The sequence below is a fragment of the Paenarthrobacter sp. 10L420 genome (assembly GCF_056395385.1).
Genome location: NZ_JBFTJK010000025.1, coordinates 1 through 54,538, shown reverse-complemented (window position 1 = coordinate 54,538; position 54,538 = coordinate 1). Strand labels below are relative to the sequence as shown.

The 54,538-nt window shown below is 61.4% G+C and carries 51 protein-coding genes and 1 pseudogene; 37 read left to right on the top strand and 15 right to left on the bottom strand.

Annotation, left to right across the window (positions count from 1 at the left end):
- Positions 1–144: 144 nt before the first annotated feature.
- From AC1DD5_RS23115 to AC1DD5_RS23105, 3 genes are read right to left on the bottom strand one after another with little or no spacing between them, the layout of a single operon-like run.
- Positions 145–723, bottom strand: a complete 579-nt coding sequence (locus AC1DD5_RS23115) for a hypothetical protein (RefSeq protein WP_477522852.1) — start codon at positions 721–723, stop codon at positions 145–147.
- Positions 710–1,513, bottom strand: a complete 804-nt coding sequence (locus AC1DD5_RS23110) for an alpha/beta hydrolase (RefSeq protein WP_442005593.1) — start codon at positions 1,511–1,513, stop codon at positions 710–712. Before AC1DD5_RS23110 ends, AC1DD5_RS23115 begins: the two co-directional genes overlap by 14 nt.
- The gene (locus tag AC1DD5_RS23105) at positions 1,510–2,298 is read right to left on the bottom strand and encodes an alpha/beta hydrolase (protein ID WP_477522851.1); all 789 of its coding nucleotides are present in this window, start codon (positions 2,296–2,298) and stop codon (positions 1,510–1,512) included. Before AC1DD5_RS23105 ends, AC1DD5_RS23110 begins: the two co-directional genes overlap by 4 nt.
- 109 nt (positions 2,299–2,407) lie before the next feature.
- Between AC1DD5_RS23105 and AC1DD5_RS23100 the strand changes: the two genes are divergently transcribed.
- Positions 2,408–3,199 (top strand): lysophospholipid acyltransferase family protein, encoded by a 792-nt coding sequence (locus AC1DD5_RS23100; RefSeq protein ID WP_477522850.1) that lies wholly within the window; start codon positions 2,408–2,410, stop codon positions 3,197–3,199.
- 66 nt (positions 3,200–3,265) lie between these two features.
- Positions 3,266–4,669: a class II 3-deoxy-7-phosphoheptulonate synthase gene (locus AC1DD5_RS23095; RefSeq protein WP_477522849.1), complete on the top strand. Its 1,404-nt coding sequence runs from the start codon at positions 3,266–3,268 to the stop codon at positions 4,667–4,669.
- Positions 4,670–4,752: 83 nt separating this feature from the next.
- On the opposite strand, the gene pknB is transcribed toward AC1DD5_RS23095, so the two are convergent.
- On the bottom strand, positions 4,753–6,867 hold the full coding sequence (gene pknB / locus AC1DD5_RS23090; RefSeq protein ID WP_477522848.1) for a Stk1 family PASTA domain-containing Ser/Thr kinase: 2,115 nt from the start codon (positions 6,865–6,867) through the stop codon (positions 4,753–4,755).
- 77 nt (positions 6,868–6,944) lie between these two features.
- Entirely contained in the window at positions 6,945–8,285 is a 1,341-nt protein-coding gene (locus tag AC1DD5_RS23085) for a lytic transglycosylase (RefSeq protein ID WP_477522847.1), read from the bottom strand.
- Positions 8,286–8,545: 260 nt separating this feature from the next.
- Between AC1DD5_RS23085 and AC1DD5_RS23080 the strand changes: the two genes are divergently transcribed.
- Complete coding sequence (locus AC1DD5_RS23080) at positions 8,546–8,899, top strand: Rv2175c family DNA-binding protein (RefSeq protein ID WP_216922937.1); 354 nt, start codon at positions 8,546–8,548, stop codon at positions 8,897–8,899.
- A 115-nt stretch (positions 8,900–9,014) separates the two neighbouring features.
- Here AC1DD5_RS23080 and AC1DD5_RS23075 read toward each other — a convergent pair whose 3' ends face one another.
- Both AC1DD5_RS23075 and AC1DD5_RS23070 read right to left on the bottom strand, forming a co-directional pair.
- The gene (locus AC1DD5_RS23075; RefSeq protein ID WP_442017586.1) at positions 9,015–10,109 is read right to left on the bottom strand and encodes a polyprenyl synthetase family protein; all 1,095 of its coding nucleotides are present in this window, start codon (positions 10,107–10,109) and stop codon (positions 9,015–9,017) included.
- Complete coding sequence (locus AC1DD5_RS23070; protein WP_477522846.1) at positions 10,106–10,354, bottom strand: hypothetical protein; 249 nt, start codon at positions 10,352–10,354, stop codon at positions 10,106–10,108. Before AC1DD5_RS23070 ends, AC1DD5_RS23075 begins: the two co-directional genes overlap by 4 nt.
- A gap of 4 nt (positions 10,355–10,358) precedes the next feature.
- On the opposite strand from AC1DD5_RS23070, the gene AC1DD5_RS23065 reads away from it, so the two are divergent.
- The 24 genes from AC1DD5_RS23065 (at position 10,359) to dnaE (ending at position 37,906) form a co-directional block, all read left to right on the top strand.
- The gene (locus AC1DD5_RS23065; protein ID WP_442017584.1) at positions 10,359–10,652 is read left to right on the top strand and encodes a hypothetical protein; all 294 of its coding nucleotides are present in this window, start codon (positions 10,359–10,361) and stop codon (positions 10,650–10,652) included.
- A 94-nt stretch (positions 10,653–10,746) separates the two neighbouring features.
- Positions 10,747–12,009, top strand: a complete 1,263-nt coding sequence (gene dinB / locus AC1DD5_RS23060; protein WP_477522845.1) for a DNA polymerase IV — start codon at positions 10,747–10,749, stop codon at positions 12,007–12,009.
- Between the two features lie 236 nt (positions 12,010–12,245).
- Entirely contained in the window at positions 12,246–12,614 is a 369-nt protein-coding gene (locus AC1DD5_RS23055; protein WP_224167050.1) for a DUF3040 domain-containing protein, read from the top strand.
- Between the two features lie 487 nt (positions 12,615–13,101).
- Positions 13,102–13,533: a division/cell wall cluster transcriptional repressor MraZ gene (mraZ, locus tag AC1DD5_RS23050; protein ID WP_477522844.1), complete on the top strand. Its 432-nt coding sequence runs from the start codon at positions 13,102–13,104 to the stop codon at positions 13,531–13,533.
- Between the two features lie 136 nt (positions 13,534–13,669).
- Positions 13,670–14,698 (top strand): 16S rRNA (cytosine(1402)-N(4))-methyltransferase RsmH, encoded by a 1,029-nt coding sequence (gene rsmH / locus AC1DD5_RS23045; RefSeq protein ID WP_477522843.1) that lies wholly within the window; start codon positions 13,670–13,672, stop codon positions 14,696–14,698.
- Positions 14,695–15,369: a cell division protein FtsL gene (ftsL, locus tag AC1DD5_RS23040; protein WP_477522842.1), complete on the top strand. Its 675-nt coding sequence runs from the start codon at positions 14,695–14,697 to the stop codon at positions 15,367–15,369. The genes rsmH and ftsL overlap by 4 nt, the downstream gene beginning before the upstream one ends.
- Before the next feature lie 42 nt (positions 15,370–15,411).
- Positions 15,412–17,208: a peptidoglycan D,D-transpeptidase FtsI family protein gene (locus AC1DD5_RS23035; RefSeq protein WP_477522841.1), complete on the top strand. Its 1,797-nt coding sequence runs from the start codon at positions 15,412–15,414 to the stop codon at positions 17,206–17,208.
- Between the two features lie 104 nt (positions 17,209–17,312).
- Entirely contained in the window at positions 17,313–18,950 is a 1,638-nt protein-coding gene (locus tag AC1DD5_RS23030; protein ID WP_477522840.1) for a UDP-N-acetylmuramoyl-L-alanyl-D-glutamate--2,6-diaminopimelate ligase, read from the top strand.
- A 6-nt stretch (positions 18,951–18,956) separates the two neighbouring features.
- On the top strand, positions 18,957–20,447 hold the full coding sequence (locus AC1DD5_RS23025; RefSeq protein ID WP_477522839.1) for a UDP-N-acetylmuramoyl-tripeptide--D-alanyl-D-alanine ligase: 1,491 nt from the start codon (positions 18,957–18,959) through the stop codon (positions 20,445–20,447).
- Positions 20,444–21,553: a phospho-N-acetylmuramoyl-pentapeptide-transferase gene (gene mraY / locus AC1DD5_RS23020; RefSeq protein ID WP_477522838.1), complete on the top strand. Its 1,110-nt coding sequence runs from the start codon at positions 20,444–20,446 to the stop codon at positions 21,551–21,553. Before AC1DD5_RS23025 ends, mraY begins: the two co-directional genes overlap by 4 nt.
- Positions 21,535–23,124, top strand: a complete 1,590-nt coding sequence (murD, locus tag AC1DD5_RS23015; protein WP_477522837.1) for a UDP-N-acetylmuramoyl-L-alanine--D-glutamate ligase — start codon at positions 21,535–21,537, stop codon at positions 23,122–23,124. The genes mraY and murD overlap by 19 nt, the downstream gene beginning before the upstream one ends.
- A gap of 2 nt (positions 23,125–23,126) precedes the next feature.
- Positions 23,127–24,428, top strand: a complete 1,302-nt coding sequence (gene ftsW / locus AC1DD5_RS23010; protein WP_477522836.1) for a putative lipid II flippase FtsW — start codon at positions 23,127–23,129, stop codon at positions 24,426–24,428.
- 6 nt (positions 24,429–24,434) lie between these two features.
- The gene (murG, locus tag AC1DD5_RS23005; protein WP_477522835.1) at positions 24,435–25,553 is read left to right on the top strand and encodes an undecaprenyldiphospho-muramoylpentapeptide beta-N-acetylglucosaminyltransferase; all 1,119 of its coding nucleotides are present in this window, start codon (positions 24,435–24,437) and stop codon (positions 25,551–25,553) included.
- Positions 25,550–26,920: a UDP-N-acetylmuramate--L-alanine ligase gene (gene murC / locus AC1DD5_RS23000; RefSeq protein WP_477522834.1), complete on the top strand. Its 1,371-nt coding sequence runs from the start codon at positions 25,550–25,552 to the stop codon at positions 26,918–26,920. Before murG ends, murC begins: the two co-directional genes overlap by 4 nt.
- Entirely contained in the window at positions 26,913–27,791 is an 879-nt protein-coding gene (locus AC1DD5_RS22995) for a cell division protein FtsQ/DivIB (protein WP_442005574.1), read from the top strand. The genes murC and AC1DD5_RS22995 overlap by 8 nt, the downstream gene beginning before the upstream one ends.
- 216 nt (positions 27,792–28,007) lie before the next feature.
- Positions 28,008–29,228 carry a cell division protein FtsZ gene (gene ftsZ / locus AC1DD5_RS22990; protein ID WP_442005573.1) on the top strand — a complete coding sequence of 407 codons (1,221 nt, stop codon included), beginning with the start codon at positions 28,008–28,010 and terminating at the stop codon, positions 29,226–29,228.
- 24 nt (positions 29,229–29,252) lie between these two features.
- On the top strand, positions 29,253–29,963 hold the full coding sequence (locus tag AC1DD5_RS22985) for a purine nucleoside phosphorylase YfiH/LACC1 family protein (protein WP_477522833.1): 711 nt from the start codon (positions 29,253–29,255) through the stop codon (positions 29,961–29,963).
- A complete protein-coding gene (locus AC1DD5_RS22980) occupies positions 29,956–30,744 on the top strand; it encodes a YggS family pyridoxal phosphate-dependent enzyme (protein WP_477522832.1) in 789 nt (262 codons plus the stop codon). The genes AC1DD5_RS22985 and AC1DD5_RS22980 overlap by 8 nt, the downstream gene beginning before the upstream one ends.
- A gap of 85 nt (positions 30,745–30,829) precedes the next feature.
- Positions 30,830–31,363 carry a cell division protein SepF gene (locus AC1DD5_RS22975; protein WP_216922977.1) on the top strand — a complete coding sequence of 178 codons (534 nt, stop codon included), beginning with the start codon at positions 30,830–30,832 and terminating at the stop codon, positions 31,361–31,363.
- Positions 31,364–31,495: 132 nt separating this feature from the next.
- Positions 31,496–31,783, top strand: a complete 288-nt coding sequence (locus tag AC1DD5_RS22970; RefSeq protein WP_442017568.1) for a YggT family protein — start codon at positions 31,496–31,498, stop codon at positions 31,781–31,783.
- Positions 31,784–31,953: 170 nt separating this feature from the next.
- Positions 31,954–32,652 carry a DivIVA domain-containing protein gene (locus tag AC1DD5_RS22965; RefSeq protein WP_442005569.1) on the top strand — a complete coding sequence of 233 codons (699 nt, stop codon included), beginning with the start codon at positions 31,954–31,956 and terminating at the stop codon, positions 32,650–32,652.
- A 99-nt stretch (positions 32,653–32,751) separates the two neighbouring features.
- A complete protein-coding gene (gene lspA / locus AC1DD5_RS22960) occupies positions 32,752–33,360 on the top strand; it encodes a signal peptidase II (RefSeq protein ID WP_442005568.1) in 609 nt (202 codons plus the stop codon).
- A complete protein-coding gene (locus AC1DD5_RS22955; protein ID WP_442005567.1) occupies positions 33,353–34,279 on the top strand; it encodes an RluA family pseudouridine synthase in 927 nt (308 codons plus the stop codon). Before lspA ends, AC1DD5_RS22955 begins: the two co-directional genes overlap by 8 nt.
- A gap of 69 nt (positions 34,280–34,348) precedes the next feature.
- Positions 34,349–37,906: a DNA polymerase III subunit alpha gene (dnaE, locus tag AC1DD5_RS22950; protein ID WP_477522831.1), complete on the top strand. Its 3,558-nt coding sequence runs from the start codon at positions 34,349–34,351 to the stop codon at positions 37,904–37,906.
- Between the two features lie 9 nt (positions 37,907–37,915).
- Here dnaE and AC1DD5_RS22945 read toward each other — a convergent pair whose 3' ends face one another.
- Entirely contained in the window at positions 37,916–38,416 is a 501-nt protein-coding gene (locus AC1DD5_RS22945; RefSeq protein WP_416418636.1) for a flavin reductase family protein, read from the bottom strand.
- 114 nt (positions 38,417–38,530) lie between these two features.
- On the opposite strand from AC1DD5_RS22945, the gene AC1DD5_RS22940 reads away from it, so the two are divergent.
- The 3 genes from AC1DD5_RS22940 (at position 38,531) to nrdR (ending at position 41,155) form a co-directional block, all read left to right on the top strand.
- Positions 38,531–39,061 carry a hypothetical protein gene (locus AC1DD5_RS22940; RefSeq protein ID WP_477522830.1) on the top strand — a complete coding sequence of 177 codons (531 nt, stop codon included), beginning with the start codon at positions 38,531–38,533 and terminating at the stop codon, positions 39,059–39,061.
- Between the two features lie 4 nt (positions 39,062–39,065).
- Complete coding sequence (gene hisD / locus AC1DD5_RS22935) at positions 39,066–40,439, top strand: histidinol dehydrogenase (RefSeq protein WP_477522829.1); 1,374 nt, start codon at positions 39,066–39,068, stop codon at positions 40,437–40,439.
- A 194-nt stretch (positions 40,440–40,633) separates the two neighbouring features.
- On the top strand, positions 40,634–41,155 hold the full coding sequence (gene nrdR, locus AC1DD5_RS22930; RefSeq protein WP_477522828.1) for a transcriptional regulator NrdR: 522 nt from the start codon (positions 40,634–40,636) through the stop codon (positions 41,153–41,155).
- Here nrdR and AC1DD5_RS22925 read toward each other — a convergent pair.
- The 3 genes from AC1DD5_RS22925 to map all read right to left on the bottom strand — a co-directional run bounded on the left by AC1DD5_RS22925 (position 41,152) and on the right by map (position 43,538).
- Complete coding sequence (locus AC1DD5_RS22925; RefSeq protein ID WP_477522827.1) at positions 41,152–41,775, bottom strand: SDR family oxidoreductase; 624 nt, start codon at positions 41,773–41,775, stop codon at positions 41,152–41,154. The two genes, nrdR and AC1DD5_RS22925, sit on opposite strands and share 4 nt — an antisense overlap.
- A 7-nt stretch (positions 41,776–41,782) precedes the next feature.
- Positions 41,783–42,586, bottom strand: a complete 804-nt coding sequence (ppgK, locus tag AC1DD5_RS22920; protein WP_442005635.1) for a polyphosphate--glucose phosphotransferase — start codon at positions 42,584–42,586, stop codon at positions 41,783–41,785.
- Between the two features lie 73 nt (positions 42,587–42,659).
- Positions 42,660–43,538 (bottom strand): type I methionyl aminopeptidase, encoded by an 879-nt coding sequence (gene map / locus AC1DD5_RS22915; RefSeq protein ID WP_477522826.1) that lies wholly within the window; start codon positions 43,536–43,538, stop codon positions 42,660–42,662.
- 109 nt (positions 43,539–43,647) lie between these two features.
- Between map and AC1DD5_RS22910 the strand changes: the two genes are divergently transcribed.
- Positions 43,648–43,812, top strand: a complete 165-nt coding sequence (locus AC1DD5_RS22910) for an SPOR domain-containing protein (protein WP_216922998.1) — start codon at positions 43,648–43,650, stop codon at positions 43,810–43,812.
- Positions 43,813–43,837: 25 nt separating this feature from the next.
- Here the strand turns inward: AC1DD5_RS22910 and panB are convergent, their stop codons facing one another.
- Positions 43,838–44,743, bottom strand: coding sequence for a 3-methyl-2-oxobutanoate hydroxymethyltransferase (gene panB, locus AC1DD5_RS22905; protein ID WP_442017561.1), 906 nt, complete (start codon positions 44,741–44,743; stop codon positions 43,838–43,840).
- A gap of 188 nt (positions 44,744–44,931) precedes the next feature.
- On the opposite strand from panB, the gene AC1DD5_RS22900 reads away from it, so the two are divergent.
- The 5 genes from AC1DD5_RS22900 to AC1DD5_RS22880 all read left to right on the top strand — a co-directional run bounded on the left by AC1DD5_RS22900 (position 44,932) and on the right by AC1DD5_RS22880 (position 51,032).
- Positions 44,932–46,272 carry a glutamine synthetase family protein gene (locus AC1DD5_RS22900; RefSeq protein ID WP_224089573.1) on the top strand — a complete coding sequence of 447 codons (1,341 nt, stop codon included), beginning with the start codon at positions 44,932–44,934 and terminating at the stop codon, positions 46,270–46,272.
- Positions 46,273–46,281: 9 nt separating this feature from the next.
- Positions 46,282–49,293 (top strand): bifunctional [glutamine synthetase] adenylyltransferase/[glutamine synthetase]-adenylyl-L-tyrosine phosphorylase, encoded by a 3,012-nt coding sequence (locus AC1DD5_RS22895; RefSeq protein ID WP_477522825.1) that lies wholly within the window; start codon positions 46,282–46,284, stop codon positions 49,291–49,293.
- A 9-nt stretch (positions 49,294–49,302) separates the two neighbouring features.
- Entirely contained in the window at positions 49,303–49,887 is a 585-nt protein-coding gene (locus AC1DD5_RS22890; RefSeq protein ID WP_477522824.1) for a GNAT family N-acetyltransferase, read from the top strand.
- Positions 49,888–49,891: 4 nt separating this feature from the next.
- Positions 49,892–50,107: an AsnC family protein gene (locus AC1DD5_RS22885; RefSeq protein ID WP_431120185.1), complete on the top strand. Its 216-nt coding sequence runs from the start codon at positions 49,892–49,894 to the stop codon at positions 50,105–50,107.
- A 571-nt stretch (positions 50,108–50,678) separates the two neighbouring features.
- On the top strand, positions 50,679–51,032 hold the full coding sequence (locus tag AC1DD5_RS22880) for a hypothetical protein (RefSeq protein WP_442005557.1): 354 nt from the start codon (positions 50,679–50,681) through the stop codon (positions 51,030–51,032).
- Between the two features lie 167 nt (positions 51,033–51,199).
- Here the strand turns inward: AC1DD5_RS22880 and glnA are convergent, their stop codons facing one another.
- Complete coding sequence (gene glnA / locus AC1DD5_RS22875) at positions 51,200–52,624, bottom strand: type I glutamate--ammonia ligase (protein WP_442005556.1); 1,425 nt, start codon at positions 52,622–52,624, stop codon at positions 51,200–51,202.
- A gap of 325 nt (positions 52,625–52,949) precedes the next feature.
- Between glnA and AC1DD5_RS22870 the strand changes: the two genes are divergently transcribed.
- Positions 52,950–53,387 (top strand): RDD family protein, encoded by a 438-nt coding sequence (locus AC1DD5_RS22870; protein WP_442005555.1) that lies wholly within the window; start codon positions 52,950–52,952, stop codon positions 53,385–53,387.
- Positions 53,388–53,519: 132 nt separating this feature from the next.
- Here AC1DD5_RS22870 and AC1DD5_RS22865 read toward each other — a convergent pair whose 3' ends face one another.
- Both AC1DD5_RS22865 and AC1DD5_RS22860 read right to left on the bottom strand, forming a co-directional pair.
- Positions 53,520–54,281: a DUF4191 domain-containing protein gene (locus tag AC1DD5_RS22865; RefSeq protein ID WP_477522823.1), complete on the bottom strand. Its 762-nt coding sequence runs from the start codon at positions 54,279–54,281 to the stop codon at positions 53,520–53,522.
- A gap of 112 nt (positions 54,282–54,393) precedes the next feature.
- Positions 54,394–54,538: pseudogene (locus AC1DD5_RS22860) on the bottom strand (lipoyl synthase); the annotation flags it as partial.

Genomic DNA, 54,538 nt, shown 5'->3' with positions numbered 1-54,538 from the left:
AGCCCTGCCCTCATCGCCGAGGAACGGGACCACCGCGACAACACCTCAAAGTCGCCATCACGAATATCCAAAGCAGGAGCGGGAGGATGAGCCATGCCCAATTCTCCCAAACACCAACCATAAAACTACTTTAGACACGCGGCACTAGATGCGTGCGCCGTCGTCGTCCTCGTTTTTCTCGTGCGGTAGCCGCATGATCAGGTAGACGACGGAAGCTGCAAAGGCCACCACTATGCCAAGGATGGCCAGCAAGGGTGCCGAACGCCAGAACATCGCCGTAAAAAGCAGGGCGAGGGGGCCGCCTACAGCGCCGATCCATGCCAGCATGGTCAGCGGGTCCGTTCCCACCAGGCTGGGAGGCTCCTCGGGAACGAAGGCGCCGTCGTCGTCGTCCACTTCGAAATCGCGGGGACCCAGGGGCCTGCCGTCTGATTCTTCCTTTTCTCCTTGTGGCGTCCGGGCATCAGGTGCCGCTGCCGCGGATGGAGAAGACAGTCCCAGCGGATCAAAGTCCCTGAAGCCTTTTGGAGCGTCTTCCCCGGCTGGAGCGTCTTCCCTGGCTGGCCCGGTTTCTGCCTTGTCCCTTTCCTGCCGGCCCGGTTCGGAGGCCTCTCCGAGCGGTAAGGATTCCGTCGCCTCCAGCCGGGCCACCAAATCCAGCCACACGGCGTCGTCGTCTTTGTTGGCGCTCTGATCGGCAGAGTTGGGATCAGGCCTGTTCATCGGCTTTGTCCTTTTCGAGGGAAGACCCGTCGCCGGCCAGGGCCGCCATGGTCTTTTGGATGAAGTCGACGGTTCCCGTGAAGATTTCAGGGGCGTCGTTGTCAAGGGTCGCAACATGATGGCTGTTGCTGAGGTAGGTGACGTCAACGGGCGCCTGGACCCGTGCACGAAGGAATTCGAGGCTGGCGTTGGAGATGACATTGTCCACTGTGGAGCGAAAGACCCGGACAGGGGAACTGATGCGGGGCAATAGCGCGGCAGTGTCTTTGTACATCTTCTTCAACTCGTGGGCCGCTGCAACCGGGGTGCGGGAATATGCCCCTTCGTCCTGGTCCGGCTTCAAAATGTCATTGGCGATTGCCGGAGTGCTCTTCATGACGTACTTGAGGGCCGCAACGATCACGGCGCGCGGGTCATCAAGTACGAGGCCGGGGTTTACCACAATGGTGCCGGCCACGGGCCGTGTCGCCGCAATGCGCAGCGCCAGCGTTCCGCCCATGGACAGTCCAGCCGCGAACACGAAATCGCATTCGCCTGCCAGTTCCCTGTAGGAATCATCAACGGCCCGGTGCCATTCACGCCATGAACGCGTGGCCATATCCTGCCAGGTAGTTCCGTGCCCGGGGAGCAACGGAACCCTGACGGCATATCCCGCCGCTGCCAGGTGCTCCGCCCAGGGCCGGACGCTGTGCGGGCTTCCCGTAAACCCGTGTGACATGACGACGCCAACCCGGGGGCCTGAGCCAGTCCAGTTGCTGAGGAACGGGGAGAAATCGGGAAGCATTTTCATGATGACTCTGAGGCTACTCTGTCCGCGGCATGCTGACGGAAAAACTGCGCCGATTCTTCAAAGATGGTGGGTGCATCCACATCCAACGTGGCTACGTGGCCGCTCGCCGGGAGGGTCACCACTTTGAGTCGGGAGGGGTCCATATGCCTGCTGATCATAGCTACGGAAGTGGGCGGGATGACACCGTCCACTGAAGATTTGAAGACCAGTGCCGGGGCTTGAATTTGTGGGAGGGCGCGGGTTGCCTGGCGGAAGAGCTTCTTCAGTTCGTGCACGGACTTCAAAGGCGTCTTGGAATAGTCACCGTCCTGTGTGGCGGCCGCGGTCGGTTTTTCTTCCTCAATTGGTGAGGTGGTGGGCATGACGTACTTGAGTGCTCCGACGTACCTGACCCGGCGATCGTAGAAACTCAACCCTGGGTTCACCAGGACCAGGCCTGGAACGTCGTGCAGTGAAGCGAGGCGGAGGGCAACGGCACCGCCCATGGACAGGCCTGCCACAAAACATGTTTCGGTCCGGGCGGCAAGGTCCAGATAGCTTCGCTCAAATGTCCTGTACCAGTCCTGCCAGCGTGTGGCGGCGAGATCATGCCAGCTGGTTCCGTGACCGGGAAGCAAAGGCACTGAAACGGAAAAGCCCTGCCCGGCCAGATACTCGGCCCAAGGCAGGACGCTCAGCGGGCTACCCGTAAATCCGTGGCAGATGGCCACTCCGATGGAAGCATTGGCTCCGTGGCCGGGGTGGTGGAAGGCGAGCGGCGCGGCTGATTGGTTGCGTTCCGTCATGGCTCCATCGTGTCACTCTTCCCGACATTTCTCACTGGAGTAGGGTTGCTGTTGAGTGCCGCCGGCCTGGCCGGAAGGACGCCCGTAAACCGGCCGTGAGAGGACAAACGTGTTCTATTGGGTCATGAAGAGGATCTTTCTTGGTCCTGTTCTCAAACTCCTGTTCAGGCCATGGGTGAAAGGGCTGGACAACGTCCCCGAAAACGGCCCGGCGATCCTGGCGTCCAACCATTTGTCTTTTTCGGACTCCATCTTCCTTCCCCTGATGGTGGATCGACCTGTGATCTTCCTTGCCAAGTCCGAGTACTTCACCGGCAAGGGCATGAAGGGCCGCTTGACGGCGCTGTTCTTCAGGTTGACCAACCAACTGCCCATGGACCGTTCCGGCGGGGCCGCATCGGAGCTATCGCTGCAAGCCGGGAAGGACGTCCTGAATTCCGGCGGGCTCTTGGGAATCTACCCGGAAGGCACCCGGAGTCCGGACGCCAAGCTCTACCGCGGCAAGGTGGGTGTTGCACGGCTCGCACTCCAGACCCGTGTCCCTGTGGTGCCGGTGGCCATGATTGGCACGGAAAAGGTCCAGCCCATTGGCAAGAGGCTGCCCAGCATCCGGCGTATCGGTGTGATCTTTGGGCAGCCCTTGGACTTCAGCCGCTATTACGGCATGGAGGATGACCGGCTCATTCAACGGGCTGCAACTGACGAAATCATGTACGAGCTGATGCGGCTTTCCGGACAAGAGTACGTGGACGAGTACGCAGCTGTGGTCAAGGCCCGCCTGGACGGCAAAGGGCCCGGGACCGTAGGTAAAGTCAAAGCGGCCGAGGAGGCTCCTTCAGACATCGCCGATGACAAGGATGAACCCAAGGAAGACGGGGGAGCGGCCAGCGGGGGACTGTGACGCATTCGGCAGGGACAGTTACGCCTGCAGTGCCCCAACCTTGGCGGAGGCTACTACTCTTGAAGGGTGACTGAGCTAACCGCGAACACCGCACCCCCTGTAGTAGACCCACTCGCCAGCACCGCCCAGAGTGGGGCTGCAAATTACCCCGGGCTTGACGCCTGGCGGGACCTGCCCATTTCCCAGCAGCCCACGTGGTCTGACTCTGACGTCTTCAAGGCCTCCGTGAAGGAACTTTCCGTCGTTCCGCCGCTGGTCTTCGCCGGCGAAGTGGACGTTCTTCGGGAGCGCTTGGCTGCGGCCGCCCAAGGCAAGGCTTTCCTCCTGCAGGGCGGAGACTGCGCAGAAACCTTTGAAGCCGCTACCGCGGACAAGATCAGCGCACGCGTCAAGACGATCCTCCAGATGGCCGTGGTGCTGACGTACGGTGCGGCGATGCCGGTCATCAAGATGGGCCGCATGGCCGGCCAATTTGCCAAGCCACGATCGTCCAACGATGAAACCCGCGACGGCGTGACGCTTCCCGCATACCGCGGAGATATCGTCAACGGCTACGACTTCACACCCGAGTCCCGCGCGCACGACGCCGGCAGGATGCTGAAGGCCTACCATACGTCGGCATCCACACTTAACCTGATCCGGGCATTCACCCAAGGTGGCTTCGCGGATCTTCGGCTGGTCCACCAATGGAACAAGGGCTTCACTGAGAACCCGGCGCATGCCCGGTACGAGTCCCTTGCCCGCGACATTGATCGCGCCATCATGTTCATGGACTCCTGTGGTGCTGACTTCGAGGCGCTCAAGCGGGTTGAGTTCTTCGCCAGCCACGAGGCACTGCTGCTCGACTACGAACGCGCACTGACCCGCATCGACTCCCGCACCGGACTGCCCTACGACACTTCCGCCCACTTCCTCTGGATCGGCGAGCGGACCCGCGAACTCGATCATGCCCACGTGGACTTCCTTTCCCGTGTACGGAACCCCATTGGAGTCAAGCTCGGCCCCACCACCAGCGGCGACGATGCCCTGCGCCTCATCGACAAGCTGGACCCCAACCGCGAACCCGGGCGCCTGACATTCATTACCCGCATGGGCGCCACCAACATCCGCGAAAAGCTGCCGGCCGTCGTCGAGCGCGTTACTGCATCCGGTGCCCAGGTCCTGTGGGTGACGGACCCGATGCACGGCAACACTGTGACCTCGCCAAACGGGTACAAGACCCGCAACTTCGACGACGTCATTGATGAAGTACGTGGATTCTTCGAGGTGCACCACTCCCTGGGAACGGTTCCGGGCGGTCTGCATGTCGAAATGACCGGCGACGACGTCGCCGAGTGCCTCGGTGGTGCAGATCCCATCGATCAGGACGCTTTCCTGGACCGCTATGAGTCTGTCTGCGATCCGCGCCTGAACCACATGCAGTCCCTCGAGATGGCCTTCCTGGTGGCAGGAGCTCTCTCCAAGAGGTAGCAGATATAAGAAAGGTGCGGTCCGGATGAATTCGGACCGCACCTTTTTTCGTGAACCTTTCAGATAATCGTCCCGCCGATTCGCTAGACGACCGTCAGCATTACGACCGATCCTTCTGGGACTTCTTTGTCCACCGGATTCTGGTCCCGGACGGTCCCAAAGAATCCACCCAGGATCTCATTCACCTTCACTTCGAAACCCAGTGCCTCCAGCTGTTGCCGTGCTTCCTTGGCCTGCTTGCCAATAAAGCTCGGCACCCTCACCAGCTTGGGTCCCTTGGACAGCGTCAGGGTCACCGTTTCACCACGGATGAGCGTGCCATTGCCAGGGGACTGTGCCACAACGGCGCCCTTGGGCACGGATTTGTCGTTGACCGTCTCTGGGGCGACAACGGCCTTCAATCCGGCATCCTGAATTGCTTTCACGGCAGCATCCTGCGGCAAACCCCGAACATCGGGAACGGGGATGGGCTGGGGTCCTTTGGAAACAACGAAGGAAACCGGCGTGCCGTGGCGGACTTCTTTGCCCGGGGCAGGGTCCTGGGAGATGACAATGCCTGCGGGGATCTTCTCGTCGAAAGCCTCTGTGACGTTGCCAAGGGTCATTTGGGCGGCGTTAAGGGCCGTCTTTGCGTCATCAAGAGTCCCACCCGTCAGCCCGGGGAGCGCGAAGAGTTGTGCACCTTTTGAAACGAAAAGCGCGATGGTTTGAAACTTCCGTACCACTTCCCCGGATTTGGGTTCAGTCCCGACGGCGAGCCCCGCCTGGACGTCGTCGTCGAAGACGTCCTTGGGCTCGGACTGGAATCCTGCCGTTCGCAGGAGTTGTTGGGCCTCGGCCACTGTCTTGTTCTTGACATCGGGAACGGTGCCTGGAGATCCAGGCCCCATGCCGAAGAACCACCCGGCAGAACCTGCCAGCAGCGCCAGGATCACGATCACGACTGTCCAAATAACAGCGCGCCGCCGGGGATTGCCTTCACGCAAGGGGCGCATCGGGGTGGCAGCAGCCCGGGCCTGGTCTTTAGCCTGTTGCCGCTCCAGCTTCTTCTGCTCCCGTTTGCTGGGCTGGGGCAGGTCATCGTCCACACCGGGAAGGGCCAGGCCGGCGTTGCGTGGTTGCCGTGCAGATCCTGCCATCACGGTTGTCGGGTTGCTCTGGTGTGGGATGAATTCGGTGGGCGATGCTGTAGTGGCAAGGGCCTCGGTGGGATTCTCTTGCGGGGTGGCCCCCTGCCGAGCGGCGCCGGAAGCGGGACCCGCGGAAGCGGCTGCCCCGATGGAACCCGCTGCCCCAGCAGCAGCGCCAGGGGAGAGGGGCCGGGAGGAGGGCTGCCGGTGGTCCAGTTGTTCGTCGCTCAGGGTGGTTCGGATGTGGCGAAGTTCCGATAGCAAGGCGGAGCCGTCCACGGGCCGGTTTTCGGCGTCTACAGCAGTACACCACTGCACAAGTTCGTCCAGGTCTTCGGCAAGACCGGGAGCAGCCTCTGAGGGGCGGCCAACCACGGCGTTGACGTGCTGGTAAGCAACTTGAATCGGGGACTCGCCAGCATATGGCTGCTTGCCTGTGAGCATTTCGTAGAGCATGATGCCCGCTGAGTAGACGTCGCTGCGGGCATCGGCGGGTTTGCCGAGCACCAATTCGGGAGGGAGGTACGCGACCGTGCCGATCAAGGCGCCTGTACTTGTGGTGGCCGTGACAGCCCGGGCTAATCCGAAGTCGCCTACCTTGATCCGGCCGTCGTCCGCTATGAGCACGTTCTCCGGTTTGATGTCCCGATGTATGAGTCCTGCTCCATGGGCTGCCGCTAAACCTTCGATGACGGGATCGATCAGAGCGAGGGCGAGGCGCGGTGGAAGTGCACCCTGCTGGTTGATGACGTCACGAAGCGTATGGCCTTTGACATACTCCATCACCAGATAAGCGATATGCCCGTCTTCGCCCTGGTCCAGCACGCTGACAACGTGGGGATGGGACAGGCTCGCAGCGGCCTTGGCCTCGCGGCTGAGTCGCTCCAGGAACGTCTCGTCATTTGCCAGGTGCGGGTGCAGGACTTTGAGGGCCACGTCGCGCTCCAGGCGCTGGTCCGTGGCCAGGTAGACGGTGGACATTCCGCCTCTGGCAAGGCGTGAGCGGACGTGGTAGCGCCCGTCCACCGTGGTCCCGATGAGGTGGTCTTGCGTTTGTTCCTGCACCATACGATCCTAATCGAGGCAGGGAAGAGGCCCGAATCCGCAAAGGACCCAGGCCTCGTCCGAAGGTGCTTGGGAACGGCCTAGCCGAAAGTACGTTGCCGGGCCTTGATCGATTCGACGTAGCGCTTGGTGTCGTCGTACATGCCGTACTTGCTGACCGAGTACTGCCCTTGGTAGTAACCCGCAATGGCGTTGTCGAGGTCTTTGCTGGTGGCGATGAGTGCCCTGATGATGGCGACGCCGGCCGTTGCATTGTCATAGGGATCCAGGAGGTTGAGCTTGCGGCCCACCAAATCAGATGCCCATTGGCCGGAGGAAGGAATGACCTGCATGGTTCCAATGGCGTTGGCGGGGGAGACCGCACGCTGGTCGAAGCCGGATTCCTGTTCGGCGAAGGCAAGTGCCAATGAGGGGCTGACTCCCATGCGCCGGGCGGTATCAGCCACGATTGTTTTCATTTCATCACGGCTCGGGACAGGCGAAGCGTTCAGCAGCGCCTTGTTCTCGTTGGCGGAGCTGACGACAGCGGGCGGGTACGTAAAGCCGAGGAACGAGCTAGGCACCAGGGGCTTGGTTTCCCCGGCGGGCTGCAGTGACGTAGTGCCGGGGATGGTGAGCTTCTGTCCGGGGTAAATGACGGTCGTTGCCGAAACTGTATTGACGCTCATCAGCGCTGACAACGAAACGTTGTGACGCGATGCAATGGAGCTCAGGGTGTCGCCGGATTTGATGGTGTAGGAGCCCGTGTTGGCCACGGGAGTGGCCGCAGGTGCCGGAGCCGGGGCAGGAGCAGGGGGAGTCGCGGGCGAAGAGTCACCACTCACCTTGATCTTCTGGCCAGGGTAGATGATGGAGCTGCCACTGAGATTGTTCCAGCTGAAGATGCTGGACAGTGGGACACCGTACCGGGCGGCGATCGCGCCCAGCGTATCGCCAGAAACCACCGTGTAGGTTGTGGCATTTGAAGGTGCGCTCGGCGCCGGCGCGGGCGCCTGGTCAGGGGCGGCCGGGGCAGTGCCAGTGAGTTTGATGGTCTGGCCCGGGTAAATAAGCGTTGTTGCCGTGAGCTTGTTCAACTGCAGGACGGCGGACGTGTCCAGGTTGAAGCGGCGTGCGATGGCACTGATGGTGTCTCCGCGGACGATCTTGTAGGTGTCCGGTACGGAGGGAGTCATGGGCCGCAGGGCGGACGGAAGGGTCGCCGCAACCGCTTGGGCGGGAATCACATTGCCCACTTTGGTGGCCTGGGCCTTCATGGCTGCAGCGAGGGTAGCGGGAATCTTACGCGGCTGGGGTGCCGGTGCAGCCGTGGCTGGCTGGGCCAAGGCAAGCGAGGACAAAACCACGGCGGGAAGCGCAGCCGTGGTTGCCGCAATAACCGGCATGCTCATGGTTCGTTTCGGCGAGCGGGGCGTCGTCATGGAATGTGTCCTCATCTCAGCAGCGGGAGTAGTTTGTGTTGCCGCTGTTACCAGTGTTGCCAATGTTACTGATGTTATCAATGTTGCAAGTGTGATCAGTGTGAATCTCTCACACTTATTCATCAGGCACAACAATTCGCGCGCTTTGGAAATCTCCTCGCCGAATTCACCCCCATGAAAAGGCGACTTTCTCCCGCGTGGAGGGTCCGCCGTCGTACTTCGGCTAGGCGACAGGCAGCCCGGCGTGGCAACCTTGTTCCGTGAGTAATGTAGAAAGCCTTGTTTCCGACTGGTTGCCGCTGCCGGATGTCGCCGAGCTGCTCGGAGTTTCCATCACCAAAGTCCACGGACTGTTGGATGAGCGTGCGCTGGTTGCCATCAGGCGGGGTGAGCGGAATATCCGCTCGATTCCGGCGCTGTTTATTCAGGATGGACACGTCGTGGACAGCTTGAAGGGAACCATTGCGGTTCTTAGCGATGCCGGTTACAACGACGAAGAACTCATCGTGTGGTTGTTTACCCCTGACGATTCATTGCGGGGACGGCCTGTCGATGCATTGCGCGAAGGACGCAAGACGGAGATTCGGCGTCGCGCCCAGTCTCTCGCCTGGTAACGCAGTCTCGCCTGGTAGTCGGTTAGCCGACAGTTGGATTCCGTCATAAGCAGTTAAACAGCGGACGACGGCGGTTCTTGACCGCCGTCGTCGTCTCAACGCCTGGGAGGCGCCATCAAGCGGCCCGGCTGACAGCTGCCTCAGCCAGTTGGCGCAATGCTGTGAGCGGTAATTCTTCCACCGGCAGCTCTTCCAGGGCGGCGAAGGCTTTGTCGCTCAGCTCGTCAATAAGGGACTCCGTGGCATCAAGCGCTCCGCAGTTGACCATTATGTCGCGGATTGTGGAAACATCGTCCTCACCCAGATCCGGTTTCCCCAGCATTTCGTCCAGGTACGTGGCTTGATCCGTGGGAGCCAGGTTAATGGCAAATCCAACGAGCACTGTCCGTTTGCCCTCGCGGAGGTCATCGCCCGCGGGTTTTCCTGTCGTCTCGGGATCGCCGAAAACACCCAGGACATCATCGCGCAATTGGAACGCTTCGCCCAAGGGCAAGGAAAATGCGGAATATGCCTTCAGCAGCTCCTTGGATGCGCCTGCCAACGCTCCACCCAGGGCCAAAGGGTGCTCGGTGGAATATTTTGCGGATTTGTAGCGAATAATCGAGGTGGCGCGGTCCACGGAACCCGCTCGATCGCGTACAGGGCCGGCTACTTCCTCGAGAATGTCCAGGTATTGCCCGGCCATTACCTCGGCCCGCATGAGGTTGAAAATGCGGCGTGCTTCGCTTCCTGCTGCTGCCCGGGGTCCGATTTCCGTGAAGGATTCCTCGCTGAAGGAAAGGCACAAATCGCCGGTCAGGATCGCCGCTGCATGGCCGAAGCGTTCATTGTCCAGGGCCCAACCATTGGCCTGATGGAGTTGGCTGAAGCGACGGTGCACACTGGGACCCCCGCGACGCGTATCCGAACGGTCAATGATGTCGTCGTGGATGAGGGCCGCGGCTTGGAAAAGTTCCAAAGCACAACCGGCTGTCAGGATGTCCGAGTCACCGACGGGACCGCCCGCACCCCGCCAGCCCCAGTAGCACATCAGCGCACGGAGCCGTTTTCCGCCGGTGACGAGGTTCGATATTGACCCCATGAGGGGAGCGACATCGGGCGAAATCGTAGCCATCATGTCCTGCTGGACCGCCAGGAACTCATTCAGCTTCCCGGCTACACCGCCAATAAACTCGAGTTGCTCCGTGTGGAGTTGGGAAACCGGCGTCACTTGACGGACCCGGCCGCCACGTTCGCGCCGATCGTGAAGGTGGAAACGCCTTCCTTTTGCCTCACGGAAACATTGACCGTTTCACCGTCACCGCGGATGAAGTCGATCGACGTGACGTTGCCTACGGCTTGGGCGCCCGGAACAACCTTGAACCCTTGCGCTTCAAGGGATGTCTTGTAGTAATCCACCACGCTTTCCAGCGGAGCTTTAACCGTTCCTACGAGCGCAACGGTGGCAGGAGACACGTTTTTGTCAAAACTGCTGGAGCGCACGGACGTCTTGGGCATCACCGGGATGAGCTGTTCCGGAAAGCCGGGGACCAAGGCGCCCACTGTGGCCGTCGCGCCCGGCACAGGTCCGGCTGATCCGGACGAGTCAGGAGCCTGTGTCGAGGATGAAGGGGATGCCGGGGAAGATGGCGCAGCCGTGGAGGAATCAGAGGAGCTCCCCGATGCGGATGGGGCCGGGCTGCTGGTGGGCGGAGTACAGGCGGAAACCGCCAGGGCGACACTCGCTGCGAGCAGGGCAAACCCTCGCGATTGAGGAGTTCCAAAGAGCTTCACAGGGGTATCCTTCCTTGGGCTGACGGGGGACTGTGCCTCCAGTTTAGTCAGTGGCCGGGCATAGTATTGCCGTTGTGAGTCAGGAAGCATCCGGTAGCGCCCAAAGCGTGGGCAGCGAACCAGCCCGCAGCGCCCAGGATGCCCTGCGGGAACAGCGGCGAACCAGCATCCTCCACGTGGACATGGACGCCTTTTTCGTTTCCGTGGAATTGCGCAGCCGGCCGGACTTGCGGGGCAAGCCAGTAATCGTCGGCTTCCCTGCTGAACGTTCCGTTGTGTTATCGGCGTCCTACGAAGCCCGGGCCACAGGTGTGAAGTCAGCGATGCCCATGGCCATTGCCATGCGGATGTGCCCGGGCGCTGTCATCATCCACCCGCGCCACAAGCTCTACTACGAGGTTTCGGCGCAGCTCATGGAGATCTTCGCCTCCATCACGGACCTCGTGGAGCCGTTGAGCGTTGACGAGGCTTTCCTGGACGTCGGCGGTGCAATCCGCCGTCTCGGATCTCCCCTGGACATTGGCCATCTCATCCGCAAACGGGTTCGGTCTGAGCTTGGTATCACCGCTTCAGTGGGGATTGCCGGAACCAAATTTGTGGCCAAGATCGCATCCACCCGCTGCAAGCCGGACGGCATCCTCCAGATCGACGCCGAGGACACCATCCGGTACCTCCACAGCCTGCCCGTCAATGCCCTCTGGGGCGTCGGCGGCAAGACCGCCGAGGTGCTGGCACGCCTCGGCATACGGACGGTGGCCGACGTAGCAGCAACGCCCGTGGCATCGTTGAAAAAGGTCCTTGGCGCCAGCGGAGAGCATGTGCACCGACTGTCCCTGGGAATAGATCCCCGGCCAGTCACTCCTACCAGGCTGGAAAAGAGCATCGGGGCAGAAGAGACCTTCGCCACAGATTCGGCAGACGACGCCCTGGTGCAACGGGAGCTCCTCAGGTTGTCCCATCGCACGGCAGCGCGGCTGCGAAGTTCCGGGATGCTGGCCCGAACCATAGCTTTGAAACTCCGATACGCCGACTTTTCCACTGTGACCCGTAGCCGGACGGTACATACTCCCGTTGACAGCGCCCAGCTTATCTACCAGGTTGCCGTGCAATTGCTGGAGTCCTTGGGGGCACGATCCATGAGCGTCCGTCTTGTAGGCGTCCGTGCTGAGCAGCTGGAACCGGCCGGCCAGGCGTCCCTGCAGCTCAGCCTTGACCGGCGGGATGACAACTGGCGGGCCGCGGAGCAGGCCCTTGACCGCGTTGCGGAACGCTTCGGCTCCAAAACCCTGCTCCCGGCCAGGCTCCTGGATCCGGGCAAGACTCCCGACGCCCAATGACCCCCGCGAAGCCGGGCAGGCGCCCTCCGCGCGTCTTTCAGAACAGCGCCTGACAAACTATCCTAATTAGTACAGATATTTAGATCGTCTGGACAGCTGTTTCCTGAGCAGTCGGTCCCAGGATGTCCGCTAACACAGCGGAAATTTTTGGGAACGCTTTTCGTGGCCCGATCGTTTTGGAAGCAGACGCACAGGCCGCGATTCGTCCAGACGCTGGCTGACTAAAGGAGGTCGCGATGCCCCTCTCGGAGCATGAACAGAAGCTGCTTGAGCAACTTGAGAAGCAGCTTCATGAGGACGATCCGAAGTTTGCCAACACCATGGGTTCGGATCCCATCCGCAGCTGGTCAACCCGGCACGTGATAATTGGTGTCCTGGGTGCCATTGCAGGCATCCTTTTGCTGCTGGTCGGCGTGTCACTCCAACAGATTTTCGTTGGCGTCCTCGGCTTTGTCGTGATGGGCGCAGGTGTCTACTTTGCGACTCTTCGGGGCGCGGCGTTCGGCAAGGCCCGGAAGGGGAAAGCCGGAAAGTCAAAGTCCAAGAGTTCGTTCATGAGCAATCTTGAGGAGCGCTGGGACGAGCGTCGCCGCGACGACAATTGAGCGTGACCGCCAGCATTAGCCCGGAAACGGATCCTTCCAAGTAGCGATTCCATAATTACCTGCGTCGTAATTGGCGCATGCCCCTGAGTTGCAGGGGACACAAAAGACCCCTAACGGGTCTTTTTGCGTTTAACTGCACAGTCCTCCCAACTGCCCAGTCCTCCTAGCTGCCCAGTCCTCCTTGCTGCACCATCCTCCACTTTCCACCCCCTTCAGGATTGGCAGCCCACTGTGGAGCCGCAGCGACACCGTGCTGCGCCTGATTCCAGCGTGGCCCATTGAGGCGTGCACCCAGACCTGCCTCTGTCCTCCACTTCCCACCACGTCCGTGGATCCGCGCCATTACGCGCCTTCAGAAACTCAAAGTGGTGGAGAAACACCCTGTTGTGCGTTGACTGTGGGGCTTTGTGGAGTAAAGTGGAGCGCATAAGAGGGTATTGGCAGGGTTGGGTATGAACGGGCACCTTGACTGAGGGGCGGTGGGCCGGTGTTTCTTGGCACCCATTCCCCACGTCTTGATGAAAAGGGCCGGCTCATACTTCCCGCGAAGTTCCGTGAGGAACTTGCCGAGGGCCTGGTTCTCACAAGGGGTCAGGAACGTTGCATTTACGTCTTCAGCCAGAAGGAATTCGAGCGCATTCACGAATCGATGCGGGAGGCACCGCTGTCCTCCAAGCAGGCTCGTGATTACATTCGGGTTTTCCTGTCTGGAGCCTCTGACGAGGTACCTGACAAGCAGGGGCGCGTGACGATTCCGCCGGCGCTCCGGGCCTATGCAGGGCTTGGCCGGGAATTGGCAGTTATCGGTGCCGGTACCCGCGCGGAGATCTGGGATGCCGAGGCTTGGAATGAATACCTCGCCGAGAAGGAAGCAGCCTTCTCGGAAACCGACGATGACAATCTGCCCGGGTTCATCTAACCGGCGGAGGGGGCCTTGGCCCCGGTTCTTGGATGGGATCTCCAGCCGCCCATCGAACTGTCTTCCTGGCTCAACTTCCCCTGAGCCAGGCCGGCGGAACGATAGGCGCGGATGGGGATCCGATCCAAGGAATTGAATGCAAGCGATTGAGGAAAGAGGAGGCAACGTGGAAGAGCAGGACGCGGCAAAGCCCACATCTGAGCGCCACGTGCCCGTCCTGAAGGACCGCTGCATCAACTTGCTCGCCCCCGGCTTCGAAGCAGCACGCACCCGTGGTGAGAGGCCGATCGTTATCGATGCGACGCTGGGCATGGGCGGCCACTCCGAGGCCATGCTGCAACGCTTCCCTGATCTGCACCTCGTGGGTATCGACCGCGATGAGGAAGCGTTGGCGTTGGCCGGTGCGCGGCTGGAACCATTCTCGGATCGCACGGATTTGGTTCACGCGGTCTATGACGAAATCGAGGACGTCCTGGCGGATTTGGGTATCCCTGAAGTCCACGGCATCCTCATGGACCTGGGTGTATCGTCCTTGCAGTTGGATGAACGGGAGCGTGGCTTCGCCTACTCCTACGATGCACCGCTGGACATGCGCATGGACACCAGCCGGGGGCAAACCGCGGCAGACGTCGTCAACAACTACAGCGAAGAAGACCTGGTCCGCATCATCCGCAAGTGGGGCGAAGAGAAGTTCGCCGGGCGGATTGCGAACAGGATCGTTACTGCCCGGGCTGAGAAGCCCTTCGCCGCCACCGGAGAACTCGTTGAGCAAATCCGGGGCGTGGTACCTGCTGCCGCGGCCAAGAGCGGTGGCCACCCGGCCAAACGGACCTTCCAGGCGCTGCGTATCGAGGTCAACGAAGAGCTCGACGTCCTGGAACGGGCTGTTCCAGCCGCCGTCGCAGCGACGGCCATGGGCGGGCGGATTGTCGTGATGTCCTACCACTCCCTGGAGGACAAGATCGTAAAGTCCGTCTTCCAGGCCGGATCCAAGTCCTCAGCACCGCTCGGATTCCCCGTTGAACTCGAAGAACACAAACCCGAACTGAAAACACTGACCAAAGGCACGGAAGTGCCTACGGCCGCAGAAATTGCCGAGAACCCCCGCGCGGCGTCTGCCCGACTCAGGGCCGTGGAGCGCATCAAGCCAAGGAGAGTCGCATGAGCACCGCCGCAGCGAAGACACTGCCCTCCGTGGTAGGCAACACGGCCAGGGCACTCCCGGCTCCAGCAGGCAAGCCCGACGTCGGCCGCAAGGCGCGCACGCCGCTTTCGCTTGTGCGCAGCGCCCCCGGGAAGCGGCGCACTCCCTTTGTTGTCCTGTGCTTCGTGGTGATGGCGGCCGCCCTGCTGACGGTGCTCGTTCTTAACATCTCTGTATCCACAGCCCAGTACCGGTTGGTGCAGCTGAAATCAGAAGCAGCCACGCTGAACAAGGAAAACCAGGACCTGACACAGAAGAAGCAGAACTTCGAGGCTCCCCAGAATCTGGCTGCAAAGGCTGCAGAATTGGGAATGGTACAGTCCACCGTCAAGGGTCAGATCGATTTGAGCACCATGACGGTTACCGGAAAGGCAACCCCGGCTGTCAAGGGAGACACCCCCGCGGCCGTGATCGCCGCTCCGGCCGTTGCCGGCCAGCTTGATGTGGTGCCTTCGGTGACTACCAAGGATCCGTTGGAAAACCTCAAAGCGGCAACACCTGCAGCGCCTGCGGCCACACCGGCTGCTCCTGCTGCGAAGCCGGCTGCGCCTGCTGCCAAGCCGGCAGCACCCCCTGCGGAGCTTCACGGGGGATCAGTTCCCGCTCCCCAGCAGAAGGCACCAGGGCACTAGCCCACAAGATCACCGACGCAAGGCCAGCAGCAAGGAATCCACGTGGCGCAAAACCCCGGCAAATCAAAAAAGACCAAGGTGCCGGCGGCGAGGAAGCGGCTCCGTGTTGGTCTTGGCATCATGCTGACCCTGCTGTTGGTGGTGGGCGGAAAACTCTTTATGGTGCAGGGCCTCGATGTCGGTGGCATGGCCGAGGCCGCCCTTGCGAACCGCCTCACGCCGCAGGTACTGCCGGCCGAACGCGGCAGGATCCTGGACGCCAACGGTACCGTCCTCGCCAGCAGTGTCATCCGCTACAACATTGTTGTGGACCAGGTCCTGAACACTGCTACAGCTGAATTCAAACGGTACAACGAGAAGACTGAAGAAATAGAGACGATCTCCCGGGACCAGGGGATCTCCGAACTGGCTTCGCTCCTCGGGGCTGACCCTGCCAAGGTCAGGGAGTCGCTCACTGGCGACAAGAAGTACTCTACGGTGGCTAAGGACGTGAAGCCGGAGCTTGAAGACCGCATCTCCAAGCTGCACATTCCGGGTGTGGCCGCCGAAGGCGTCAGTAAGCGTGTCTATCCGAACGGCAGCGTTGCAGGCGGCGTGGTGGGTTTCCTCCAGGATGGCACCACAGGCCAGGCAGGCATCGAGCAAACCCAGGACCAAGTGCTCCGCGGTACCGAGGGCAAGCGTGTTTTCGAGATTGGCGCGGATGGCCTCAGGATTCCCGTGGCCACTGATGAGCTCACGCCAGCTGTCGATGGAAGCGACGTCAAGCTGACCCTCAATACAGACATCCAGTACTTCGCACAGCAGGCCATCCAAAGCCAGGTCAACAAGATGAACGCTGAGTGGGGTTCGATCATTGTGATCGACACCAAGACGGGCAACCTCATCGCCTTGGCCGACACGAACGCCCCGGACCCCAACGACCCCGGGAAGGTTGATGCCAAGGACCGCGGTGTGCGTTCTGTGACGGCCGCCTACGAGCCTGGATCCGTCGAGAAGATGATCACTGCCTCTGCCGTGATTGAGGAGGGAAAGTCTTTTCCGCTGGACCACTTCACCATCCCGCCCTCATATACCATCGACGGTCAGACGTTCACCGATGCGTTCGAGCACGGCACCGAAGAACGCACGCTGGCCGGAATCCTGGGCTGGTCCATGAACACCGGCACCGTGATGGCGGGAAGCAGGCTGAGCAAAGAGCAGCGCTACGAATGGTTGAAGAAGTTCGGCGTCGGCGAACAAACGGACATTGGCCTTCCCGCGGAAGCGACGGGTATCCTCGCCAAGCCTGATCAGTGGGATGAACGCCAGCAGTACACGGTCCTGTTTGGTCAGGGAGTTTCGCAGTCGACGCTGCAAACCGTCCGGGCCTTCCAGACGATTGCCAACGACGGCGTGATGGTGCAGCCAAGGCTCATCGATAGTTACATCACGCCTGAGGGTGAAGAGCAGAAGGTGCCTGCCAAGGAGTCCCGGCAGGTGGTGTCCAAGGAGACTGCCCAACAAATGAAGGACATCCTGGAAAGCGCAGTGACCGAAGGACAGATCAAGGACGCGGCCATTGACGGGTACCGGGTGGGAGCAAAGACAGGCACCTCACAGGCGCCCCGGGAAGATGGACTCGCCGGTTTTGACGGGTATACGGCCTCGATGGTGGGGATGGCGCCCATGGATGACCCGCGCTTCATCGTGGAGGTAGTCCTGCAGCGTCCCAGGGGAAATATCTACGGCATCACCAATGGTCCCGTGTTCCGTTCGGTCATGTCCCAGGTCCTCAGGACCTACAACGTGGCGCCATCCACCGGCACCCCCGCGCGCCTGCCGCAGTTCGTCAAGTAAGCTTCTTGGGCGTCTGTTTCGGCCAAAGAATTTGATCCATCACTATCGGCTGGGCGCCGCTGGCCCCAAGCCGGTCGTTCCACCGAGCATCAACGGAGAACCACGTGTCAGAGCACAATGAGGCCGCTTTCCATTCCGAGGCGCCCGAGACGGGCACCTCCGGCTTTCGTCCGGCGTCTGTGGCTGCAGTGCCTTTGTCGACCCTTGCGGAAGCCCTTGGTGTCCCCGTCCCGGCGGACGGGGACAACAAGGGAGTTACGGGGATCTCGCTGAACTCCCGGGCCATTGAACCGGGTGACCTTTACATGGCCCTGCCCGGCGCTTCGCGCCATGGAGCCGACTTTGTCCCACAGGCGGTCGAGGCCGGCGCCGTCGCCGTAGTCACTGATGACGCCGGGGCACGGCAGCTCGCCCTGGCAGGCGAGCAGCCCGTACCCGTCCTCATCGTCGACGAGCCGCGCGCCGTCGTCGGACGTTTGGCGGCCCTGATCTACCGCAGCCAGCCGGACGACGGCGGGTTCCCGACGCTGTTTGGAGTTACCGGGACCAACGGTAAAACGACTACAACATACTTCATCAATTCCTTGCTCCGTGCCCTGGGTAAAACCCCGGGACTCATCGGAACAATAGAGATCCTGGCCGGGGGAGACCCTATTCCGAGCCTGTTGACCACGCCGGAATCCACCGACGTCCATGCACTGCTCGCCTTGATGCGGGAACGCGGGCTGGAGGCGGCCTCCATGGAGGTGTCCTCCCACGCCGTTGCTTATCACCGCGTCGATGGCGTGATGTTCGACGTCGCCGGCTTCACGAACCTCACCCAGGACCACTTGGACCTGCACGGCAGCATGGAAGAGTACTTCCGCACCAAGGCCGAGCTGTTCACTGCCGGACGGGCACGCCAGGCTGTGGTGATGGTCGATGACGAGTGGGGGCGCAACCTGGCGCGAACAGCGGACATTCCGGTCACCACACTTACTGCCACGACAGGTGGCAGCCCTGCCGATTGGTCCGTTGCCTCAACAACGTCCCGTGGACTCGGCACCGATTTTGAACTGCGGCACACAGACGGCCGTGTCCTACGCGTACACACTGGCTTACCGGGTGACTTCAACGTGGCGAACGCGGCCCTTGCCACGATCATGGTGCTGTCATCAGGCATGGATGCTGAGACCCTCCAAGGCGCACTGGGCGCCCACGATCCCTTCACCGTGGCCGTTCCTGGACGAATGCAGCTCATCTCCACCGCGCCGGCGGCCGTGGTTGATTTTGCCCACAATCCCGATGCCCTGGCCCGCGCACTCCAGGCTGTGCGGTCACGTGAGGAAGGCTCCCGGGTCATCGTGGTGTTCGGGGCCACCGGGCAGCGGGACCAAAGCAAGCGTCCGACCATGGGCGCCATCGCGGCACGCTTGGCGGATATTGTCATTGTCAGTGACGACGACCCCCATGACGAGGATGCTGCGGCTATCCGGTCAGAGGTCCTCGCAGGTGCCCATGCCGCTCGTGAATCAGGGAACCTGAGCAGTGAAATCATCGAATCATCACCCCGGGATGCCGCCATCCGACTCGCCGTGGAGCTGGCCACTCCGAAGGACACCATCCTGATCGCTGGTCGTGGCCACGAGGTATGGCAGGAGGTCAAGGGCGTCAACCTGGCTCTCGACGACAGAGTGGAACTGCGGACCGCCTTGACATCCAGGGGATTCAGCGTTTCAACGGACCAGCGGATAGAGTCCTAAACCGAGATGATTGCACTTACTGCGGCGGATATCGCCCACATCACCCATGGCCGTTTGACCGGAGACGGGGACATCGCGCCCACTTCTGTCGTCACTGATTCCCGGGAAGCTACACCTGGTTCGCTCTATGTGGCGAAGCCGGGCGAGCACGCAGATGGTCATGACTTCGTTGACGCTGCCTTCGAGCGGGGTGCCGTCCTGGTGTTGGCCGAACGCGAGGTCACTGACGTTGACGGTAAGCCGTATCCCGCCGTCGTTGTTGATGACGCCGTGCTCGCCATGGGAGCGCTTGCTGCCGAAGCAGTCCGCCGCATCCGCTCTGCCCGGGAACAGCGCGGCGAGCAATTTACAGTGATCGGTATTACTGGCTCGGCCGGCAAGACCACCACCAAGGACTTACTCGCCGGCGTGTTGTCCCAAGCCGGGCCCACAGTTGCTCCCCGGGGCTCATACAACGGTGAGGTCGGCGTGCCCCTGACCGTGTTTGCCGCCGATATGGACACCCGCTTCCTCGTCATTGAGATGGGAGCCACCGGCATCGGGCATATCAAGTACCTCGCTGGGATGGTGCAGCCCGATATTGGTGTGGTGCTGGTGGTCGGCACCGCCCACGCCGGGGAATTCGGCGGTGTCGAAAACATCGCTACGGCCAAGGGCGAACTTGTAGAAGGGCTTAGTGAGCACGGCACAGCCGTCCTGAACCTGGATGATGGCCGCGTTGCTGCCATGAAGACCCGCACCACGGCCAAAGTCCTCGGCTTCAGTGCCTCTCCAGCGACGAACGAAGACGTGGAAGCGCGCAACGTTGTGGTCAACGCCGAAGGCCACCCCGAGTTTGAACTTGTACTGCCCGACGGCGGCCCTTCCGTTCACGTCCGAAGCCGCCTGATCGGCGGCCATCACGTGACGAACCTGCTGGCGGCTGCTGCTGCGGCATTTGCCGCGGGCATCCCTGCGGCAGACATTGCCTCCTCGCTTAGTTCCCAGTCCGCTGCCAGCCGCTGGCGCATGGAACGAACCGAGCGCCCTGACGGTGTCACCATCATCAACGACGCGTACAACGCCAATCCTGAGTCGATGCGGGCTGCGCTGCGCACCCTCGCTGATCTTGGCCAAGGCAGGCGCACATGGGCCGTCCTTGGAGCCATGCTTGAGCTCGGCGAGGATTCCATCAGGGAGCACACTGCAGTGGGAACACAGGTGGTGCGCTTGAACATCTCCAGGCTCGTGGTGGTGGGACGCGAAGCGCGGGCCCTTTACATATCGGCCATCCAGGAAGGTTCGTGGGGGGACGAATGTTCGTTCACGGAGACTGCCGAAGAAGCCTACGAACTCCTGCAAAGGGAGCTGCAACCCGGAGACCTGGTCTTGTTCAAGTCCTCCAATGGCGTGGGGCTGAGGCATTTGGGCGATCGGATAGCATTACCCCCACGGGCCGAGTCCACCGGGGAAAGCGCGGCTGAAGATGCCGCAAGCGAAGGGAACGAGCTGCTGTGATTGCACTTTTGATCGGCGCCGGCGTCGCCCTCCTAGCGGCCCTGATAGGGACGCCCCTGTTCATCAGGTTCCTGGTGGCCAAGAGCTATGGGCAGTTCATCCGCGATGACGGTCCCACCTCGCACCACACCAAGCGAGGCACGCCTACCATGGGCGGGACCGTGGTTGTTGCCGCGGTTCTGATCAGCTACTTCGTGACCCACTTGATCATGTGGATGATGAATCCGCGGTCCGCGGGACCCTCCGCGTCCGGGCTGCTGCTGCTGTTCCTCATGGTGGGAATGGGCTTCGTTGGCTTCCTGGATGACTACATCAAGATTTCCAACAAGCGCAGTTTGGGCCTGAACGCCCGCGCCAAGCTGATCCTGCAAGCCGCCGTCGGCATCATTTTTGCCGTTCTGGTGCTGCAGTTTCCGAACGAGGACGGACTTCGTCCGGCTTCCACGCAAATTTCCCTCGTCCGCGACATCCCCTGGCTGGATCTCGCCTTTGGTGGGACCGTCCTGGGCGCAATTCTCTTTGTCGTTTGGTCCAACCTCATCATCACCGCAGCTACCAACGGCGTGAACCTGACAGACGGCCTGGATGGGCTCGCGTCGGGAGCATCCATCATGGTGTTCGGCGCCTACACCATCATGGGGATCTGGCAGAACAACCAGGCCTGCGGTTCGCCGCGTGAGGCCGGCAGCGGTTGTTATCAAGTGCGCGACCCCATGGACCTGGCGCTCCTCGCGGCCATCCTGAGCGCTGCTTTGGTGGGCTTCCTTTGGTGGAATACATCACCGGCCAAGATCTTCATGGGTGACACCGGTTCCCTGGCAATCGGAGGCGCCGTTGCCGCTTTCGCGATCCTGTCCCGAACGGAACTTTTACTGGCCTTCATCGGTGGCTTGTTCGTCCTGATCACCCTTTCCGTCATCATCCAGGTGGGTTTTTTCAAGCTGTCAGGTGGCAAACGCGTCTTCAAGATGGCCCCATTGCAACATCACTTCGAACTGAAGGGGTGGGCAGAGGTCACGGTTGTTGTCCGCTTCTGGATCCTTGCCGGGCTCTTCGTGGCCGCCGGCCTTGGAATCTTCTACGCTGAATGGGTGGTGCTGCTGTGAATGCAAACCAGGAGAGCGCGCCGTCGGCCAACGACCGCCTTAAGGATCTCACCAGTTGGGATGCCGACTGGAGTGGCTTGCGTGTAGTGGTGACGGGAATCGGCGTGTCCGGTTTTGCCGCCGCAGATACCCTCATCGAACTTGGCGCAAGAGTTGTGGTGGTGGATGCCTCCACCACGGCGAAAGCAAAGGCGCAGGCCGACACCCTGAAAATCGTGGGGGCGGTGGATGTGCTGTTGGGCGAAGAGTCCGTGAAGGTCCTTCCCCTCATTGACGGCAACAAGCCGGAGCTCATTGTGACCTCGCCGGGCTGGCGCCCGGACCAAGCCCTGCTGGCCGCCGCCGCACGCAAGCACATTCCGGTGTGGGGCGACGTCGAATTAGCGTGGCGCGTCCGCGAACGGGCGGGCCGGAAGACCGCTGATTGGCTCACCATCACCGGCACCAACGGTAAGACCACCACGGTAGGGATGACCGAGTCCATGCTGCAGGCCGCCGGACTCAAAGCCATTGCCGTGGGGAACGTGGGCACGCCCATCCTTGACGCTCTCAGGGACCCGGTGGAGTACGACGCTTTTGCGGTGGAACTCTCAAGCTTCCAGTTGCATTGGAGCCATTCGTTGTCCCCGGTGGCCAGCGTATGCCTGAACGTGGCCGAAGACCACGTCGACTGGCATGGCTCCTACGCCTCTTACCTTGCCGATAAAGCCAAGGTCTACGAGAACACGCAGAAGGCGGCCATCTACAACGCCGACCAAATTGAAACCGAACGCATGGTGGAGAACGCTGACGTCGTGGAAGGTTGCCGTGCGGTGGGATTCACCACGAACACCCCCGGCGTCAGCATGCTGGGTGTGGTGAATGGATTGTTGGTTGACCGCGCGTTCATCGAAGAGCGGAAAAACTCAGCCGCCGAACTCGCGTCCATCTCCGATCTTGGGCCAGTGGCACCACGCCACATGGTGGCCAACGCCTTGGCCGCCGCGGCCCTCGTGCGTGCTTATGGGGTTGAGCCTGCCGCCGTGAAGCAGGGCTTGGTCAACTATCTGCCTGGCGAGCATCGTATCCAGCTCGTGGCCAAACACGACGACGTCCTGTGGATCAATGATTCAAAGGCCACCAACCCCCACGCCGCTTCGGCCGCGCTTTCAGCTTTCCACAACGTGGTTTGGATCGCAGGGGGCCTCTCCAAGGGCGTCAATTACGATGACCTCGTCAAGGAGCACGCCCCCCGCTTGAAGTCCGTGGTGCTCATCGGCACTGACACGGAGGCCTTGGAAGCGTCCCTCCAGCGACACGCACCGGATGTCCCCGTGATAGCCCAGCCCAAGGGCGACACTGAAAGTGTGCAGACCGCAGACGGTAACGCCTCCTCGCCGATTTTTGGTGAGACCATCATGGTCCAGGCTGTGAGGGCAGCGGCCAGCGTGGCGGAACCAGGTGACACCGTGCTCATGGCTCCGGCGGCTGCATCCATGGATCAGTTCTCTTCCTACGCTCACCGTGGCGACGCTTTCGTCCAGGCAGTACGCGAGCTCGTGGAAGGGCAGGCAAAGACCACCGAGGAGTAACAATGGTCAGCACGCCCACCCGCAGCCGCGGCAAGGTTTCCGGGAACGTCGGAGCCGAGGCTCCGTCGGCTGCCCGCAAGAAGCCCGTCCGGCTCCGGGGCCATGTTCGCTCCTTCTGGGAAGGCCTGGAGGGCAAGAGCAAAGCGCCCAACAGCTCCACGTACTACCTCATTCTTGGATGCGCCCTGGCCCTCACGGCCATCGGTGTCATGATGGTGCTCTCTGCTTCCAGCGTGGAAGCGATCTCCGAAGGCAAGTCCCCGTACGCAGACGCGTTGAAGCAGGCGATGTTTGGCGTCGTTGGACTTCTGGCGATGTACCTGATCTCCCGGACCAACGTCAGCTGGATGAAGAGGCTGTCCTGGTGGGGACTCGGTGCCGTTGTGGTCCTGCTGATACTTGTCCAGGTTTTCGGCCGCAGCACACTGGGCAACCAGAACTGGATCGACATCGGCGGGATCAGCATCCAGCCCTCGGAAATTTCGAAGCTGGTTCTTTGTGTTTGGATAGCGGCGGTCCTGGCACGCAAGGAGAAGTACCTGCATCGCTGGATGCACGTGATCATCCCGGTGGTCCCCGGTGCTGGCCTGGTCCTTGGGCTGATCCTCGTGGGCAATGACCTGGGCACGGCGATCGTTGTCATGGCCATTGTGGCTGCGGGGCTGTACTTTGCCGGGGTTCCCACCAAGATGCTGGCAATTGCCGGCGTGGCAGGAGCCATCGGCGCGGCAGCGATGACAATCATCAGTCCCAACCGGATCTGCCGGGTGACGGCCTGGTTGGGCATGGCAGGGGATTCCTGCACCGCAGACTCCGACTTCACCTACCAGTCCACCAACGGCATGTATGGATTGGCGCAGGGCAGTTGGACCGGACTTGGTCTGGGGCAGAGCAGGCAAAAATACAACTGGCTTCCTGAGGCCCACAATGACTTCATCTTTGCCATCATCGGCGAGGAACTGGGACTGGTGGGCACCCTTGTGGTCCTGGTGTTGTTCGCCATCCTTGGCATCGCCATTTTTCGTGTCGTTGTCCGGCAGACGGATCCGTTCCAGCGCACGCTAGCCGGTGGCATTATGGTGTGGCTCCTGGGACAGGCAAGCATGAACATGGCCGTGGTGACCCAGCTGCTTCCAGTGATCGGTGTCCCGCTGCCTTTCATTTCTGCAGGTGGCTCGGCCTTGGTGATGTCGCTGTGCGGCGTGGGCGTAGTGTTGTCCTTAGCCCGCGGACAGTTGCCACCACAACAGCGTCCCAGGCTCTTGCCGCGTCGTTTGTCCAAGACCGCACGAAAGCGTAAATAGCACTTCATGACTTCAGATTCCCCCCACGCGTCCAAGCCGTTGTCCGTCGTGCTTGCAGGCGGTGGTACGGCCGGCCATGTCAGTCCTTTGCTGGCCATCGCGGACGCAATCAAGGTAAAGCGTCCGGAAGCTGCCATCCTGGCTGTCGGCACGCCGTCGGGCCTGGAAACCAGGCTTGTCCCGGCGGCCGGGTACGAGCTCGCCACTATTGACCGTGTCCCATTGCCACGAAAACCGTCCCTTGATCTCGTGAAGCTTCCGGGGCGCTTGAGGGGAGCAGTCAAGCAGGCGGAACGAATCCTGAATGACGCACAGGCCGATGTCCTGGTGGGTGTGGGCGGCTACGTGTGCACGCCCATGTATTTGGCCGCCCGCAGGCGCGGTACGCCTATCGTGATCCACGAAGCCAACATGAAGGCGGGGCTGGCGAACCGGGTGGGTGCACGGTTCAGCCGCCATGTTGCCGTGGCGTTTGCCGGTACGCGCCTTCGCGGCGCCCGCCACGTGGGAATGCCCATGCGCCGCGCCATCTCAGGACTGGACCGCACCAAGGCCGCGCCTGCTGCCAAGGCTTCGCTGGGCCTCAATCCGGACCGTCCTGCCTTGATCGTGACTGGCGGGTCCTCCGGAGCACTGAGCATCAACCGTGCTGTGGCTGCTGCGTTGCCCGCGCTGGCAGCTGCCGGGATCCAGACACTGCACATCACCGGTACTGGCAAAGCTGTTCTGGATAACCACGGCGGACTCCTCGCCGCTGATGGCTACCGGCAGGTGGAGTACGTGGATGGAATGGAGAATGTCTACGCTGCTGCAGACATCCTGCTCGCCCGTGCCGGGGCCGCAACCGTTAGCGAAGTGGCAGCAGTAGGGGTTCCAGCGGTGTTCGTGCCCTTGCCGATCGGCAACGGTGAGCAAGCCCTTAATGCAGCTGCCTTGGTGGAGGCCGGCGGAGCGCTGATGGTCCAGGACAAAGAATTCACCCCGGAATGGCTCAAAGAAGAACTCATTCCACTCGTATCGGACCGCGGCAGGCTGGACGACATGGCCCGCAGGTCCGAGGCCCTTGGCATCAGAAACGCCGATCAGCGCATGGCTGATCTTGTCTTGGAAGCGGTATCCGCATGACGCACGCGATTGCACCACTCGAGTCCCTTGGACGAGTACATTTCATCGGCATCGGCGGCGTGGGAATGTCAGCCATCGCCCGGATCATGGTGGCCCGGGGTGTTCCCGTGAGTGGTACGGACGCCAAGGACCTTCCAGTCATGCATGACCTGGCCGCAGCAGGTGCCCGTATTGCCGTGGGATACGACTCCGGCAATTTGGGTGACGCCCAAACTGTTGTTGCCGGCTCCGCAATCCGTGCTGACAATCCTGAGTTGTCTGCGGCGCGTCAGGCTGGTTTGCCCGTGCTGCATCGTTCCGAGGCATTGGCTGCGACCATGGACGGCCACAGGGTGGTCACCATCGCCGGTACGCATGGCAAGTCCACCACCACGTCCATGGTCGCGGTCCTGCTCAAGGAAGCAGGGTTGGATCCGTCGTTCGCCATTGGCGCGAACGTCCCGGCACTGGGAGTCAACGCGGCTCATGGTTCCTCGGATATTTTCGTGGCTGAAGCGGACGAGTCCGATGGTTCGTTCCTCAACTACCGTCCTCTGATCGCCGTCGTCACCAATGTGGAAGCGGACCATCTGGACCACTACGGAACCGCTGAAGCTGTTTATGCCTCCTTTGATAACTTCGCGGCGCTCCTGCCGCCCCACGGAGTCCTTCTGGCATGTGCGGACGACGAGGGCGCCCGCGCCTTGGCGGAGCGGACAGCCGCCAAGGGAACCACTCGCGTGCTTACGTACGGGACAAGTCACGACGCCGATATCCGCCTTCACGATGGTGGCCCGGGTGATGTCTCGGTAGCAGTGGATGGAGCCGGGTACGACTTGGACCTGCAGGTCCCGGGAAGGCATAACGCGCTCAATGCGGCTGCCGCGTTCGCCGTGGCCTTGGAGCTTGGCGTAGCGCCCGGGACGGCGGCTACGGCACTTGGACACTTCACCGGTGCGTCCCGGCGCTTTGAACTCAAAGGGCAGGGGAGGGGCGTGCGTGTATACGACGACTACGCCCACCATCCAACTGAAGTGCGTGCGGCCCTTTCCGCCGCCCGCTCTGTGGCCGGCGGCAACAAAGTCCACGTTCTCTTCCAACCGCATTTGTTTTCACGGACCCGGGAATTCGCTGCGGAGTTTGCAGCGGCACTGGACGCAGCGGACACGGCGCTGGTCCTGGACATCTACCCTGCCCGTGAAGACCCCATCCCCGGCGTCACGAGTTCGTTGATTGCTGACCGGCTCTCCCAAGGACGGCTGGTCTCTGGTGACGAAGCTGTGGATGCTGTTGTGGCGTCCGCTGGCGAGGGGGACATAGTGCTGACCGTGGGAGCCGGAGATGTCACTGCTTACGGCCCGGTGATTGTGGAGGCGCTGGGTGGCTAGCACCCGTAAGCCAACCTTCAAGCCCGGGGCAGATTCCAGCCGGGAGAACAAGAGCCGTTCGGCCGGTGGTTCCCCGGACAGTGTCATCAGCGCCCAACGGTCAGTCGGGCCATCTCCAGTGACGAGTACGGTCAAGCAGAGCAGCGCGGACAACGTCATTGCTTTTCCCGAGCCAAAGGGCAAACGCAAACGCAGGCTCCTGCTGTGGACGCTCTGCATCATTACGGCTTTCGTAACGGTGCTCATAGTGGGTGCCATCTATTCGCCCGTGCTCGCGGTCCGGACCATCACTGTGGACGGCACCAAGCTAGTGACGCCTGAGACTGTGCAGAAGGCTTTGTCAGGTGTCGGGGGCAAGCCGCTGCCGCAGGTGAGCGAGCAGGAAGTCAATGAGCTCCTGAAGCCCTTGGTCCAGGTGCGTTCGGCAACTGTGGAGGCAAGGCCGCCGTCGGAATTGCTCGTGCACGTCAATGAGCGCGTACCAGTGGCCCTGTTGAAGCAAGGCGACTCGTTTGTGATGGTGGATGTAGACGGAGTCCAGTTGGGAGCCACACAGGATCAGTCTGCGGTTGCGCTGCCCCTGATCGACGCTGGTGCAGGTGCCACCAACACTGGGTTGTTTAAAGCCATTGCGGCTGTCCTGAACACTTTGCCGGCCGATGTGCTTGCGAGGATGTCCACCGCATCCGCTGCGTCGCCTGATGCCGTGGAGCTGAAACTGGTGGACGGAAAGACGGTAGTGTGGGGCAATGCCGAGGACAAGGAACTGAAGGCGAAGGCACTTGAGGCACTACTGAAGATGCCGCCGGATCCCAAAGTTCCCGTGAACGTCTACGACGTCAGCGTGCCCCGGCATCCATTCACCAAATAAAGAGCATTGAGCACGTAACCTGCGGGCCTCGGTGACCTTATTTCGCGACAATCAAGCGACACGCGCAAGCGGTCATTGCATGTGCGAAGCGGAGGAAATACCGTCGCAGTAGAGTTACTTGACATAACTATAACCTTCAACTAGAGGGTTAAGGTCCAAGGATTCAAGTTGGACTCGATCAGTTTCGCTATAGGACACAAGCAAGGGGCACGAAACGTGGCAGCACCGCAGAATTACTTGGCCGTCATCAAGGTCGTCGGCATCGGCGGCGGTGGCGTGAACGCAGTCAACCGCATGATCGAGGTCGGCCTCCGGGGCGTCGAGTTCATTGCCATCAACACTGACGCGCAAGCGCTCCTCATGAGTGATGCCGACGTCAAGCTCGACGTCGGTCGCGAGCTTACGCGCGGCCTTGGCGCCGGAGCCAACCCCGAGGTCGGCAAGCAGGCCGCCGAAGACCACGCTGACGAGATCGAAGAAGTTCTCCGCGGCGCTGACATGGTCTTCGTAACGGCTGGCGAAGGTGGTGGCACCGGTACTGGCGGAGCCCCTGTAGTCGCACGCATCGCCCGCTCCCTGGGTGCGCTGACCATTGGCGTGGTGACCCGCCCCTTCACTTTCGAAGGCCGCCGTCGCGCGGGCTCTGCCGAAGCCGGCATCGACGCCCTGCGTGATGAAGTCGACACCCTGATCGTCATCCCCAACGACCGACTCCTGTCCATCAGCGATCGCAACGTCTCCGTCCTGGACGCTTTCCGCTCAGCTGACCAGGTACTGCTTTCCGGTGTCCAGGGCATTACGGACCTCATCACCACCCCGGGCCTCATCAACCTCGACTTCGCCGACGTCAAATCCGTCATGCAGGGTGCGGGCTCCGCGCTCATGGGTATCGGATCCGCCCGTGGCGAAGACCGCGCAGTGAAGGCTGCCGAGTTGGCCATCGCCTCGCCGCTCCTGGAAGCCTCCATCGACGGCGCGCATGGCGTGCTGCTGTCCATCCAGGGTGGTTCAGACCTCGGCTTGTTCGAAATCAACGAGGCAGCCCGCCTGGTGCAGGAAGTCGCGCACCCGGAGGCAAACATCATCTTCGGCGCCGTCATCGACGACGCCCTTGGCGACGAAGCCCGCGTCACCGTCATTGCCGCTGGATTCGACGACGTCAAGGCAACCTCTCCGTCCATGGACCAGTCGCGTCCGGCGCAGAACCCCGTGCCTGCCGAGCGTCCTGCTGCACCAAACACGGCTCCTTCCAACGCAAACGCACCGCAGCATGCAACTGCAGGCATCGGCGCGGCAGGCTTGAGCAATTGGGGCCAGCAGCGTCCGTCGGCGCTCCCGGCGGACTCCGGCTTCGACGTCGACCTTCCTGCCGTTGTCGAGCCGGACCTGTCGGGCAGCCGCTCGGATGACCTCGACGTTCCTGATTTCCTGAAGTAAGCGGGCTTCGAGAGTCAATATCCCGTGTTTTGGTGGCGCAATGAAGTACAGCCCGGCGTTTCTGTGGCCTTCACGGACACAGGCGCCGGGAACCTGGCCCTCCATGTGGGGGACAACCCCGGGGATGTGACCGAGCGTCGTGCCCGGTTGGACGATGCTGCGAACCTGGGAAACCGTAGCTTTCAGTACATGGACCAGGTTCATGGCAATGAGGTCGCCCTTATTTCGAGCTACGGTCCCGGTCCCACTGCGGATGCAATGGTTTCCACGCCTTCAGGTAGCCAGGCTGCGCAGCCATTGTCCGTCATGGTGGCTGATTGTGTTCCTGTGGTCCTTGTTGGAGATGCAGGCGATCGTGGTCCCATCATCGCTGTCGCGCACGCAGGACGGCCAGGCGTGGCCTCTTCGGTTGTCCCGGCAACCGTCAACGAGCTGCGCAGGCTCGGTGCCCTGAACATCCGCGCCTGGCTGGGGCCCTCTATTTGTGGATCCTGCTATGAGGTTCCCGAGCAGCTTCGCGAAGATGTTGCCGCGGTGGCACCCGCCGCTTGGTCGAGTACATCGTGGGGAACGCCTGCTTTGGACCTTCCTGCCGGTGTTCGCGCCCAGTTGGCTGAAGGCGATGTCACGGTTGAGTATTCAGGGGAGTGCACCCTGGAAAATGACTCCCTTTTTTCCTACCGGCGGGATTCCCGTACGGGTCGATTCGCAGGTTTGGTGTGGACTCATGACTAACCTTGGACATGACGATGCCCTGTCCGGCGATGCCCTGTCCGGCGTTGCCCCGTCCGGCGTTGCGGCTTCGGATGCACGCACCACTGAACTCGCCCGCCGGCTCGAGGTCGTTAAGACACGGATTGCAGCGGCGACGGCTGCGGCGGGACGTACGGATCGGCCCGGGCTGATCGTCGTGACCAAGTTCCATCCGGCAGCTGATGTCCGGCGACTGTCCACGCTCGGAGTCCGGGATGTCGGCGAGAACCGGGACCAGGAGGCCGCAGGGAAAAGTGCCGAGCTCGCAGACCTGGACGTCCGATGGCACTTCATTGGCCAGTTACAGAGCAAAAAAGCGAAATCCGTGGCCAAATACGCCTACTCGGTGCAGTCAGTAGATCGTCTACAGGTGATCGACGCCCTGGAAAAGGCAGTCGCCCGTGAACAGGACGTCACCGGGCGGAAAGACCTTGAGTGCTACATCCAAGTCAGTTTGGATGACGACGCCGGGGCGCACCGTGGTGGTGCCCATCCCTCGGAGGTGGAATCCCTGGCGGCAAAGATCGCTTCCGCGCCGGGACTGAGGCTTGCTGGAGTAATGGCTGTGGCCCCGCTGGGCGCCGATCCGGAAGCGGCGTTTGAACGACTTGCGGTTGTTTCCGCAGAACTGCAGGCCAATCATCCGGCTGCTTCAGGAATATCAGCAGGCATGAGCCAGGACCTTGAAGCCGCTGTCAAGTTCGGGGCGACACACCTGAGAATTGGCTCCGATATTCTCGGTTCGCGTCCGGCCGTGGGGTAGCGTCAAAGTATTGGAATGACGGGCCGGGGTTCCAATATGTCAAGTCATGGCGGCCCGCCTACTGCAGAAACGATAGGAGTGCACCATGGCTGGCGCTCTGCGCAAGACAATGATCTATCTTGGGCTCGCCGACGGCGATGAACACTACGAATCTGAGCAGGCCGTCGCGCACCACGACGAAGAACGCCCCCAGGCACAGGACCGGGAAGAGCGCCGAGCGCCTGCACCCGTCCGGGAAGTTGTCCGTGAAATGCCCACTGTTGACGCCGAAGAGGAATACCGCGCACCCGTGACACCCATTAAGCGTGCGGCGTCCAGCCGCGAAGATGCCTCGGGTTTGAGGCAGATCACCACAGTTCATCCGCGTTCTTATAATGACGCCAAAATTATTGGCGAGAGCTTCCGGGATGGCATTCCCGTGATCATGAATGTCACCGACATGGGCGAGGCAGACGCCAAGCGCCTGGTGGACTTCTCGGCCGGTTTGGTCTTTGGCCTCCACGGCAGCATCGAAAGGGTTACCAACAAGGTCTTCCTGTTGTCGCCGTCGTATGTGGAAGTCATTGGGGACGACAAGAAGGCCAGCGAAACCCAGGCCAGCTTCTTCAACCAGAGCTAAGAACGATCGCTACGAGGATGCCAGGCGGGTCAACCTGCCTGGCATCTGTGTTGCAATAGTAAGGACCGATCGGCGTTTCAAGAGCAGGGACTGATCGGCATTCCGGAACAAGTGGGAGATCTGAGCTAACTCGTGGGCATTGTTTTCGGCCTTATCTATATTGTGTTGTTGCTGTTTTTCATTGCCCTTATCATCAGGCTGATCTTCGAATGGGTTCAGATGTTCGCCCGTCAATGGCGGCCCCGCGGTGTGGCATTGGTAACAGCCCATGTTGTCTACTCCGTGACAGACCCACCACTGAGAAGGCTTCGCAAGTTGATACCGCCACTGCAAATGGGTGGAATCTCCTTGGACCTGGGCTTCCTGATCCTGATTATCGCCGTGAGCATCGCCATGGCGGTGAGCAGCGGCCTGGCATAGCTGCGCACTGAAGCTGTACCGCGGAACCGGGGGCTCGCGAGGGTTCGAAGGCCGCAAATTCTCCAATTCAACACGATGGTGTTGAATTGGAGGAACCAGATGATATTTAGGTACCGTAGTTTTGAACGGCCGGAAGGCCTACTGACTAACTAGACCAACGAGGTGACCAGATGGCTTTGACGCCAGAAGACGTTGTCAACAAGCGCTTTCAGCCGACCAAGTTCCGCGAAGGCTACGACCAGGACGAGGTAGATGACTTCCTCGACGAGATCGTGGTTGAACTGCGCCGCCTGAACCAGGAGAACGACGAACTTCGCAAGAAGCTCGGCGAAGCTGGCTCGGCTGTGCCCGCGGCAACTGCGGCGGCTCCGGTCGTCGAGAAGGTTCCGGCCCCGGTCAAGGTGGACAAGGAAGCCGAGGCCAAGGCGGAAGCCGAGGCGAAGGCTGCTGAAGCTGCCAAGAAGAAGGAAGCCGAGCAGGCCGCTGCGGCTGCCGCCGCTGCCAAGGCACCTGCTCCCAGCAACGGTGTGACGCCTACTGCTGAGTCCGCTGCAGGACTCCTGGCCATGGCGCAGCAGATGCACGACAAGCACGTTGCCGACGGTGCGCAGCAGAAGGAAAAGATTATCGCTGAGGCGCAGATCGAGGCTTCCAGTCTCGTCAACGACGCCCAGGAGAAGTCCCGCAAGATCCTTGGCGCCCTTGAGCAGCAGCGTTCGGTCCTGGAACGCAAGGTTGAGCAGCTCCGTGGCTTCGAACGCGACTACCGCTCGCGCCTGAAGGCCTACATCGAGGGCCAGCTGCGCGACCTCGACGCCCGTGGTTCCGTCGCTGCCCCTGAGGTCGGCGAAGCAACCGCAGACGTTTAGCAAGTATTCTAAAAGCCGGTGGCTGAGGTCTCCTCTGCCACCGGCTTTTGCTGTTAACACCCTGGTAGCAGCCCACAACGCTCCACGAACGAAAGCACTATGACCGACGACCTCACCGACGACGCATCGCGGCCGGCACTTCCCGTCCGACGCAAATGGCGTCCTGCAATGATCTGGCTCTTTGCGGGTTTTGCAGTTTTTGCCTACGCCTTTGACCAGCTCACCAAGCTTTGGGTGACCAGCACCATGACGGAAGGTGAGCGTATTCCAGTGCTGCCACCGTTGCTGCACTGGTACTACATCCGCAATTCCGGGGCTGCCTTTTCCATTGGTGAGAATGTCACATGGGTCTTCACGATCGTCATGGCCGGGGTTTCCGTTGCCATTCTTTTGCAGTTGCGGCGGCTCGGCTCCGCTTGGTGGGCATTGTCGCTTGGGCTGCTGCTCGGTGGCGCATTGGGCAATCTGACGGATCGATTGTTCCGTGAACCGTCCTTTGCCATGGGTCATGTGGTGGATTTCATCCAGGTACCGAACTTTGCCATCTTCAACATCGCCGACTCAGCCGTGGTGTCCGGCGTTGTGATCATTTGCCTGCTGACCCTGCGCGGGGTGGGCATGGACGGCACCCGGCAAGTGGCAGCACCAAAAACAGCCAAGCCAGCCAAGCCAGCTGGGGGCTCCAATGAGGAGAGCGTCGGTGAGTGAGTCGCTTGTGGTGCCTGAGGACCTTGCAGGAGCGCGGGCTGACGCTGGACTTGCACGTTTGCTGGACATTTCCCGTTCTGCTGCGGCACTGCTGATTGCCGAAGGCAACGTCACCAGTGGCGGTGCGGCTCTCGGCAAATCGGCAAAGCTTGTTGCGGGCGCGGTGTTGGACGTCACGGTTCCCGAGCGGCCGGATCCCCTGGAAGTCGTGGAGGAAGTTGTGGAAGGCTTGAAAATCCTGTTGGATGACGAGGAATTCGTTGTCATCGACAAGCCAGTGGGAGTAGCGGCCCATCCATCGCCGGGCTGGGTGGGACCCACGGTGGTCGGCGGCCTGGCTGGAGCCGGGTACCGGATTTCGACGTCGGGAGCACCCGAGCGCGCGGGCATTGTCCATAGGCTCGACGTCGGCACTTCCGGCGTAATGGTTGTGGCTAAGACGGAGCATGCTTACACGGTCCTCAAAAGGGCTTTCAAGGAGCGGACGGTGGACAAGGTCTACCACGCGGTTGTCCAAGGACTTCCGGATCCACTCGAGGGCACTATTGATGCCCCGATCGGCCGCCACCCTGGCCACGACTGGCGCTTTGCAGTTATAGAAGACGGCCGGCCCTCGGTGACCCACTACGAGGTTCTGGAAGCCTTTGGTAAAGCTACGTTGGTGGAGGTGCACCTGGAAACGGGCCGGACGCACCAGATCAGGGTCCACTTCTCTGCTTTGCGGCACCCTTGCGCCGGCGATCTCACCTATGGTGCTGATCCCCGGCTCGCAGCAAACTTGGGACTCACCCGACAGTGGCTTCATGCACGGCAACTGGGCTTCACGCACCCGCGGACCGGCGAGTGGGTGGAAGTCACCAGCGACTACCCGGCGGACCTTCAATACGCCTTGGACCTGCTGGCCACGGGCTCAGCCTAGGCAACCCTTCCGGGCCGGCCCGGTCCAAGGTTCCCTATTTTGTCGGAGGCGGGACGGTAGACTGTCGTGGTGACTTCCAGCAATGATTCGTTCGTCCACCTGCACACCCACACCGAATACTCCATGCTGGATGGAGCGGCCCGCCTGGGTGAGCTGTTCGATGAAACCGAACGCCTGGGCATGCCGGCCCTGGCCACCACTGACCATGGCTACCTCTTTGGTGCGTTCGACTTCTGGCGCAAGGCCACGGACAAGGGCATCAAGCCGATCATCGGCGTCGAGGCGTATGTGACCCCGGGTACTGCCCGCGGGGATAAGGAGCGCGTGCGCTGGGGCGACGAAAGCCAGCGTAAGGACGATGTCTCTGGTGGTGGCTCGTATACCCACATGACGCTCCTGAGTTACAACAACGTCGGCATGAGGAACCTGTTCAGGGCCTCGTCCATCGCATCGCTGGATTCTGTCTTTGGTAAGTGGCCGCGGCTGGACCGGGAATTGCTCAATACGTACTCCGAAGGGCTCATTGCGACTACCGGTTGCCCTTCCGGGGAAGTCCAGACCAAGCTGCGGCTCGGCCTTTACCGCGAGGCTGTCGAAGCCGCCGCAGAGTTCCGCGACATTTTTGGGGCGGAAAACTACTTCTGCGAACTGATGGACCACGGGCTGGACATTGAACGGCGCGTTACCGGGGATCTCCTGCGCCTTGCCAAGGAGCTCAACCTCCCGCTGGTGGCCACCAATGACCTCCACTACACGCATGAACACGATGCCAAGGCCCACGAAGCTTTGTTGGCCATCCAGTCCGGCTCCACGCTCCTGGAACCGACGTACGACAACGGCGGCTCCCGCTTCGCCTTCTCGGGCAGTGGCTACTACCTGAAATCTCCGCAGGAAATGCGGGAGCTGTTCCGCGATCACCCGGAGGCCTGCGATAACACGCTGCTCATCGCTGAGCGCTGCGAGGTTTCGTTCAACACGGGCGCCAACTACATGCCGCGCTTCCCTTGTCCTCCCGGGGAAGACGAGACCTCCTGGCTGGTCAAGGAAGTAGACACCGGCCTTAAGTACCGCTATCCCCAAGGCATTCCGGACAATGTCCGCAAGCAGGCTGACTACGAACTCGGGGTCATTACCTCCATGGGCTTCCCCGGGTACTTCCTGGTGGTCGCCGACTTCATCAACTGGGCCAAGAACAACGGGATCCGTGTTGGTCCGGGGCGTGGTTCCGGTGCAGGTTCCATGGTGGCCTACGCCATGCGTATTACTGACCTTGATCCGCTCCAGCACGGCCTGATCTTCGAGCGCTTCCTCAACCCGGACCGCGTTTCCATGCCCGACTTCGACGTCGACTTCGATGATCGCCGTCGCTCCGAGGTGATCGACTACGTCACCAAGAAGTACGGCGACGAGCGCGTGGCGATGATCGTCACCTATGGAACCATCAAGACCAAGCAGGCGCTCAAGGACTCCTCCCGTGTGCTTGGCTACCCGTTCAGTATGGGCGAGCAGCTGACCAAGGCACTCCCGCCGGCCGTCATGGCCAAGGACATTCCCTTGGCGGACATCCAGAACCCGGAATCCAAGCGCTACAGCGAAGCGGGAGATTTCCGCCAGCTGATCGCCACCGATCCCGAGGCCGCCAAAGTCTTCGAGACCGCGCTGGGTATTGAGGGACTGAAGCGCCAGTGGGGTGTTCATGCGGCGGGCGTCATCATGTCCTCGGATCCCATCATCGACGTCATTCCTGTCATGCGCCGTTTCCAGGACGGCCAGGTCATCACCCAGTTCGATTATCCGACGTCCGAAGGCCTTGGCCTGATCAAGATGGACTTCCTGGGGCTCCGAAACCTGACGATCATTTCGGATGCCCTGGAAAACATCAAGATGAACCGCGGCGTTGACCTGGACCTGGAAAACCTGGAACTCGACGATCCTGCATCGTATGAGCTCCTGGCGCGTGGTGACACCTTGGGTGTGTTCCAGCTTGATGGTGGACCCATGAGGTCGCTGCTCAAGCTCATGAAGCCTGACAACTTCGAAGATATCTCCGCAGTTCTCGCGCTGTACCGGCCTGGACCCATGGGCGCCAACGCCCACACCGACTACGCCCTGCGCAAAAACGGGATCCAGGAAGTAATTCCCATCCACCCGGAGTTGGAAGAGCCGCTCAAGGAAATCCTGGGTGGGACCTTCGGCCTGATTGTGTACCAGGAACAGGTCATGGCGGTGGCGCAGAAGCTTGCCGGCTACTCGCTGGGCCAAGCCGACATCCTGCGCCGTGCCATGGGCAAGAAGAAGAAATCGGAGCTGGACAAGCAGTTCGCCGGCTTCTCCCAAGGCATGCAGGACAACGGCTACTCCATGGCCGCCGTCAAAACGCTCTGGGACATTCTGCTTCCGTTCTCCGACTACGCCTTCAACAAAGCGCACTCGGCCGCTTACGGGGTCATTTCTTACTGGACTGCATACTTGAAGGCACACTATGCGCCCGAGTACATGGCTGCCCTGCTCACGTCCGTTGGCGATGACAAGGACAAGTCCGCTATCTACCTCAACGAGTGCCGCCGGATGGGCATCACCGTTCTTCCGCCGGATGTCAATGAATCCTCGTTGAACTTCACTCCCGTGGGAACGGACATCCGTTTCGGCATGGGGGCCATCCGAAACGTCGGCGTGAACGTGGTGGAAGCCATGGTCTCTGCACGGACTACGGAAGGCAACTACACATCCTTCAAGGACTTCCTGATGAAGGTCCCTGCAGTTGTCTGCAACAAGCGCACCATCGAATCCTTGATCAAGGCTGGCGCTTTCGACTCACTGGGACACCATCGCCGTGCTTTGGCCATGATCCATGAAGAGGCCATCGACTCCGTCATCACCCTCAAGCGCAACGAGGCAATCGGCCAGTTCGATCTCTTCGCCGGTTTCGAGGACCAGGAACCTGAAGCTTCGCTGACCACGGAAATTCCGGACCTCCCCGAATGGGAGAAGAAGGACAAGCTGTCCTTCGAGCGCGACATGCTGGGTCTCTATGTTTCGGACCACCCCTTGCAGGGCTTGGAAGGCGTCCTCAGCCAGCATGCGGAGCAGTCCATTACTTCCATCATTGCCGAGGACGGACCGCACGACGGCGCGATTGTCACCATCGCGGGCATGATCACGTCGTTGAGCCGCAGGATCGCCAAGGCCAGTGGCAACGCCTACGCCCGTGCCGAGATTGAAGACCTGGGCGGCTCCATGGAGGTCATGTTCTTCGGTCAGGTGTACGGGCCCATCGCTTCCGTCCTGGCTGAAGACTTGATCGTGGTGGTCAAGGGGCGCCTGCAGCGCAGGGATGATGGAGCCGTGACGCTGAACTGCATGGAACTCTCGGTGCCGGACCTCAGTGAGAGCGTGAACGGACCGGTGGTGATCACCATTCCAACGTTCAAGGCCACCGAGGCAGTGGTTACCGACCTTCGGGATGTGCTGCGGACACATCGGGGCAACTCCGAGGTGCGGCTTAAGCTCATGGGGGACACCAAAGTGGAGGTCATGGGGCTTCCCGTGCACATGAGGGTCAACCCCAGCCCATCGCTCTTCGGTGACCTGAAAGTGCTGCTGGGTCCGGCCTGCCTGGATAATTAGTCCAGTGGGCTAGATTTCGTAGTCCAACGGCCTCGGCTGGCTATAGCCGCCACCGTGATAGAGCAGGGGAGCGCCGTCGTCGCCCACCTGGCCGTCGACGACCTCCACGACCACCACAGCATTGTTCTCAAACGACAACCGCATTTGGATCTTTCCCACCAGCCAACCTGCTACGTCCTTGAGAATGGGCACATCGTAAGGACCTGGCTCCCAGTGGTCGCCTTCGAAGCGGTCCCGTGTCTTGGCGAAGCGATCTGCCAGCGCCTGGTTCTCCAGTCCGAGCATGTGCACGCCAATGTAGTTGGCATTGGCGATGGCCGGCCAGGAACTTGAGCTTCGGGCCATGTTGAAGGTGAAACGTGGCGGCTCGGCGGACAGGGATGCAACGGAGGTGGCAGTGAAGCCAAAAGGCTTGCCATTCAGGTTGGCTGTGATGATGGCCACCCCGGCGGCATGGCGGCGAAACATTTCCCTGAACGTCTTTTCGAAGCCGGATAGTTCGCTTGCCACGGTGATGAATCTCCTGGAACTGGGTCGGGGGCGTCTTTCTCTCAGGGTATTCCTCCCTGTGCCCCACTTCTCCATTTTAATGAGCACACACGAACCTTTGTTAATGTGAGTTCCATGACTGAGCCCACTGTGCACGTTCCCGCGGAAGTCCAGACCGACGCCGCAACTCCCCGGCGTTCGCGGGACGCCCTGTGGCTTGTCCTGCCGGCGTCATCGGGGGTAGTCATAGGCATTCTCTGGTGGATCCTGGCCCCGGGCGGGGGGAACCTGGTTTCGGGCAACCCGGATCTGGCAAATCCTGCCAACCCGGCTTCGTGGCTGCCGCGCGATCTGGCCCTTGCCGCCCTGATGTTGGTGGCCGGGTGTGTCACTGGCCTCTTGCTCGACGGAAAGCTCCAGGGGACTGGGGTCGGCAGGCGGCTGGCCTTGGCACTGGCAGGGGGAGCCGCCGGCGCTGCGGTTGCCTGGGTGGTTGGCTTGGTTGCAGGGCAGCTGTGGGGCCCCGCTCCGGATCCTTCACTGGGTGCGGAATACGGTTTCACCCTCCGCTCGTACGCCGTCCTCGTCTTGTGGCCGGGCGCCATCGCCTTCGTGACGTTCGTACTTGCGCTGTTCGGGGTTCTTTCCAGGAAGCCCGTAAAATAGGCGGGTGACCACTTCTTCGGATACTTCCGCCCCTGCCACTGCATCCTTGAATTTCCGCAGTATCGATTTCCGCGGCCGCCACCTCTCCCTGGCTGAGCTGCGCGCCGCGGTACCCAGGGCCAAGCATCAGACGATGGCCGATGCGGAGCAGAAGGTCCTGGACATCATGGGAGCTGTTCGTAGCCGTGGCTTCGCCGCGCTGACGGAACTTGCAAGGAACTTCGACGGCGTTGAACAGTCCCACCCGCGTGTACCGGCGGAGGCACTTGCCAAGGCCCTGGCTGATATTGATCCCACTGTCCGTGCCGCGCTGGAAGAGTCCATCAGCCGGGCCAGGCAGTTCGCCGATCAGCAGCGTCCAGCAAATGTTGACGTCGCTTTGGCTGATGGTGCGGTTGTCAGCCAGAACTGGATTCCCGTGGAGCGTGTTGGGCTGTATGTTCCCGGCGGTCTCGCGCCCTTGGCCTCTTCGGTGATCATGAACGTTGTTCCCGCGGTGGCTGCGGGTGTCGAATCCATCGCTCTGGCTTCACCGCCCCAAAAGGACTTCGGCGGCCTCCCGCACCCTACAATCCTTGCGGCGGCAGCGCTGCTGGGGATCGATGAGGTCTATGCAATTGGCGGTGCCCAGGCAATCATTTCGTTTGCCTACGGCATCCCCGGTTCGGAGGGAGTGCCTCCTATCGAGCCTGTGGATCTCGTCACCGGGCCTGGCAATATTTTCGTCGCCACTGCCAAGAGGCTGGTGAAGGGAGTCGTTGGCATCGATTCCGAGGCGGGGACTACCGAGATCGCTATCTTGGCCGATTCCACTGCCCAGCCCGCGCTCGTGGCTGCCGATCTCATCAGCCAGGCGGAGCACGATCCCAAAGCCGCCTCTGTCCTGGTGACGGACTCCGCTGACCTGGCGGACGCCGTCGTGGGTGAATTGGCGCGGCAGGCAGCCGCCACGAAGCACAGCGCACGCGTCCTTGAGGCACTCTCCGGTCCGCAATCGGGTGTGGTGCTGGTGGATGACCTGGAGCAGGGGATTGCCGTGTGCAATGCCTACGCCGCTGAACACCTTGAGATCATGACGGCGGACGCACCGGCGGTGGCGGCGCGGATCCGTAACGCGGGCGCCATTTTCGTGGGGGATTACAGTCCCGTGAGCCTTGGCGATTATTGTGCCGGATCCAACCACGTGCTGCCCACCAGCGGTACCGCTGCCTTCTCCTCGGGGCTGAACGTCACCACCTTCCTGCGCGCAGTGCAGGTCATCAACTACAACCGTGCGGCACTGGAACAGGTCAGTGGCCACATCGTGAGTTTGGCTGGGGCCGAGGACCTTCCAGGCCATGGTGATGCAGTCAGGATCCGCTTCAGCGGGCAACGCTGACATCGAAACCAGCAGGGTAAACGGGACCTGACCACAACATATACGGGTCAACACCACTACATGTAGTAATTACAAGCTTGTCATTACAGTGTCATCGAACGTAAACTGGTGCCGGAAGAGAATCTTCCGGCACCTTTGCGTTTCCGGCACACTGCCGCTGGGACGTGGGCCGGAGCTGATCAGGGAGGCCCAGCGTGTACTGTCCGTTCTGCCGGAATCCTGACTCACGCGTCGTCGACAGCCGCATGGCCGACGACGGAACTTCCATCCGGCGCCGCCGGCAATGCCCTGAATGCGGGCGACGCTTCACCACGGTGGAAACCACCAGCCTGTCCGTCATCAAGCGCTCAGGAGTCGGGGAGCCGTTCAGCCGTATCAAGGTCATCAGCGGTGTGCGCAAAGCGTGCCAAGGCCGCCCTGTCACCGAAGACGATCTCGCCATGCTGGCGCAGGAAGTCGAGGAGAACATCCGCTCTTCGGGTGCCGCTGAAATTGACGCCCACGAAGTAGGCCTGGCCATTCTCGGTCCGTTGCGGAAACTGGATGAGGTGGCATACCTGCGATTCGCCAGCGTCTATCAAGCATTCGAGTCACTCGAAGACTTCGAATCCGCAATATCCTTGCTACGGCATGAGGCCGAGGCGCACGCAAAAGCAGGGACCCACGCAAAAGCGGGGACCAAGGAAGCCAAAGGCTCCGAGAAAAGCCAGCTTTAGCGGCCGCCGGATACGGGGAGGACCGCTCCAGTAATGTAGCCGGCCTCGCCGGACATTAGCCACATCACAGCCGCGGCCACCTCTTCAGGTTCAGCGCCCCGGCCCATGGGAATGGTTGGATTGAGCCTCTCTACGCGGTCGGGCATTCCTGCAGCTGCGTGGAGTCCGGTGTTGGTACTGCCCGGAGCCACGGCGTTGACACGAATGCCCTGCTTCGCCACTTCCGCTGCCAGGCCCACCGTCAAAACGTCCACCGCACCTTTCGACGCCGCGTAGTGAACCCATGTCCCGGGGGAGCCTGCTTTTGTCGCCGTCGAGGAGATGTTGATGATCGAACCGCCGGGGCCGCCGTTCTCGGTAGAGAGTCTCCGAACCGCTTCCTGGCACATGAAGATCATGCCAGCGACGTTAACGTCCATGACACGCTGCACGGCCAGTGCCTTGCCCCCTTGTGCCTGGATGTCCTTGACCACTGCATCAGCACCCTCGGCATCCAAGGAGTAGTTGACCACGACGCCATATCCGGAACGTGCCGCCGCGTTTGCAACTGCCGCGCCGATTCCGCGGCTGGCACCTGTGACGATCGCGATTCCGGCTATGGCGTCGTTGTCCACAGTCACCCTGCGGCTACTTGGCGAGTTTGTGGTGCAAGGCGACCTCAAGGGCGGCGCCCACGATGCCGGCGTCGTTCTTTAACTTGGCTGTGACGATGTTGGTGCGCAATTGCAAGTGCGGGAAGTATTCATCCGAGCGCTTGGAGATGCCGCCGCCGATAATGAAAAGCTCGGGGGAGAACAGGAACTCGACGTGCTGCAGGTAGCGGTTGAGCAGCACGCCGTACTCGTCCCAGCTCAAGCCATCGCGTTCGCGGGCCACGGCTGATGCCTTGGTTTCGGCGTCGAATCCGTCCACCTCGAGGTGGCCGAGCTCGGCGTTGGGAACCAATTGACCATTGAAAATGAAGGCGGAGCCGATGCCGGTGCCGAGCGTGATGACCAGGACGGTGCCGTCCACGCCCTCGCCGGCGCCATAGCGGGCCTCTGCGAGACCTGCTGCGTCGGCATCGTTGATGACCTCAACCGGCCGACCCAGCCGCTCCGTAAACTTCTTGTCGATGTCCGTGTCAAGCCAGGACTTATCCACATTTGCAGCGGAGTGGACCACGCCGTGCTGGATAATGCCCGGAAAGGTGACACCCACTGGCGAATCAGCGGCAGGGGCGTCGGGGCGGCTGGAAAGTTCTTTGACGATCTCTGCCACCACTTCGGCGACTGCCTCGGGGGTAGCCGGCTGCGGCGTGGGAACGCGGAAGCGTTCGCCGATCAGCTTGCCCTTCTTCAGGTCGACGATGCCGCCTTTGATGCCCGTGCCGCCGATATCGATTCCGATCAGCGGAGGGTTCTTGTGGGTCTTCTCATCCTTCTTGGACAATGCAATTCCGATCATGGCAGGAGGGGTGGGCATGGCGCAGCCGCCCGCGGCTGCGATGGACCTTCCAGACAGCTTAAGGAAGGGTCAGGATTTCCGCGCCGGTCTCGGTGACCAGCAGGGTGTGTTCGAATTGGGCCGTGCGCTTGTGGTCCCTGGTTACAACCGTCCAGTCGTCGGACCACATGTCCCATTCGATCGTGCCAAGGGTCAGCATGGGTTCGATGGTGAAGACCATGCCTGCCTCGATCACGGTGTTGTACGCCGGGGCTGCGTCGTAATGCGGAATGATGAGGCCCGTGTGGAACGCCTCACCAACACCGTGGCCAGTGAAGTCCCGCACCACGCCATAGCCGAAGCGCTTGGCGTAGGACTGGATCGCGCGGCCGATTACGTTGATTTCGCGGCCTGGGGCCACGGCCTTGATGGCCCGGTTGAGTGACTCCTGCGTCCGCTCAACCAGCAAACGGGATTCCTCGTCCACGTCGCCAACCAGGAAAGTGTAATTGGTATCTCCATGCACCCCGCCGATGAACGCGGTGATGTCAATGTTCAGGATGTCGCCATCCTGTACCACTGTGGAATCCGGGATGCCGTGGCAAATGACTTCATTGAGGGAAGAGCACAGGGACTTCGGGAAGCCCCGGTAGCCCAGCGTGGACGGGTAGGCGTTGTGGTCCACAAGGAACTCGTGGCCAACCTTGTCCAACTGGTCCGTCGTTACGCCGGGCTGGATGTGCTTGCCAACTTCAACGATGGCCTGGGCAGCGATCCTGCTGGCAATACGGATCTTCTCGATGGTTTCCGCTGACTTCACTTCGGAGCCGGTGAACTTGCTGGGTGCCTTCTTGCCCACGTACTCGGGGCGGGGGATCGACGCAGGGACAGCCCGTTCAGGGCTGATGATTCCCGGAGTGAGCGTGCCGATGGGTGCGGTCGAAGCAAGAGAAGGCATAGATTGATCATATAAGGCAGGCAAGAGACGCAAGTAACAAAGTGCGGCCGGGTCCGCGTGACTGACGCCAACGTTACGCGTTTGAGGGCCGACGCAATGAGGAGGAGACGTGACGGAGTACTGGTACAACGTCAAGACGCATGAGATCGAAGAGGACGCCATGTCCGATTGGACACAGCTGATTGGCCCTTACAAGACCAGGGAAGAAGCCGAACATGCGCTGGAAAAGGTCAAGCAACGCAACGACGCCTGGGACGCCCAGGACGACGACTAGCTCTACTGGCGCACCACGGACTTAGCTAAAAGGAATGCTCGGGTCCGGGGAATTCTCCGGACCTGACGTCCTCTCCAAAGGCTGCTGCGGCGTCGGTGAGCGTGGTGCGAAGGTCTGCATACTGCTTGACGAACTTGGCCATCTTGCCCCCTCGCAGTCCCGCCATGTCCTGCCAGACCAGCACTTGGCCTGTGGTGCTCTTGCCGGCCCCGATACCAACGGTTGGGACGCGCAATGCGGCATCCACGGCAGCGGCAGTTTCCGCAGGCACCATTTCCATGAGGACGCTGAAAGCGCCAGCGTCTTGCAAGGCCACTGCGTCCTCGATCAGCCGCTGGGCGTCCTCGCCCCTGCCTTGGACCCGGTAGCCACCCAGGGAATGTTCGCTTTGGGGAGTGAATCCAATGTGGGCCATGACAGGAATGCCTGCCTGGACCATGGCCTTCACTGTCTCCGCATAGTAGGCAGAGCCTTCGATTTTGACCGCGTGGGCCAATCCTTCCTTGAGGAAGCGGACGCCTGTTGCGACTGCCTGCTCCGTTGAAACCTCATAGCTGCCAAAGGGCAGGTCCGCCAGGACCAGGGCGCGCTTGGCTGAGCGGCTTACGGCACGGCACAAGGGCAGCAGTTCGTCCACAGTGACGGGAAGGCTGGTCTCGTTGCCGAAGACGTTGTTTGAGGCGGAGTCACCCACCAAGAGGACTTCGATCCCTGCTTGGTCGAAGATCTCGGCGGTGTATTGCTCGTATGCGGTGAGCATGGCGAAGTGCTCGCCGTTGTCCTTGGCCTGCTGGAGGTGATGGATGCGCACCCTGCTGACCTGCTTCTTGGCGCCCGCTGGCGATGCCTGGGCTGCCGCCGTGGGGCCGGTGCCATAGGGCGCGGGGACTTCGGCGGGCGTGGTGGACTCAGGAAGGTTGCTTGGGGCCATGGATAGAGCCTAAGCCGTGCCGACGGCGCCTGCCAGCAGTGTGCCAAGGGTCACTGTTTGTAAACGCTGTGTTACGCGCAGCTACTGCGGCGGCATTCCTCCCGAATGCTTAGTAGAGTGAAGTCTGAGCTGCCGTGGCTTCAATGATGGGAACTGCGGCATGGACACCGAACCGGAAAAGAGGCCCTATGGACCGCCAGCAAGAGTTCGTTCTGCGGACGATCGAAGAGCGTGACGTGCGCTTCGTACGCTTGTGGTTCACCGACGTCGTGGGTTCACTGAAGTCCGTGGCACTTGCGCCGGCTGAAGTTGAAGGTGCCTTCGAAGAGGGGCTGGGATTCGACGGTTCAGCGATCGAGGGCCTTGCGCGGGTTTTTGAGTCCGACATGCTGGCACAGCCGGACCCCTCAACCTTCCAGATCCTGCCCTGGCGCGGTGAGACCGAACAAACGTCCAGAATGTTCTGCGATGTCTTAACGCCGGACGGGGAGCCCTCGGCAGCAGATCCCCGAAACGTCCTCAAGCGGACCCTGGCCAAGGCCGCGGATATGGGTTTCACCTGCTACACGCACCCGGAAATCGAGTTCTACCTGCTGAAGTCAAAGGAGCTTGGCCCCAATGGTGCGCCGGTTCCCGTTGACGAAGGCGGCTACTTCGACCACGTCCCTGGTGGTGTTGCGCAGGACTTCCGCCGCACCGCGGTGACCATGCTGGAATCGGTCGGTATCTCGGTGGAGTTCAGCCACCACGAGGGCGGGCCGGGCCAGAACGAGATTGACCTGCGGTACGCGGATGCCCTGCAGACCGCGGACAACATCATGACCTTCCGCACGGTCATCAAGGAAGTCGCCCTGCAGCAGGGCACGTATGCCACCTTCATGCCCAAGCCGTTTACGGACCACCCCGGCTCCGGAATGCACACACACTTCTCGCTCTTCGAGGGCGACACCAATGCCTTCTTTGAGGCCGGCGCGGAGTTCCAGCTGTCCAAGACTGCCCGCCAGTTCATCGCCGGGATCCTCAAGCACGCTCCCGAATTCACGGCGGTCACCAACCAGTTCGTGAACTCCTATAAGCGTCTCTGGGGCGGCGGTGAGGCACCGAGCTATCTGAGCTGGGGCCACAACAACCGCTCCGCGCTGGTGCGAGTGCCGTTGTACAAGCCCGGCAAGGGCCAGTCGGCGCGCATCGAGTACCGCGGCATCGACTCCGCCACCAACCCATATCTGGCATATGCCGTCCTTTTGGGCGCCGGTTTGAAGGGTATCGAGGAAGGCTACGAGCTTCCGGCAGCTGCCGAGGATGACGTTTGGTCGCTAACCACCGCGGAGCGCAAAGCCATGGGCCACGCTCCGCTGCCGGCCAGCCTCCACGATGCCATTCGTGCCATGGAGGAATCGGAGTTGGTAGCCCAGATTCTGGGTGAACAGGTCTTTGAACACTTCTTGCGCAACAAGCGCGCGGAATGGCAGGACTACCGCCTCCAGGTCACGCCGTACGAGCTGCAGCGCAACCTCGGCATTCTGTAGGCAGGGCGAATGAGCCTTGCACGTCGGCTCATATCAGCCGGATTCAATGACCTGGAAAAGGGCGAACGTTTTCTCGCTGCCCCGGAACTCGAAGGCATCGAGCAGGATGCCCTGTTCGCCGGGCTCTCCTTGGCGGCGAGCCCGGATACCGCGTTGCAATCACTGGTCCGGCTGATTGAGAAGAATCCCGGCCTCAAGAAGTTGGCCGGCGCGGACCCTGACACGAGCGAATCCTTGTATCGGCTGTTGGGGGCATCGGAGGCGCTGGGGGAGTTCCTCATGCGCAGGCCGGAGCACCTGGATGTTTTTGAGGCCCGGGTAAGCCCGGAGCCCCTTCCGGCATCAAGCGAAGAGCTCAGGTCCCTCCTCCTTCGTTCGGTCAAGGCCGAGCCGGGTGCGCAGCGTCCAGTGGCCGGGTTGACGGGGCTTCCGGCGTATGCGGCCTTGCGGACGGCATACCGCCGCGGGCTAACAGAGCTTGCCATCAAGGACCTCTGCGCTGCCTCGCCGCAAGACTTCATGCCCGCCGTGGGTGCAGAGCTTGCCGACCTCGCCGGTGCTGCCATTGAAGCTGCCCTTGCCGTTTCCCGGGCCGAGGCAGCGGTCCAGTTCGACGCCTCGGAGGTGGCCGACGTCGGACTCGCAGTCATTGGCATGGGCAAATGTGGTGCCCGCGAGCTGAACTACATTTCCGACGTCGATGTCATTTACGTCATTGAGGCAGAGGAGTTGGACGACGCCCGCGCCGCGACCATCGGCACCGCCCTGGCATCCGGCATCTCGCGGGCGATTTCCTCATCCGCACCCGAGCCGGGTTTGTGGGAAGTGGACCCCAACCTTCGCCCGGAAGGAAAATCCGGGCCGTTGGTGCGGACCCTCCCCTCACACCTGAGCTACTACGCCCGATGGGCTGAGAGCTGGGAATTCCAGGCGTTGCTGAAGGCCCGCACGATTGCCGGTGACCGGGAACTGGGCCAGCGCTATGAAAAGGCAGTGGAGCCACTCGTGTGGGCGTCCGCCGGCCGTGATGGCTTCGTCGAATCCGTCCAGGCCATGAGGCGCCGGGTCACCGACTACATTCCGGCCGCCGAGGAACAGCGGCAGATCAAGTTGGGACGTGGTGGGCTGCGCGACGTCGAATTTACTGTGCAGTTGTTGCAGCTGGTTCACGGCAAGTCGGACGAGTCCCTTCGTTGCCGTGACACCACGTCGGCCATTGCGGCATTGTCGGCCGGGGGCTACATCGGGCGTGCCGACGCCGCCGGCTTCGACAACGCCTACCGCTATCTTCGGCTTTTGGAGCACCGGATTCAGTTGTTCCAGTTGCGCCGGACCCATCTCATGCCCGTGGCGGAGGATGCGCAGCGGGTGTTGGCCAAGGCTGTCCTGGGGCCCTTCTCACTTGAACGCCCGCATCCCGACCAGCTGATGGCGACGTGGCAGAAGACCAAACGGTCCGTGCGGGATTTGCATGAGCGTATTTTCTACCGTCCATTGCTCAACACAGCCGCGAAACTCAGCAGCGAAGACGCCAAGCTGAGCCCGGAAGCTGCCCAGGGCCGTCTTGCTGCCCTCGGTTACCTCGACCCCAAGGGTGCAATGCGTCACATTGAGGCGCTGACTGCCGGGGTCAGCCGGCGTGCGGCACTTCAACGGCAGTTGCTCCCTATTCTTCTGGGCTGGCTTGCCGAGGGCGTGGATCCCGACGCAGGGCTCCTGGCCTTCCGAAGGGTCAGCGAAGCGTTGGGGACCACGCACTGGTACTTGGGAATGCTTCGTGACTCCCAAGCGGCAGCCGAACGCCTCTGCCAGGTACTTGCCAATTCCCGCCTCATTTCGGACCTCCTGGAAGTCTCACCGGAGTCCGTGGCGTGGCTTGGCAGCGACAAGGACCTGGCTCCTGTCCCGTTCGAGGCGCAATGGCAGGAAATCCGGTCCAAATTGTCGCGGCACCCGGATCCGGAAAGTGCCATGCGCCTCATCCGGTTGATTCGTCGCAGGGAGATACTGCGGACCGCGATTGCCGATAGCGCCGGGTTGCTGGACCAGGACGCCGTGGGGCTGGCGTTGGCCGAAACAGACCGGGCGGCCGTGCTCGGAGCCCTGCACGTGGCAGAAGCTATCGCTACCCAGTCCGATCCTCTGAAAACAGAGGTTCTGGTGGTGGCGATGGGACGGCAAGGTGGCCGTGAGATCGGCTACGGCTCAGACGCCGACGTCATGTACGTTCACCGAGCACGGCCCGGGTTCACGGATGAGGAAGCCCAGGAACAGGCGACGGCGATAGTCGCCAAAGTCTCCAGCCTTCTCACCCAGCCGCTCAAGCCTGCCATCATGGCCGAGCGGGTGTTGATGGTGGACGCAGACCTGCGGCCCGAAGGCAAGAACGGCGCCATGGTCCGGTCCTTGGAGTCCTATGCCGAGTACTATCGCCGGTGGTCCCTCATCTGGGAATCGCAGGCACTGCTGCGGGCGCGTCCCATGGCCGGTTCAGACGACTTGGCAGTGGCCTTCCTCCAGCTTATTGATCCCATTCGTTACCCGGCTGAGCTCTCCGAACAGGACGTCAGGGAAATCCGGCGCGTCAAGGCCCGCGTGGAATCGGAGCGGCTGCCTCGAGGTGCTGATCCGGCCCGCCACGTGAAGCTCGGCCGGGGTGGATTGAGCGACGTTGAATGGCTTGTCCAGCTCATCCAGTTGCAGCATGCGGGGAAGCAGCCTGAGCTGCGCACTACGTCCACGTTGGAGGCACTTGCCGCGGCCGAGAACCTTAGGCTTGTTGGCAAGGACGACGCCGGACTGTTACGGGAGGCGTGGAAGCTCGCCAGCCGCATCCGCTCGGCGAACGTCATCGTGACAGGCCGGGCATCGGATGTACTTCCATCGTCCCGGAGGGATCTTGAAGCTGTGGCACGTTGGTGTGGCTATGCGCCCGGAACCGCAGGGCAGTTCGAGGAGAACTATCTGCGCCTTAGCCGGCGGACCCGGGCTGTCTTTGAAAAAGAGTTCTACGGCAACTAAGGCGGGCTGATGATGAGTATCTGGCTTATTCCGCTCAAGCTACTGGATGATGACGCCCGCGCCATTCAGTTGGGAGCGGTTGCGGAAATGGCGGTGGAGCCAGCCCAGTGTGATTTCGTCGGCGACCCCCTGCGCATGATGCTGATCAGCATCGAAGAGGAATCCCGGCTGCCCTACGTGATTGAGGCCGACGGCACGGGTGTGGGCGTCCTGACACTCCAATCCGGGGCGGCACGCCTTGCAGGCTGGCAGGATGACGATTCCGTGTGGCTTCTCAGGGGATTCCTTATCGATTCAACATGTCAGGGTCGGGGCCTCGGGACGCTGGCTGCGGAGGCTGCGGTAGGCGAGGCCCGCAAACTGACAGCCAGGCGCGGTGGCGGTCAGGCCGGCGTCGTGCTTTCCGTCAACGAGCGCAACCCTGCAGGCATTGCAGCCTATGCAAAAGCTGGCTTTGTGGATGCTGGCCGCTACCTCGGCGGGAACTCCGGCCCGCAACGCATCATGTACAGGGCCTTTGAGCATGCTGAAATTTCGTCCCCGCGTGAGCCGTCAACAAATGTTGACGAAGATCATGGAGTCAACTATGGTTGACGGCATGGAGGTGGACAGAATGAAAACCCTTGTTGGATCAATGGATGGCATGGGGCCGGCGGAGGCGCTGTATGCGGTAGCTGAACTCCACAAGGAAGTTGGCAGGGCCGAGGCCTCCCTTGTACGCGCAGCCCGGCAGTCCGGTTTATCGTGGGAGGCAATCGCACTTTGCCTCGGCGTGACCAAGCAGGCGGTACATAAGAAGTACGGGAAGCAGTAGGACCAGTTCGGACGGACCAATGCCGGGCATCCCCTAGGGTCTGTTCGAGCGGGCATGCTGTCCCTTAGGATTCTCGCGTGACAGTCAGGCGGGATTCGGAGGGGGCACCCTTCTCAGATGCGTCGTGCTTCCGGTGTGAGCAGGCGGGGCCGCACTGGTCTTCGCCGCATGGCCGCGGCGACGTCTATGCGTGCCGGCGCTGCTTCGCAACTTTTACTGACGCCGAATGGCGGCAGGGTGACGGGGGAGCGCAGGGCCTTTTCGAAACCAAGTAGCCGGCTGTGCCCGAAGGGTAAAAAACGAGTACACACTACTCGTGCCCTGACCTGCCCTTGGTAGGCACCATGTTTGCTATGACAACCTATGTGATTGAGCAAGCGGCACTGATTCACCGCTGTCAGTGCTGCGGTGAAGAAACCGATCAGGTGTTTTGCGCGGACTGCGCAGCCCCGGAACAACCCGGTGAAGTCCCGAAAACAAGGCACTAAAGACCAAGGCAAGGTGCTGGTTCGTCCGTTGAAAAGCCTTATAGACTCGTTCCGTAACTGCTCTCGATGCTTAGGAGAAGTACATGGAATACAACGGAAGTTCGTTTGAGAAGGCTATTCCTGCTGGAGAGTTGGATCGCCGCCACGTGGGTCAATCCATTAGCTTTCAGCCCAACGATTTCACGGTTGTCTTCGGGACGATCGCGGGCATCGCAAGAACCGAGGCGCTCGTATATTTATCGCTCGATGGTGTCTCTGGCGGCACGCATTTGAAGGACGAGTACGACCTCCCCATCGATCGGCACGTCTACCTGCAATTGGATCCCCTGAGCAGCGCGGAAAAGGGTCTTGCAGATGCCGCAAAGGTGGTGAAGGAGAAGCTGGACGAGTTCGGAAAAAACATCCGGGACCGGGATCAGGGCAAGGAATCCGAGTAGTTAGCACTTCGCCACAGCCCTACGGATCTAGCTGATTCGGCGGTAGCAGCGGGTTATAGGACAAAGAGAAGGGCCGGCATCAGGTACAAAACCTGTTGCCGGCCCTTCTTATTCGGGAACCTTGGTGGGTTCCGCGTGGGCTAAACCTGGTTTAGCCGCGGGAGTTGCTAGACGCCGTAGTAGAGCTCGAACTCGTACGGGTTCGGGCGCAGCGACAGCGGGCGAATCTCATTCTCGTACTTGTAGTCAATCCAGGTATCGATCAGGTCCTGGGTGAAGACGCCGCCAGCCTGCAGGAACTCGTTGTCCTCGCGGAGGGCCTCAAGGGCTTCTTCCAGGGAACCCGGAGCCTTGGGGATGTCCTTGGCTTCCTCGGCCGGGAGCTCATAGAGGTCCTTGTCGATGGGAGCCGGGGGTTCGATGCGGTTGCGGATGCCGTCAATGCCGGCCATCAGCTGGGCAGCGAAGGCCAGGTAGGGGTTGGACGAGGGGTCCGGAGCGCGGAATTCGATGCGCTTGGCCTTCGGGTTGGAGCCCGTGATGGGGATACGGATACCAGCAGAGCGGTTGCCCTGGGAGTACACCATGTTGACCGGAGCTTCGAAGCCCTTGACCAGGCGGCGGTACGAGTTGACGGTCGGGTTGGTGAACGCGAGGACCGCGGAGGAGTGCTTCAGCAGGCCGCCGATGTACCAGCGGGCAGTGTCGGAGAGGCCGGCATAGCCCTTCTCGTCGTAGAACAGCGGATCGCCGTTGCTCCACAGCGACTGGTGGCAGTGCATGCCAGAGCCGTTGTCACCGAAGACCGGCTTCGGCATGAAGGTTACGGACTTGCCCCATGCGTCCGCAGTGTTCTTGATGACGTACTTGAACTTCTGGAGGTCGTCAGCAGCTGCAGTCAGCGTGGTGAACTTGTAGTTGATCTCTGCCTGGCCGGCGGAGCCAACTTCGTGGTGGGAGCGCTCGACCTCAAGGCCGGCCTTGTCCAGTTCAACGCACATGGCGTCGCGGAGGTCAGCCTGCTTGTCGGTGGGGGAAACCGGGAAGTAACCGCCCTTGACGGGGGTCTTGTAGCCGAGGTTTCCGCCCTCTTCCTTGCGGCCGGTGTTCCAGTGGGCTTCTTCGGAGTCAATCTTGTAGAAGCTGCCCTGCGGGGAGGACTGGTACTGGATGTTGTCGAAGACGAAGAACTCTGCCTCGGGAGCAAAGAACGCCGTGTCCGCGATGCCGGTGGAAGCCAGGTAGGCTTCAGCCTTCTCGGCTACGCCACGGGGGTCGCGGTGGTAGGGGTCGCCCGTACGGGGGTTCACGATGGAGAAGTTCAGCGCCAGCGTCTTCTCAATGCGGAATGTGTCGATGAAAGCCGAGGTCACATCCGGGATGAGCTGCATGTCGGATTCAGCGATGCCCTGGAAACCGCGGATCGAAGATCCGTCGAAGAGCTGACCGTTCACGAAGAAGTCGTGGTCTACGCTCTTTGCCGGCACATTGAAGTGCTGCTGGACGCCCGGAAGGTCGGTGAAGCGGATATCGACGAATTTGACGTCTTCGTCTTTGATGAACTTGAGGACTTCGTCCGCAGTCTTGAACATCTATGCTCCTTATGCATATCAAGTAACAGGCCCGGAAGGCCGCGTGAGCCAGCCCATGCCGGAGGCCCGGAGACACAAAAAATTCCCCTTGCCGCGGTGGCTAGCAACTCATACCACCTTAGGGAGATGGGATTTCCCGGGAGTGTCAGTATTGTTTCGGGCAGGTTACAGAATGATCTGTTGTGTAAACGGTAGTCGGCTTTCCTGTGTCAGGTCCAAGCAGGTCCAGTGGGCGAACACTTTGGCCCCAGCTAAGCGAAGGCGCAGGCACGATGGGTGCCCTCCGACGTCGGACCGTCAGTCCGGCAGCCGTTAGGCTTGGAGGGTGGTTGATCGAAAAGACATAGGCTCCTGGCTGAGCGGGCCGGACACATCCGGCATCTCTAAATACCCGGGTGAGAGACTCGGCCTTCCTGAGGCCGGACCAGGCTCGATGGCGCGGGCCGGACGGCGAATCCTGGCAATCGTGATCGACTGGACGATCGCCCTGGTCATCAGCAACTTCGCATTTAGTGGAAACCAGTGGGCAACGCTCGCCATCTTTGCTGCGGAGCAGATTCTGCTGATCGGCACCCTCGGCTACAGCATTGGCCACAGGATTGCCGGCATCCATGTGGTCCGCTTGGGGGGAGGCCCGGCCGGACCCCTCGCCGCTGTGGTGCGCACTTTGCTCCTGTGCCTGGTTATCCCCGCAGTCATCTTTGATCCGGATCAGCGTGGAATTCATGATAAAGCGATGAACACCATCCTCATTCGGATGTAGCGTTTCAGTCCGTGCGGTTGGAAGCAACCCCATAGAAGCACCAATAAATAAGCAAAACCAACAAAACCGCCCTTGTCTCGTTTGAGACAAGGGCGGTTTTTCGTATATAGGCAATCAAGCACCTACGGACCATCAGCGTCCGCGTGCAGCCTTGCGGTCCGGGCGGGCCTTGTAGGGGTCAATGCCCTTGGGGATCGGCAGGCGGGTACCGAGGGAGTTGATGCGCTTGGACACAGCGTTGACCTCCACCTTGGTGAGTTCGTTCTTCATCTTTCCCATGGTCTTGGCGAGTTTGTTCAAAGGCACCTGGCCCTCACCGCGACCGGATTCCAGAACGTGGATGGTGACGTTGGGCAGGATGCGCGTGAGTCGCTTCCGTTCAGCTTCCACCAGCGGCTTGACACGGTGCGTGGGACCTTCGCTAACCAAAACGACGCCGGGACGACCAATTGCCATGAACACGGCGTCCTGGGTGCGAGGGTTAACCGCGACAGGCTGGTCCTGGGTGACCCAGCCGCGGCGGAGAGTACCCAAGGCCGCGCCGGAAGCACCAGGCTGGTTCTCGATCTGCGCGAATGCAGCCTTCTCTGCGCGACGGGAGAGGATGAAAACGGCGGCCAGGAGACCCAACGGAATACCGATGATGAGGCCGGTAACCCAGTTGTCCAGGAGGAAGCCGATGAGGAAGGCCACGGCAACCACTGCCAGGAATGCCAGCAGCATGATCCACACAACCTGGGGATCATTCCGCCGCGTCATCTTGAAGACTTCAGCGATCTGCTTCAGCTGGCTCGGCTTCTTGGCCTTGGCTTCCTTGGGCTTGCGCTGGAACAGCCCACGCTTGGGGGCGTCGGCCGAGGGGGTCGATTTGCTGGAATCAGAGGAATTCGCCATAGTGCCTTAATTCTACGTGATGGACGTCGAAGGACCGGACGCCATTACGCTTGGCATCCGGCCCTTCGGTACTGCTTCATGGTGTTGCCGGTGAGGTGTTGCCGACCCGGGGTTAGGCGTGGGCGGCGAGGATGGTGGAGGCTTCCTGGCGGGTGGTGCCGGAGGACTCGATGTGGGCCAGGGCGGCGGGGATTTCCCAGCCCTTCTTGCGCATTGCGGTGGCCCACAAACGCCCGGCCCGGTAGGAGGAGCGGACC

What these genes read in the sequence shown, in the direction of transcription:
- panB (WP_442017561.1), bottom strand. Translation starts at nt 44,743, where the DNA reads ATGGCCCCAAGCAACCTTCCTGAGTCCACCACGCCCGCCGAAGTCCCC.
- lspA (WP_442005568.1), top strand. Translation starts at nt 32,752, where the DNA reads ATGACCGACGACCTCACCGACGACGCATCGCGGCCGGCACTTCCCGTC.
- murD (WP_477522837.1), top strand. Translation starts at nt 21,535, where the DNA reads ATGGGTGGTGCTGCTGTGAATGCAAACCAGGAGAGCGCGCCGTCGGCC.
- map (WP_477522826.1), bottom strand. Translation starts at nt 43,538, where the DNA reads ATGCCTTCTCTTGCTTCGACCGCACCCATCGGCACGCTCACTCCGGGA.
- ftsW (WP_477522836.1), top strand. Translation starts at nt 23,127, where the DNA reads ATGGTCAGCACGCCCACCCGCAGCCGCGGCAAGGTTTCCGGGAACGTC.
- AC1DD5_RS22865 (WP_477522823.1), bottom strand. Translation starts at nt 54,281, where the DNA reads ATGGCGAATTCCTCTGATTCCAGCAAATCGACCCCCTCGGCCGACGCC.
- AC1DD5_RS22885 (WP_431120185.1), top strand. Translation starts at nt 49,892, where the DNA reads ATGGAGGTGGACAGAATGAAAACCCTTGTTGGATCAATGGATGGCATG.
- AC1DD5_RS22975 (WP_216922977.1), top strand. Translation starts at nt 30,830, where the DNA reads ATGGCTGGCGCTCTGCGCAAGACAATGATCTATCTTGGGCTCGCCGAC.
- AC1DD5_RS22895 (WP_477522825.1), top strand. Translation starts at nt 46,282, where the DNA reads ATGAGCCTTGCACGTCGGCTCATATCAGCCGGATTCAATGACCTGGAA.
- AC1DD5_RS23110 (WP_442005593.1), bottom strand. Translation starts at nt 1,513, where the DNA reads ATGAAAATGCTTCCCGATTTCTCCCCGTTCCTCAGCAACTGGACTGGC.
- glnA (WP_442005556.1), bottom strand. Translation starts at nt 52,624, where the DNA reads ATGTTCAAGACTGCGGACGAAGTCCTCAAGTTCATCAAAGACGAAGAC.
- murC (WP_477522834.1), top strand. Translation starts at nt 25,550, where the DNA reads ATGACGCACGCGATTGCACCACTCGAGTCCCTTGGACGAGTACATTTC.
- AC1DD5_RS22880 (WP_442005557.1), top strand. Translation starts at nt 50,679, where the DNA reads ATGGAATACAACGGAAGTTCGTTTGAGAAGGCTATTCCTGCTGGAGAG.
- AC1DD5_RS23055 (WP_224167050.1), top strand. Translation starts at nt 12,246, where the DNA reads ATGCCCCTCTCGGAGCATGAACAGAAGCTGCTTGAGCAACTTGAGAAG.
- pknB (WP_477522848.1), bottom strand. Translation starts at nt 6,867, where the DNA reads ATGGTGCAGGAACAAACGCAAGACCACCTCATCGGGACCACGGTGGAC.
- AC1DD5_RS23105 (WP_477522851.1), bottom strand. Translation starts at nt 2,298, where the DNA reads ATGACGGAACGCAACCAATCAGCCGCGCCGCTCGCCTTCCACCACCCC.
- AC1DD5_RS22980 (WP_477522832.1), top strand. Translation starts at nt 29,956, where the DNA reads ATGACTAACCTTGGACATGACGATGCCCTGTCCGGCGATGCCCTGTCC.
- AC1DD5_RS22900 (WP_224089573.1), top strand. Translation starts at nt 44,932, where the DNA reads ATGGACCGCCAGCAAGAGTTCGTTCTGCGGACGATCGAAGAGCGTGAC.
- AC1DD5_RS23085 (WP_477522847.1), bottom strand. Translation starts at nt 8,285, where the DNA reads ATGACGACGCCCCGCTCGCCGAAACGAACCATGAGCATGCCGGTTATT.
- AC1DD5_RS22965 (WP_442005569.1), top strand. Translation starts at nt 31,954, where the DNA reads ATGGCTTTGACGCCAGAAGACGTTGTCAACAAGCGCTTTCAGCCGACC.
- AC1DD5_RS22940 (WP_477522830.1), top strand. Translation starts at nt 38,531, where the DNA reads ATGACTGAGCCCACTGTGCACGTTCCCGCGGAAGTCCAGACCGACGCC.
- AC1DD5_RS22890 (WP_477522824.1), top strand. Translation starts at nt 49,303, where the DNA reads ATGATGAGTATCTGGCTTATTCCGCTCAAGCTACTGGATGATGACGCC.
- AC1DD5_RS23025 (WP_477522839.1), top strand. Translation starts at nt 18,957, where the DNA reads ATGATTGCACTTACTGCGGCGGATATCGCCCACATCACCCATGGCCGT.
- AC1DD5_RS23115 (WP_477522852.1), bottom strand. Translation starts at nt 723, where the DNA reads ATGAACAGGCCTGATCCCAACTCTGCCGATCAGAGCGCCAACAAAGAC.
- ftsL (WP_477522842.1), top strand. Translation starts at nt 14,695, where the DNA reads ATGAGCACCGCCGCAGCGAAGACACTGCCCTCCGTGGTAGGCAACACG.
- rsmH (WP_477522843.1), top strand. Translation starts at nt 13,670, where the DNA reads ATGCAAGCGATTGAGGAAAGAGGAGGCAACGTGGAAGAGCAGGACGCG.
- murG (WP_477522835.1), top strand. Translation starts at nt 24,435, where the DNA reads ATGACTTCAGATTCCCCCCACGCGTCCAAGCCGTTGTCCGTCGTGCTT.